At 46.6% G+C, this 56,572-nt stretch carries 62 protein-coding genes and 2 pseudogenes (1 of these 64 cut by a window edge); 37 read left to right on the plus strand and 27 right to left on the minus strand.

Features of this window, described 5'->3' with window-relative positions; all coding sequences use genetic code 11:
- The 12 genes and pseudogenes from esaA to BGM27_RS16615 form a co-directional block, all read left to right on the plus strand.
- A protein-coding gene (esaA, locus tag BGM27_RS16560) for a type VII secretion protein EsaA (protein WP_007408687.1) crosses the window boundary here: on the plus strand, positions 1-1,955 show its 3' portion. The gene continues 1,162 nt to the left of window position 1, outside the view; only the last 1,955 of its 3,117 coding nucleotides appear in the window; its start codon lies off the left edge, out of view; the stop codon is at positions 1,953-1,955.
- Between the two features lie 7 nt (positions 1,956-1,962).
- Positions 1,963-2,436, plus strand: coding sequence for a type VII secretion protein EssA (essA, locus tag BGM27_RS16565; RefSeq protein WP_007408686.1), 474 nt, complete (start codon positions 1,963-1,965; stop codon positions 2,434-2,436).
- A 60-nt stretch (positions 2,437-2,496) separates the two neighbouring features.
- On the plus strand, positions 2,497-3,228 hold the full coding sequence (locus BGM27_RS16570) for a (S)-benzoin forming benzil reductase (RefSeq protein WP_007408685.1): 732 nt from the start codon (positions 2,497-2,499) through the stop codon (positions 3,226-3,228).
- 163 nt (positions 3,229-3,391) lie between these two features.
- Positions 3,392-3,922, plus strand: a complete 531-nt coding sequence (locus BGM27_RS16575) for an HD domain-containing protein (protein ID WP_007408684.1) — start codon at positions 3,392-3,394, stop codon at positions 3,920-3,922.
- 137 nt (positions 3,923-4,059) lie between these two features.
- A complete protein-coding gene (locus BGM27_RS16580) occupies positions 4,060-4,296 on the plus strand; it encodes a DUF2642 domain-containing protein (protein ID WP_003152023.1) in 237 nt (78 codons plus the stop codon).
- 136 nt (positions 4,297-4,432) lie between these two features.
- Entirely contained in the window at positions 4,433-5,539 is a 1,107-nt protein-coding gene (locus tag BGM27_RS16585) for an AI-2E family transporter (RefSeq protein ID WP_007408683.1), read from the plus strand.
- Positions 5,540-5,600: 61 nt separating this feature from the next.
- Positions 5,601-5,822, plus strand: a complete 222-nt coding sequence (locus BGM27_RS16590) for a spore germination protein (protein WP_007408682.1) — start codon at positions 5,601-5,603, stop codon at positions 5,820-5,822.
- Between the two features lie 72 nt (positions 5,823-5,894).
- Entirely contained in the window at positions 5,895-6,143 is a 249-nt protein-coding gene (locus tag BGM27_RS16595; protein ID WP_007408681.1) for a YueH family protein, read from the plus strand.
- 65 nt (positions 6,144-6,208) lie between these two features.
- Positions 6,209-6,607 (plus strand): YueI family protein, encoded by a 399-nt coding sequence (locus BGM27_RS16600; protein WP_003152031.1) that lies wholly within the window; start codon positions 6,209-6,211, stop codon positions 6,605-6,607.
- A 96-nt stretch (positions 6,608-6,703) separates the two neighbouring features.
- The gene (locus tag BGM27_RS16605) at positions 6,704-7,255 is read left to right on the plus strand and encodes a cysteine hydrolase family protein (protein ID WP_003152033.1); all 552 of its coding nucleotides are present in this window, start codon (positions 6,704-6,706) and stop codon (positions 7,253-7,255) included.
- Positions 7,256-7,272: 17 nt separating this feature from the next.
- Positions 7,273-8,739 carry a nicotinate phosphoribosyltransferase gene (locus BGM27_RS16610; RefSeq protein WP_020954301.1) on the plus strand — a complete coding sequence of 489 codons (1,467 nt, stop codon included), beginning with the start codon at positions 7,273-7,275 and terminating at the stop codon, positions 8,737-8,739.
- Between the two features lie 129 nt (positions 8,740-8,868).
- Positions 8,869-10,091, plus strand: a pseudogene (locus BGM27_RS16615) (EAL and HDOD domain-containing protein).
- A gap of 6 nt (positions 10,092-10,097) precedes the next feature.
- Here the strand turns inward: BGM27_RS16615 and BGM27_RS16620 are convergent.
- Entirely contained in the window at positions 10,098-10,439 is a 342-nt protein-coding gene (locus BGM27_RS16620; protein ID WP_007408677.1) for a YuzC family spore coat inner layer protein, read from the minus strand.
- 465 nt (positions 10,440-10,904) lie between these two features.
- On the opposite strand from BGM27_RS16620, the gene degQ reads away from it, so the two are divergent.
- From degQ to BGM27_RS16650, 6 genes and pseudogenes are all read left to right on the plus strand, one after another.
- Positions 10,905-11,045: a degradation enzyme regulation protein DegQ gene (gene degQ / locus BGM27_RS16625; protein WP_003152043.1), complete on the plus strand. Its 141-nt coding sequence runs from the start codon at positions 10,905-10,907 to the stop codon at positions 11,043-11,045.
- Between the two features lie 130 nt (positions 11,046-11,175).
- Positions 11,176-12,114: a polyprenyl synthetase family protein gene (locus tag BGM27_RS16630; RefSeq protein ID WP_020954300.1), complete on the plus strand. Its 939-nt coding sequence runs from the start codon at positions 11,176-11,178 to the stop codon at positions 12,112-12,114.
- Complete coding sequence (locus BGM27_RS16635; RefSeq protein ID WP_007408675.1) at positions 12,114-12,290, plus strand: competence pheromone ComX; 177 nt, start codon at positions 12,114-12,116, stop codon at positions 12,288-12,290. The genes BGM27_RS16630 and BGM27_RS16635 overlap by 1 nt, the downstream gene beginning before the upstream one ends.
- Positions 12,291-12,309: 19 nt before the next feature.
- Positions 12,310-14,599, plus strand: a pseudogene (locus BGM27_RS16640) (sensor histidine kinase).
- An 80-nt stretch (positions 14,600-14,679) separates the two neighbouring features.
- Complete coding sequence (gene comA, locus BGM27_RS16645; RefSeq protein ID WP_003152052.1) at positions 14,680-15,324, plus strand: two-component system response regulator ComA; 645 nt, start codon at positions 14,680-14,682, stop codon at positions 15,322-15,324.
- A 21-nt stretch (positions 15,325-15,345) separates the two neighbouring features.
- On the plus strand, positions 15,346-15,729 hold the full coding sequence (locus BGM27_RS16650) for a hotdog fold thioesterase (RefSeq protein WP_007408674.1): 384 nt from the start codon (positions 15,346-15,348) through the stop codon (positions 15,727-15,729).
- A 39-nt stretch (positions 15,730-15,768) separates the two neighbouring features.
- Here the strand turns inward: BGM27_RS16650 and mnhG are convergent, their stop codons facing one another.
- Genes mnhG through BGM27_RS16685 form a run of 7 tightly spaced genes read right to left on the minus strand, consistent with a single transcriptional unit; the run spans position 15,769 to position 21,538 of the window.
- Complete coding sequence (gene mnhG, locus BGM27_RS16655) at positions 15,769-16,143, minus strand: monovalent cation/H(+) antiporter subunit G (RefSeq protein ID WP_003152056.1); 375 nt, start codon at positions 16,141-16,143, stop codon at positions 15,769-15,771.
- Positions 16,127-16,411 carry a Na(+)/H(+) antiporter subunit F1 gene (locus BGM27_RS16660; protein ID WP_007408673.1) on the minus strand — a complete coding sequence of 95 codons (285 nt, stop codon included), beginning with the start codon at positions 16,409-16,411 and terminating at the stop codon, positions 16,127-16,129. The genes mnhG and BGM27_RS16660 overlap by 17 nt, the downstream gene beginning before the upstream one ends.
- A complete protein-coding gene (locus BGM27_RS16665; protein ID WP_007408672.1) occupies positions 16,411-16,887 on the minus strand; it encodes a Na+/H+ antiporter subunit E in 477 nt (158 codons plus the stop codon). Before BGM27_RS16665 ends, BGM27_RS16660 begins: the two co-directional genes overlap by 1 nt.
- 5 nt (positions 16,888-16,892) lie before the next feature.
- Complete coding sequence (locus BGM27_RS16670) at positions 16,893-18,374, minus strand: Na+/H+ antiporter subunit D (RefSeq protein WP_007408671.1); 1,482 nt, start codon at positions 18,372-18,374, stop codon at positions 16,893-16,895.
- A complete protein-coding gene (locus BGM27_RS16675; RefSeq protein WP_003152063.1) occupies positions 18,367-18,708 on the minus strand; it encodes a Na(+)/H(+) antiporter subunit C in 342 nt (113 codons plus the stop codon). Before BGM27_RS16675 ends, BGM27_RS16670 begins: the two co-directional genes overlap by 8 nt.
- A complete protein-coding gene (locus BGM27_RS16680) occupies positions 18,708-19,139 on the minus strand; it encodes a Na(+)/H(+) antiporter subunit B (protein WP_007408670.1) in 432 nt (143 codons plus the stop codon). Before BGM27_RS16680 ends, BGM27_RS16675 begins: the two co-directional genes overlap by 1 nt.
- Positions 19,136-21,538 (minus strand): Na+/H+ antiporter subunit A, encoded by a 2,403-nt coding sequence (locus tag BGM27_RS16685; protein WP_007408669.1) that lies wholly within the window; start codon positions 21,536-21,538, stop codon positions 19,136-19,138. Before BGM27_RS16685 ends, BGM27_RS16680 begins: the two co-directional genes overlap by 4 nt.
- 243 nt (positions 21,539-21,781) lie before the next feature.
- Between BGM27_RS16685 and BGM27_RS16690 the strand changes: the two genes are divergently transcribed.
- Positions 21,782-22,000 carry a hypothetical protein gene (locus tag BGM27_RS16690; RefSeq protein WP_007408668.1) on the plus strand — a complete coding sequence of 73 codons (219 nt, stop codon included), beginning with the start codon at positions 21,782-21,784 and terminating at the stop codon, positions 21,998-22,000.
- Between the two features lie 45 nt (positions 22,001-22,045).
- Here BGM27_RS16690 and nupQ read toward each other — a convergent pair whose 3' ends face one another.
- The 6 genes from nupQ to malK all read right to left on the minus strand — a co-directional run bounded on the left by nupQ (position 22,046) and on the right by malK (position 29,495).
- Positions 22,046-23,005, minus strand: a complete 960-nt coding sequence (nupQ, locus tag BGM27_RS16695) for a guanosine ABC transporter permease NupQ (RefSeq protein WP_003152071.1) — start codon at positions 23,003-23,005, stop codon at positions 22,046-22,048.
- A complete protein-coding gene (locus BGM27_RS16700) occupies positions 23,006-24,052 on the minus strand; it encodes an ABC transporter permease (RefSeq protein ID WP_007408667.1) in 1,047 nt (348 codons plus the stop codon).
- On the minus strand, positions 24,045-25,577 hold the full coding sequence (locus tag BGM27_RS16705; RefSeq protein ID WP_007408666.1) for an ABC transporter ATP-binding protein: 1,533 nt from the start codon (positions 25,575-25,577) through the stop codon (positions 24,045-24,047). Before BGM27_RS16705 ends, BGM27_RS16700 begins: the two co-directional genes overlap by 8 nt.
- 141 nt (positions 25,578-25,718) lie before the next feature.
- The gene (locus tag BGM27_RS16710; RefSeq protein WP_007408665.1) at positions 25,719-26,792 is read right to left on the minus strand and encodes a BMP family lipoprotein; all 1,074 of its coding nucleotides are present in this window, start codon (positions 26,790-26,792) and stop codon (positions 25,719-25,721) included.
- A 401-nt stretch (positions 26,793-27,193) separates the two neighbouring features.
- Positions 27,194-27,901 carry a response regulator gene (locus BGM27_RS16715; RefSeq protein WP_003152077.1) on the minus strand — a complete coding sequence of 236 codons (708 nt, stop codon included), beginning with the start codon at positions 27,899-27,901 and terminating at the stop codon, positions 27,194-27,196.
- Entirely contained in the window at positions 27,894-29,495 is a 1,602-nt protein-coding gene (gene malK / locus BGM27_RS16720; protein WP_007408663.1) for a malate sensor histidine kinase MalK, read from the minus strand. The genes BGM27_RS16715 and malK overlap by 8 nt, the downstream gene beginning before the upstream one ends.
- A gap of 174 nt (positions 29,496-29,669) precedes the next feature.
- Here malK and BGM27_RS16725 point away from each other — a divergent pair, with 174 nt between their 5' ends.
- Positions 29,670-30,227 (plus strand): YufK family protein, encoded by a 558-nt coding sequence (locus BGM27_RS16725; protein ID WP_007408662.1) that lies wholly within the window; start codon positions 29,670-29,672, stop codon positions 30,225-30,227.
- A gap of 14 nt (positions 30,228-30,241) precedes the next feature.
- Here the strand turns inward: BGM27_RS16725 and BGM27_RS16730 are convergent, their stop codons facing one another.
- The 3 genes from BGM27_RS16730 to BGM27_RS16740 form a co-directional block, all read right to left on the minus strand.
- Complete coding sequence (locus tag BGM27_RS16730) at positions 30,242-30,655, minus strand: thiol-disulfide oxidoreductase DCC family protein (RefSeq protein ID WP_007408661.1); 414 nt, start codon at positions 30,653-30,655, stop codon at positions 30,242-30,244.
- A 21-nt stretch (positions 30,656-30,676) separates the two neighbouring features.
- The gene (locus tag BGM27_RS16735; protein WP_012118304.1) at positions 30,677-32,551 is read right to left on the minus strand and encodes a transglycosylase domain-containing protein; all 1,875 of its coding nucleotides are present in this window, start codon (positions 32,549-32,551) and stop codon (positions 30,677-30,679) included.
- Positions 32,552-32,640: 89 nt separating this feature from the next.
- A complete protein-coding gene (locus BGM27_RS16740) occupies positions 32,641-33,885 on the minus strand; it encodes a multidrug efflux MFS transporter (RefSeq protein ID WP_007408659.1) in 1,245 nt (414 codons plus the stop codon).
- Between the two features lie 151 nt (positions 33,886-34,036).
- On the opposite strand from BGM27_RS16740, the gene kapD reads away from it, so the two are divergent.
- Positions 34,037-34,654, plus strand: a complete 618-nt coding sequence (kapD, locus tag BGM27_RS16745; protein ID WP_003152084.1) for a 3'-5' exonuclease KapD — start codon at positions 34,037-34,039, stop codon at positions 34,652-34,654.
- A gap of 24 nt (positions 34,655-34,678) precedes the next feature.
- Here the strand turns inward: kapD and kapB are convergent, their stop codons facing one another.
- The 3 genes from kapB to BGM27_RS16760 all read right to left on the minus strand — a co-directional run bounded on the left by kapB (position 34,679) and on the right by BGM27_RS16760 (position 37,682).
- A complete protein-coding gene (gene kapB, locus BGM27_RS16750; protein ID WP_007408657.1) occupies positions 34,679-35,065 on the minus strand; it encodes a kinase-associated lipoprotein KapB in 387 nt (128 codons plus the stop codon).
- A 47-nt stretch (positions 35,066-35,112) separates the two neighbouring features.
- Positions 35,113-36,396 carry a sensor histidine kinase gene (locus BGM27_RS16755; protein ID WP_217031298.1) on the minus strand — a complete coding sequence of 428 codons (1,284 nt, stop codon included), beginning with the start codon at positions 36,394-36,396 and terminating at the stop codon, positions 35,113-35,115.
- Positions 36,397-36,518: 122 nt separating this feature from the next.
- Positions 36,519-37,682 carry a MalY/PatB family protein gene (locus tag BGM27_RS16760; RefSeq protein WP_007408655.1) on the minus strand — a complete coding sequence of 388 codons (1,164 nt, stop codon included), beginning with the start codon at positions 37,680-37,682 and terminating at the stop codon, positions 36,519-36,521.
- An 86-nt stretch (positions 37,683-37,768) separates the two neighbouring features.
- On the opposite strand from BGM27_RS16760, the gene BGM27_RS16765 reads away from it, so the two are divergent.
- Positions 37,769-38,029, plus strand: coding sequence for a DUF1871 family protein (locus tag BGM27_RS16765; RefSeq protein ID WP_003152094.1), 261 nt, complete (start codon positions 37,769-37,771; stop codon positions 38,027-38,029).
- Between the two features lie 24 nt (positions 38,030-38,053).
- Here the strand turns inward: BGM27_RS16765 and BGM27_RS16770 are convergent, their stop codons facing one another.
- The gene (locus BGM27_RS16770; protein WP_007408654.1) at positions 38,054-38,875 is read right to left on the minus strand and encodes an alpha/beta fold hydrolase; all 822 of its coding nucleotides are present in this window, start codon (positions 38,873-38,875) and stop codon (positions 38,054-38,056) included.
- Between the two features lie 152 nt (positions 38,876-39,027).
- Between BGM27_RS16770 and BGM27_RS16775 the strand changes: the two genes are divergently transcribed.
- The 3 genes from BGM27_RS16775 to yugI all read left to right on the plus strand — a co-directional run bounded on the left by BGM27_RS16775 (position 39,028) and on the right by yugI (position 41,287).
- Positions 39,028-39,528 carry an Lrp/AsnC family transcriptional regulator gene (locus BGM27_RS16775; protein WP_003152098.1) on the plus strand — a complete coding sequence of 167 codons (501 nt, stop codon included), beginning with the start codon at positions 39,028-39,030 and terminating at the stop codon, positions 39,526-39,528.
- A complete protein-coding gene (locus tag BGM27_RS16780) occupies positions 39,529-40,698 on the plus strand; it encodes an aminotransferase (protein WP_003152100.1) in 1,170 nt (389 codons plus the stop codon).
- Between the two features lie 196 nt (positions 40,699-40,894).
- Positions 40,895-41,287 carry a S1 domain-containing post-transcriptional regulator GSP13 gene (yugI, locus tag BGM27_RS16785; protein ID WP_007408653.1) on the plus strand — a complete coding sequence of 131 codons (393 nt, stop codon included), beginning with the start codon at positions 40,895-40,897 and terminating at the stop codon, positions 41,285-41,287.
- Between the two features lie 47 nt (positions 41,288-41,334).
- Here the strand turns inward: yugI and BGM27_RS16790 are convergent, their stop codons facing one another.
- The gene (locus tag BGM27_RS16790; RefSeq protein ID WP_003152104.1) at positions 41,335-41,571 is read right to left on the minus strand and encodes a DUF378 domain-containing protein; all 237 of its coding nucleotides are present in this window, start codon (positions 41,569-41,571) and stop codon (positions 41,335-41,337) included.
- A 230-nt stretch (positions 41,572-41,801) separates the two neighbouring features.
- On the opposite strand from BGM27_RS16790, the gene BGM27_RS16795 reads away from it, so the two are divergent.
- Positions 41,802-42,965, plus strand: a complete 1,164-nt coding sequence (locus tag BGM27_RS16795) for an iron-containing alcohol dehydrogenase (protein WP_007408652.1) — start codon at positions 41,802-41,804, stop codon at positions 42,963-42,965.
- Positions 42,966-43,051: 86 nt separating this feature from the next.
- Entirely contained in the window at positions 43,052-44,224 is a 1,173-nt protein-coding gene (locus tag BGM27_RS16800) for an iron-containing alcohol dehydrogenase (protein ID WP_007408651.1), read from the plus strand.
- A 280-nt stretch (positions 44,225-44,504) separates the two neighbouring features.
- Here the strand turns inward: BGM27_RS16800 and ycaC are convergent, their stop codons facing one another.
- Positions 44,505-45,149 (minus strand): isochorismate family cysteine hydrolase YcaC, encoded by a 645-nt coding sequence (gene ycaC, locus BGM27_RS16805; protein WP_007408650.1) that lies wholly within the window; start codon positions 45,147-45,149, stop codon positions 44,505-44,507.
- Between the two features lie 124 nt (positions 45,150-45,273).
- Positions 45,274-45,840 carry an NADPH-dependent FMN reductase gene (locus BGM27_RS16810; RefSeq protein WP_007408649.1) on the minus strand — a complete coding sequence of 189 codons (567 nt, stop codon included), beginning with the start codon at positions 45,838-45,840 and terminating at the stop codon, positions 45,274-45,276.
- Between the two features lie 397 nt (positions 45,841-46,237).
- On the opposite strand from BGM27_RS16810, the gene BGM27_RS16815 reads away from it, so the two are divergent.
- From BGM27_RS16815 to BGM27_RS16825, 3 genes are all read left to right on the plus strand, one after another.
- A complete protein-coding gene (locus BGM27_RS16815) occupies positions 46,238-47,590 on the plus strand; it encodes a glucose-6-phosphate isomerase (protein WP_007408647.1) in 1,353 nt (450 codons plus the stop codon).
- Positions 47,591-47,655: 65 nt separating this feature from the next.
- On the plus strand, positions 47,656-48,009 hold the full coding sequence (locus BGM27_RS16820; protein WP_007408646.1) for a hypothetical protein: 354 nt from the start codon (positions 47,656-47,658) through the stop codon (positions 48,007-48,009).
- Between the two features lie 22 nt (positions 48,010-48,031).
- Entirely contained in the window at positions 48,032-48,436 is a 405-nt protein-coding gene (locus tag BGM27_RS16825; RefSeq protein WP_012118292.1) for a YugN-like family protein, read from the plus strand.
- Here BGM27_RS16825 and BGM27_RS16830 read toward each other — a convergent pair.
- Together BGM27_RS16830 and BGM27_RS16835 are read right to left on the minus strand one after the other, a co-directional pair.
- The gene (locus tag BGM27_RS16830) at positions 48,433-49,419 is read right to left on the minus strand and encodes a potassium channel family protein (RefSeq protein WP_007408644.1); all 987 of its coding nucleotides are present in this window, start codon (positions 49,417-49,419) and stop codon (positions 48,433-48,435) included. The two genes, BGM27_RS16825 and BGM27_RS16830, sit on opposite strands and share 4 nt — an antisense overlap.
- The gene (locus tag BGM27_RS16835) at positions 49,416-49,670 is read right to left on the minus strand and encodes a protein mistic (protein WP_007408643.1); all 255 of its coding nucleotides are present in this window, start codon (positions 49,668-49,670) and stop codon (positions 49,416-49,418) included. The genes BGM27_RS16830 and BGM27_RS16835 overlap by 4 nt, the downstream gene beginning before the upstream one ends.
- A gap of 132 nt (positions 49,671-49,802) precedes the next feature.
- Between BGM27_RS16835 and BGM27_RS16840 the strand changes: the two genes are divergently transcribed.
- From BGM27_RS16840 to BGM27_RS16870, 7 genes are all read left to right on the plus strand, one after another.
- Positions 49,803-50,111, plus strand: coding sequence for a YuzI family membrane protein (locus tag BGM27_RS16840; protein WP_007408642.1), 309 nt, complete (start codon positions 49,803-49,805; stop codon positions 50,109-50,111).
- Between the two features lies 1 nt (position 50,112).
- Positions 50,113-50,790 carry a zinc metallopeptidase gene (locus BGM27_RS16845; protein WP_007408641.1) on the plus strand — a complete coding sequence of 226 codons (678 nt, stop codon included), beginning with the start codon at positions 50,113-50,115 and terminating at the stop codon, positions 50,788-50,790.
- A gap of 42 nt (positions 50,791-50,832) precedes the next feature.
- The gene (locus tag BGM27_RS16850; RefSeq protein ID WP_007408640.1) at positions 50,833-52,122 is read left to right on the plus strand and encodes a hemolysin family protein; all 1,290 of its coding nucleotides are present in this window, start codon (positions 50,833-50,835) and stop codon (positions 52,120-52,122) included.
- Between the two features lie 89 nt (positions 52,123-52,211).
- Complete coding sequence (locus tag BGM27_RS16855) at positions 52,212-53,870, plus strand: glycoside hydrolase family 13 protein (RefSeq protein WP_007408639.1); 1,659 nt, start codon at positions 52,212-52,214, stop codon at positions 53,868-53,870.
- A gap of 121 nt (positions 53,871-53,991) precedes the next feature.
- Complete coding sequence (locus tag BGM27_RS16860) at positions 53,992-54,414, plus strand: secondary thiamine-phosphate synthase enzyme YjbQ (protein WP_023842871.1); 423 nt, start codon at positions 53,992-53,994, stop codon at positions 54,412-54,414.
- On the plus strand, positions 54,407-55,438 hold the full coding sequence (locus BGM27_RS16865) for a nitronate monooxygenase (protein ID WP_007408637.1): 1,032 nt from the start codon (positions 54,407-54,409) through the stop codon (positions 55,436-55,438). The genes BGM27_RS16860 and BGM27_RS16865 overlap by 8 nt, the downstream gene beginning before the upstream one ends.
- A 25-nt stretch (positions 55,439-55,463) precedes the next feature.
- Entirely contained in the window at positions 55,464-55,715 is a 252-nt protein-coding gene (locus BGM27_RS16870) for a hypothetical protein (RefSeq protein ID WP_007408636.1), read from the plus strand.
- Positions 55,716-55,732: 17 nt separating this feature from the next.
- On the opposite strand, the gene BGM27_RS16875 is transcribed toward BGM27_RS16870, so the two are convergent.
- Positions 55,733-56,470, minus strand: a complete 738-nt coding sequence (locus BGM27_RS16875; protein ID WP_007408635.1) for a protein-glutamine gamma-glutamyltransferase — start codon at positions 56,468-56,470, stop codon at positions 55,733-55,735.
- Between the last annotated feature and the right edge of the window lie 102 nt (positions 56,471-56,572).

Raw genomic sequence — 56,572 nt, forward strand, 5'->3', positions numbered from 1 at the left:
AAAAACCGGAAGAAGAAAAACCCGGCGATCTGAAAATTGACCTTGACGATCAGCGTGACGAATTAAAACGCATCTCCGCTGAAATCAATGACATTTCTGACGGATTAAAAGAACCGGAAAAAGAAAAACCGGAACCGGAAAACCCGGGCCAAGGCGATGACGGTGAAAACTCCGGCGATACCGATCCGGATAACGGAACGAATCCCGGAGAAGACGGAAAAACGGAAGACGGCACAAAAGAAGAGCAGCCTGCTTCCCATAACACAGGCGATCAGGAGCCAAAAACCGTCCAGACCGCGACAGCCGCTAAAAACGTCACTCCGCCTGCTGATGAGCCGGCGGACGACCCGAACGATTCTGAAGGGGACGGCGGCACGGACATATCTGAGGCGAAAGAAAGGCTGAACCAAGCCGCAGAGCGCATTCAGCAAATTGAAAAAGAGCTGGAAGAGAAACAGCAGACTCATAATGAAGAACTGAAAAAACGTCTCGATGCTCTTGATGAAGAAATCCAAGGCCTTCAAGACCAGATTGATGACGTCAAAAAACGTGCAAAGAAAAAGCTAGAGGAATTGAAAGAAACGAGAAAACAAGACTTCAATACCGTTTACAGATTGATTGTAAGAACAGAACAGAACATTTTGAACTACCCGTCATTGGATAGCGGCCGCAAATCTGCTCTTGAACAGATATTTGCCGCTGACATCAATACAAAAGAAATATCCGATTTAATGAGTTACTATAATGATTTATCCCTGTATGAGGCGACACTTTATCACTCTCTTGACGCGGGCTCGCTGCCTGATGTGAAAAACAGGGTGCTGAAAGCCCAGCAAGGCGAAGTCCAAACCGTTCTTGCCATCAAACCGGTGGAAACGGCAAGCTGGGAAAATCTGAAAAACAACAAAATGCAGACAGATGAAGACATCAGCAATTTCATTAAAGGCATGACCGAATTCTCGGATAACTACAGTACCTATATCAGAGATGAACAAGCCGGAGTGCTCGATGAGCTCGCCAGCATTTCAGACAGCGCGGCGAAAGCATCCGATCAGCTGGCTGAAGGCGCCGTGCAGGAAGCGGCCGCGTTCAGCGGAGACGGATTAACCGGAACGATGGCGCTCGGCGCTCAGGATACCGTCGGCCGCGAAGTCCTGCAAATGTCTGACACGATGGGCCATCTGTCAGAACGCCAGTCCGGCATCATCAGCTATACCGACAATATGCAGCAAAGCGTAAATGACGTCCAGCATAAAGCGGACACCCTGAACAGCAACTGGGGCAAAAACGTCGATTCCACGAAATTGATCAGAAATGACGTGTACGGCATTTTAGGGAACGCGCTCGTTGACGGACAGGAAAACGGTTACGTTTACGATTATCTCGCCAACCCGCTTAAAATCAGCGGAGAGGTGCCGGAAGACCGGGTTCAGAATGTTCCGCCGGTCGTCATTTTGGTGATCGTCCTGATCAGCAGTCTTCTGATCGGCTATTTCAGCTCGTATTATCAGCAGGCCCCGCTTCTTGTCAAAGGCGCGCTCTTTGGGATTTTAAACATTATGGTCGGATTGATGATCAGTCTGTTCGGTCTGAATATCTACTCGCTTCCGGACGATCAGACCATTAAATGGTCAGTCTTTACGATTCTCTTGCTTGCGGCGAGTTCAGCTTTTATCCGGGCAGCCTTTGTCTTCGGTTCGATTACCGGATGGATCGCATCATCAGCGCTCATTCTCTTTTATGTGGCGCCTTTGATCGACCTGATTATGCCGAACTTCACCTTTGACAGTCCGGTTTCGAAAGTCTATATCGATATTCAATACGGAACGGGCCATCTGTTTGCGATGGGGGTAACGGTTCTTGCGATCATTACGCTGATTGCGGCGGCGCTTCCGCTCGTCATTCGGCTGTTTGCGGAAAAAACGGAGGAAAGTGATCAGTCTTATGAGGCGTAACACGTTCATGGAAAAAGGATTGCTGCTGTTTGCTCTCTCCTTTTTCCTTTTCCTTCCCCAAGCCGCAGCCGCGAATGAGGAAAATACTGATGTCAAGCCGAATGAATATGAAAAGAAAGACATTGAAATTCGTACGGATTACCTGCACGACGATGCCTACTCCGAGGAAAAAACGGCGCTTCCGAAAGAACAGAAGGATATTACCTTTGATCAGCCGGCCGAAAACCCGGATGACAAACTGATATCAAAGTTGTTTACATCGTCAGACACGGAGCCGAATACGATCAAAGCGCAATCGAAAAAACTGGGTATCACATTTGCCGAGCCTGCGGTGCGGCGTACCTCGGCAGATATGGAAACGGAAGAGAAAAAGACTTCTTATCTGCTTCCTGTCATTTATGCCGTCTTGATCCTCCTCGGGATTGCGGCGATGATCTATCTGATCCCGAAAGTCACGGCGCAGGAAAAGGCAAAGCGGTAAACGAATCGCTTGTGTTTGCGGGAAGACAGCCCGTAAAATAAGAAAAAAAGGAGGAGTTTCATGCAGTTTTTTCTTATAACAGGCGCGTCAAAAGGCTTGGGCCGGGCGCTGACGGAACAGGCGCTTCAAGAAGGAGCCGAAGTCGCCGCGCTTTCAAGAACGATAAGCGGGGAAAAGCGCGAGGGGCTGACAGAATACAGTGTTGATTTAACCGATCTGGCAGATACCGGGCGGCAGATGAAGGCGATTCTTGATCAAGCAGAGGAGAAGGGGTACTCTGCCGTCACACTGATCAACAATGCCGGAATGGTGGAACCGATCAAGCGGGCGAAAGAGGCTTCCGCCGAAGAATTAAACCGCCATTACACCCTTAATCTGACGGCGCCCGTTTTGCTCAGCCAAATGTTCACAAAGCGTTTCGAAGCGTTCAGCGGCAGCAAAACAATTGTCAACATCACATCGGGCGCGGCGAAAAATCCTTATAAAGGCTGGAGCGCGTATTGCAGCTCAAAAGCGGGGCTTGATATGTTTACGAGAACATTCGGGTTTGAACAGGAAGATGAAGAGCTGCCGGTCCGCATGATCTCATTCTCGCCGGGAGTGATGGATACAGACATGCAGGCCGTCATCCGTTCTTCGTCAAAAGAAGATTTCCATGACATCGAGCGGTTCCGCAATCTGAAAGAAACGAAAAACCTCAGAAGCCCGGAATACATCGCCGGCGTCATTCACTCACTGATCGCGGGCGAGCCGGAAAACGGACGGATATACGATATTAAAGAATTTTTGTAGAGCAGCTTTTACGCTGCTCTTTTTTGTTTGTACAATCACTTCGGGGTCCGGCGCCATATGATGAATGAAACAACGTATAAGGGGTATAAGAAATGTATCAGATGAATTGAGTTTCTTCTCGATTTATGTTAGGATTCTAAAAATATATTAAGGAGGGGTTTCCATGAGAAATGTAACGTTAATGGATGTCTTCACCCATCCAATCGCACAAAAGTATTTACAGCGTTCCGGTGTCGCCCATGCGATCGCCTGCGCGTTTCATGCATACCGTCTTGCCGTAAAAGCAGGTGTCAGCCCGGACCTTGCGGCGAAAGCGGCTTTACTGCATGACGTCGGCCATTATGAATGGTACACAGACGGCAAATGGGATTATGAAAAGTACAGAAGAAACGATATCCATGCCATTAAAGGCGCGGAACGGGCGCATAAGCTGCTCATCCGGCTCGGTGAAGAACCGAAAGCGGCGAAGGACATTGCGCTGGCGATTCTGCTTCACACCGATTCCTATCTGCCTGAAGGCGAACTGGACAAGAATACGCTCCAGCAAATCGTGAAACAAGCGGATGAACTCGATGAAGAACCCGGCGGACATCACCATTACCGCCAAATGGATCACACGGCCGCGCTCAAACAAATCCAAAAGCTTGATCAGTTAATTGACCAAGCCCAATATCCCTTAAGAAGCTCAGTCTAGGCCACTCATGCGGCCTTTTCCGCTTACATAACTCCGCATGCTCACTAACACCTTTTCCGCTCCGATAGACGTACTGTGTCAAAGCCTTTGTCCGCTGCATATGCTGAAGGAAAACATAGTAAAGGGGATCAGCGAAAATGGCCCATCAAGGAAGCCCGCAAATCGTCTCGTTAGTGGATCCTTACGTTTATCAGACCATCCATAAGCTTATCGGCTCAAGGTTTATCATTCAAACCGTCAGACGCATTGTCAGAGGACGGCTGATTGATGCCACTCCGGATCACATCGCCATTGAAGAAACGCATGACCGTGTATTTTATATCAGAAACCGCCATGTGGTTTCCGTCATGCCTGATTATACCGAACGCGTGTAACAGCACGAATAAGGCGCAAACCGGAGGCGGCCCTATAGAACCCCGGTGCGTCTTCTTTTTTGAGATACATAGATGCACGGCGGCTTTTTTTGGTACAATCACAGTACAAGTTCACATGACAATAGGAGGAAACCGCTTGTTGAAATCAAAGGTCCATTTTTGGACGCTGCAAATTTTGCTCGTTTTGCTCATTATTTACGTATCAACGAAAGTCTCGTTTATTTTTCAGCCGTTTTTCGGTTTTATCACCACTCTGTTTTTTCCGATTTTAATCTCGGGCATTTTGTTTTTCATTTTTAATCCGATCGTACGCCTGCTTGAGAAAAAAATCCCCCGGACATTGGCGATCCTGCTCATTTATCTCGTTTTCATCGGCCTGATTGCCTTTATGTTCACCGCCATCGGACCGATTGTGGCTTCCCAGGTCACGGGGCTGATTAACAATTTCCCTGATTACATTCATCAGATTCAAGTCTTGACGGCGCAATTATCCCATTCCAAATGGTTTACGTGGATGATGACGCAGGATTATGTGTCGATAGAAAAAGTCCAGCAGTCTCTGACGGGATTTTTACAAAGCCTTCCGCAAAATATTACGGCAAGCCTGTCGGCCGTGTTCGGCGTCGTTACGAATATCACGCTTGTCGTGATCACCGTTCCGTTCATTTTGTTTTATATGCTGAAGGACGGCCGGCGGTTTCCGCTCTTGGCGGTTAAAATCCTGCCTACTTCCTACCGGGCGGAAGGTCGCAAAATATTTAATGACTTATATGTCACATTGGCCGCCTATTTCCAAGGACAGCTGCTGATTTGTCTCTTTGTCGGAACGGCATGCTTTATCGGATATTGGATCATCGGCCTGCAGTATGCGTTAATTCTCGGGATGGTGATCGCCGTCACCAATATCATTCCGTACCTGGGGCCGTTTCTCGGGGCGGCGCCCGCGGTGATTATCGCGTTTATGGATTCGCCGGCTAAGGCGCTGTTTGCCGTTATTGTTGTCGTTGTCGTCCAGCAGCTTGACGGGAATCTGCTTTCTCCGCTTGTCATCGGGAAACGGCTCAATACCCACCCGCTCACCATTATTCTTCTGCTTATCGGAGCGGGCAGTTTCGGCGGCATTCTCGCAATGATTCTGGCCGTGCCGGTTTACGCGGTTTTAAAAGCTTTCGTCTTAAATATCGTCCGGCTTATCAAACTTCGTCAGCGGTCAAAGCTAGAAGACAGCCGCAAGCCGAAATAAAAACGGGCACAACTCCCGATGCAGCGCATAAAATGCTGTAAAGAAAAGCGGAGGTGCGGGTATGCCTGCAATTGTGGGACCGATTTATATTATGAGTTTAGCCGGAGACGCTGCGGCGAGCTTCGGTGACGTGTTTGCCATTTCTCCCAAAGCCGTTGACCACTCAGGCGCGGGGGCAGGGGCGTTTCATTCCGGAGATTTTGTCAAAGTCACTAATAAATTCAGCAAAACGCGCTTTGAAGACATCGATGTGTTTGACGAACCTGATTGGTTTAACGCGTGACAGCCTCCTTTTAGGAGGCTGTCGCTTTTTTGTAGTATAATAGAATCAGTCTTTATAAAAGGGGAATTTTTTATGAAAATCAGAAAAGCGAATATTACCGTGCAGTCCGGAATGATCGGTGATGTATATCTGCATGAAAATAAAAAAGAACAGCATACCCTTGTAGCCGTTCCGGAACTTGAGTGGAGCACGATCATTTCCTATGAGGAAGAGAAAAAGGCGCTGGCGCAGCGGCTTTTCCAATCATTCAGCAAGCTGATTGAAGAAGAACCCGCCGGAGAGCTCGCCGGCAAGATCTCCCATTGGGTGGCTGAAATGTAACGAAGCGGTTTACCGCGTCCCGTCCGGGGAGATAATTGTAAAACAAGCTGAGGAGGGACAGGCCGATGAGCGACAAAACGGTTGACCTTTATTTACAGCAGGGGATGTACGGCCCTCTGCAGACGAAACCGGATGAACGCCATTTATTTTTAGGCTCGCTGCGTGAAAGAGTCATCATTGCCCTGACGAAGGGGCAGGTGCTGCAAAAGCAGCCGTATGAAGAAGTGAAACAGGCGCTGAAAAGCCGAAAAGACGCGGTGCTCTATATAAACGGAAGGCTCCCGTATCATGCTTATTCACCATATATGAAGCTTGCCGCACTTGCCGGTGTCCGAAGCTCCGTCATATCGGATCTTCAATTCGAAACGCCGCTCGGCCTGGTTTTTGCCGCCGATTATGCCGTGAACCTTGACGGCATTTACGTACAGGATGACATTTTTCAGCGCTCACTCCTGAAATCTTAAAAGGGCAAAACACCGTTTGTCATTTTACAATGCCAATTCACTTACAAGTGGAGATAGGATATAATGGTTTTCATATGAATGGCGGGGAGGCCGGCTATGAAAAAAGCATTTATATGCATTGATTATACGAATGATTTTGCAGCAGAGAACGGGGCATTAACCTGCGGAGAACCCGCGAGACAGATTGAAGATACGATTGTCAGTTTGACGCAAGCATTTATAGAAAACGGTGATTACGTTGTCTTTGCGGTAGATTCGCATGATGCAGACGATGACTTTCATCCCGAGACACGCCTTTTTCCTCCGCATAATATCAACGGCACGGAGGGCAAAGAGCTGTACGGAAGGCTATCGCCTCTTTATGAGAAACACAAACACGCAAAAAACGTAAATTATATGGAAAAAACGAGATATTCTGCTTTTGCGGGAACGGATTTAGAGCTGAAACTGCGGGAACGGCAGATCACTGAGCTGCATCTTGCGGGCCTGTGCACGGACATCTGCGTTCTTCACACGGCGGTTGATGCCTACAACAAGGGCTTTCAGATTGTCATTCATCAAAACGCTGTGGCCAGCTTTAATCCGGAAGGGCATGAATGGGCCCTGTCCCATTTTAAGAACAGCATCGGAGCGCAAGTGGCAGAGTAAGGAAGGGGAAAACAATTTTGGTGGAGCATGGTTTTAAAGACGACAGTTTGTCTTTACATACAGATCTTTATCAAATTAATATGGCCGAAACGTACTGGAGAGACGGCATTCATGAGAAAAAAGCAATTTTTGAGCTTTTTTTCAGAAAGCTTCCCTTTGAAAACGGCTATGCGGTATTTGCGGGCTTAGAAAAAGCAATCGAATACTTGGAGAACTTCAAATTTACCGACAGCGATCTGAATTATTTAAAAACGGAATTGCACTATGCTGATGATTTCATTGAGTATTTACGGGATCTTTCTTTTACCGGATCTCTTTACAGCATGAAAGAAGGCGAGCTCGTTTTTAACAACGAACCGATTATGCGGGTCGAAGCGCCCCTGATCGAAGCCCAGCTGATTGAGACGGCTCTGCTTAACATTGTGAATTACCAAACATTAATCGCCACGAAAGCGGCCCGCATTAAAGGCGTTGTCGGTGACGAAGACGCCCTCGAATTCGGAACGCGGCGCGCCCATGAAATGGATGCGGCCATGTGGGGAGCGAGAGCGGCTTTGATCGGCGGCTTCAGCGCAACGAGTAATGTAAGAGCCGGAAAGCGTTTTAATATACCCGTATCCGGCACGCACGCTCATGCGCTCGTACAAGCGTACCGCGATGAATATACGGCATTTAAGAAATATGCGGAGACCCACAAAGACTGCGTGTTTCTCGTAGATACGTACGATACGATCCGTTCGGGCATGCCGAATGCGATTAAAGTCGCAAAGGAATTCGGCGACCGGATCAACTTCATCGGCATCCGCCTGGATAGCGGGGACTTGGCGTACCTGTCAAAAAAAGCGCGTGAAATGCTTGATGAAGCGGGTTTCACAGACGCAAAGGTCATTGCTTCAAGCGATCTTGACGAGCACACGATATTAAATCTGAAATCCCAAGGAGCGAAAATCGATACGTGGGGCATCGGCACGAAGCTGATTACCGCATACGATCAGCCGGCCCTCGGCGCGGTTTACAAGCTTGTCGCCATTGAAGAGGACGGCAAACTGACTGACACCATTAAAATTTCGTCAAACCCTGAAAAAGTGACAACGCCGGGAAGAAAGAGAGTATACCGGATTATCAACAAGCTGAATCACCACTCGGAAGGTGATTATATCGCGCTTTATGACGAGCGGGTAAATGATCAGAAACGCTTAAAAATGTTCCATCCCGTCCACACGTTCGTCAGCAAATTCGTCACTGATTTCTATGCGAAAGACTTGCATGAGCCGATTTTTGAAAACGGCGTTTTATGCTATGATAATCCCGAAATTACCGACATCCAGCAATACGTGCAGGATAACCTCAAACTTCTGTGGGAGGAATACAAACGGATCAGCAAGCCGGAAGAATATCCGGTCGATTTAAGCGAAGACTGCTGGAGCAACAAGATGCAGCGGATTCATGAAATCAAAAGCGAGCTGAAACGGGAACTTGAATAGAAGACAAAGCGGCCTTTCCTTTCTCTGGAAAGGCCTTTTTGTTGTGATAATATTTTTCACATTTAGACAAATTTCGTCAAGTTATTTGATATACTTATGTTCGAAGGCCGCATCTAAGGGGGTAAATGAATGAAGGTGTTTGTTGCGAGACAGCCTATCTTCAACAGAAACGAACAGGTTGTTGCTTATGAACTTCTTTACCGGGAGAGCGAAGAGAACCGTTATTCGGCCGCTGACGGAGATAAAGCTACGACGGATCTCATTATTAACAGCTTTATCAACATCGGAATCGAAAAGCTGACTGAGGGGAAACGCTGCTTTGTGAATTTTACAGAAAGCCTGATGTTTTCAGATCTCCCTACCTCCTTTGATCCTGACCAGCTTATTATCGAAATTCTTGAGGACATACCGATCACTCCGGCACTCATCTCAAGATGCAGACAGCTGAAGAAATTAGGATATACATTAGCACTTGATGATTTTTACGCCATCAATCCGGAAAATGAAGAGTTAGTGGAACAGCTGATGAAATATATTGATATTTTAAAAATCGACTTTTTGCAATCCTCGCGTCTGGAGCGCAAAAAAATCATTCAGACGTACAGCTGTAAAAGTCTGATTTATTTAGCGGAGAAAGTGGAGACGAGAAAAGATTATAAACAGGCGGCCATAGACGGCTTTCACCTGTTTCAAGGATATTTTTTCAGTGAACCGCGTGTCATCAGCGGAAATGATCTGACGTTTCATTTTCATTCTTACTACCAGCTTTTAAGCGAATTAAACAATGACCAGCCCAATATACAGCGCGTGACGGAATACATAGAGCGGGACGTCAGCTTATCGTATCAGATTCTGCGTTTTTTAAACGGATCGCAAACAAGGCTGAAAAAAAGATAGACAGCATCCAGCAGGCCATCATGATGCTTGGGCTGAATGAGATTAAGCGCTTGATTTACATTCTTTCATTCAGAGATTTAACGGCGAAAAGCCACTCAAGCCAAAAAGAAATCATTAAGATTTCCTTAATCAGGGCCAAACTGTGCGAACTGCTGGCGAAAAGAACCGGAAGGCCCCAGCCCTCTTCTTACATGCTGATCGGCATGTTTTCGCTCATCGATACGCTTCTCCACAGGGAGCTGGAGGATATCATCAAAGAACTGCCTTTAATCGATGAAGTCGGACAGGCGCTGCTCGGTTATGAAAACGATTATTATAAGATGCTCGCGTTCGTCAAAGCCATTGAATGCAACAACTGGGACTGTGACGAGTGGGGAAAAGAACTGAACAAAGAAGAAGCGTATGAATGTTACTTACAGGCGATCGAATGGTGCCGGCAGCTGATCGTGGATTGAGCCGCTTTAAGCCGACCACCTGAGGGCGATGGTAAACCGGCTTTGCTCTCTGATCAGACTGACACGGATGCCGTCGGGATTATACGTCACGTCAAAGTCATTTTTGATGCCGGTCTGCTTAATGAGCCGCTTGACCGCTGCGGTGTCAGATGATTGCGCTGCGGTGAGAATACGGCGCGCAAGCTCTTTTGACGCCGACAGCCGCGCAAGGAGCAGGCGCGCATCCTCCAGCATGCCCGCAGCCTCTTTTGCGGACGCTGTCAAAATATCTGCGTGAACCGGGGCACTGGGCGCAGGATGCCGGTATGGCGCGGCGAAAACAGGACAGCATGGATACACATAATGCATACGGCGGCCTCCTTCCTGAGAAAACATTGGTTATACATGAGTATAGGCGGCGTGATAACGAGTTATGACATGCAAAAAGACCACAATGCGGGGGTTGCGGTCTTTTCGGTGTTTGTCGGTGGTTATGCGACGCTGTTCGCCCATTCTGTTTTGAAATTGCGACGACAGGGACTATAGTCCTTGCCGGTTTGTCGGAAAACCGTTAAAAAAACAGCAGAACCGCCAGATTGGTCTGCTTCATCCTAAACGTCTGCCTTTCTGGTAGTTATATAGTCCTGTTCGCTAAATGCTCCATTCGGGACTATAGGATTACCACGGTTTGCGGTGTCACGCAGATACTTTTACACATACTTTTCGGTGAAAAATCCCGCAAAAACGTTTACACTATTAGTAACAGATCAAATACCTAGGACTCGTTCACCATACACAATTCATTGATCTTTCAAAAAAAGGAGTGTGGAAACGGTGGAAAACAAATTAGAAGAAGTAAAGCAATTATTATTCCGACTTGAAAATGATATCAGAGAAACAACCGACTCATTACGAAACATTAACAAAAGCATTGATCAGCTCGATAAATTCTCATATGCTATGAAAATTTCTTAAAAAGACTTGGAAACAAGTCTTTTTTTTGTGCATTTTTTATCCATTTCGTGGATAAAGTATTATACGATTGTTAAAAAACGAAAAACCTGCTGTCTTTCATCACCTGCATTTAGTAAAATAGAATGGGAGGGTGAAGACAATTATTGAGCAAATGTGTTTAGATGCCAACCAAATCAAGAATAAAATGAAGAGTATAATAGAGCAAAACATATTTAATCAACATTTACTACAGCTTCTTCTTGGGTTTGTTGAATCCAGAAAATATTTAACCTTTGCTGAATCTGCTTTATTGCATTATGAAGTTTTTGGCGGAAGGGATTTTAAGACTGCTGAGAAACTTGCGGCGGGAATTGAAATTCTTACGCTTTCCGCCGATATTATTGATGATCTTGAAGATGAAGATAACAAACAAGCTCTTTGGATGAAGATAGACCGTTCAGAAGCTTTAAGCGCAGCTTTTTCATTATACACAGCAGGGCTGCAGGGGATTAATTCAATTAACATGAATCCTTTTATTCTTTCTTACATACTGAAATATACACAAGACGCTATGCAAGGACAACACGATGATATAATCAATAAGCCAGAGAAAGAAGATGAAAGTTTAGAGGTCATTAGATTAAAATGCGGGAGTCTATTCGCTCTATCCAATGTGGCAGGTACTATGTTAGCAACTGGAAAGTATAATGAAACTGTTGAAACGTATTCCTATTACAAAGGAATGTTTGAACAGATATATAGTGATTATCTGGCTCTTTTCAGCTCTAAACGCAGTGATATTTTAAAAGATAAACACACGTTAATCAACTTGTACCTTAAGAGGCTGTTTAACGAGCCTTCTGAAAAATTGGTTCGTATGTTTTCTCATAGAGAAACACACCTTAAGTTTATATCTGATAAAAACAATTTTATTCAGACATTAACTGATGCAGGTGTTACTCAGTATGTTTCAGTTTTACACCAATTGTATAAGCAAAAATGTGAAAATGCTATAGAGAAACTAAATCTTGAAACCAGTAAAATAGATAAATTGAAAAAATATGTAGTTAATAGGGGGATTGAAGTATAATGCAGGATTTAATCAATTATATATTGAAATATCCGGAAGTGTTAAAAAAATTAAAAGTCAATGAAGCAAGTTTATTAGGCTATGATTCAGGTATTACCCAAATATTAATCAATTCATTTGAAGAATCTTCAATTGTGAAAAACGATGGAAAAATAGAGCAATGGGAAAAAGGATGAATGTTCGGTGGTGTAATATGTGAAAAACTTTATTAAACAATTCACTATTTCAGTCATTATCTTAAGCCTCGTTTATGTTTGCTATGTTTCATATATAAACATAAATGGGATTATAATCGGGACAAAAGTTATTGAAAATAAAAACAAACAATTCCAAGTAATAGAGATGTCAGAAACTACTTACGGGAAATTCGTAGGTTTAGAAAAAGGTGACATCATTTTAAAAATCAACAAAGAAAAACCATCTGCTAAATTTTTAAAAGGAGATAATCTTAGTCATATCAAAAGTTTAGATGTAAGCAGAAATGGAAAGCAAATTCATTTAGATGATTTTGATATTGTTAATTTAGACAAATCCTATAGCTTTTTTGTATTCGTTCTTCCACTTGTGTTTTATTTTTTAAGTATAGTATGTATATTTTACATTCTAAAGGTGAATCAAACAAGAAAATCGTTTGCGGGATACATTTTAATTTTGTTTTTGTTAGATATTTCAATTGCTTATATAAGCGCAGGAGGACCATTTAGAGGACATTCATTTAACAGGTATGTCAATTTGTTCACATTTATAGCTTCTCCTATATTTTATCTTCAGTTCATACAACAATATTTTGAGGAATTAGGAAAGAAGTTTGCAAATCGTCTAATCAATTTCTTATATATATTTCCGATTTTTAATATTATCCTGGAATTTTTCCGTAAGAAATTACCTTTTGAAAACATTATAACAAACCTTAATCTTATCTCGTTTTTTCTCGTTACTCTTTCAGGTTTTGTTCTCGTGTTCTATCACTTATATAAGTATAAATATTCAGAGCATGCTTATATTTTGAAAGTTTTAATTCTGACAAATACACTTTCTTTTGCTCCATTTTTACTTTTTTACGTCGCACCTAATATTTTAACTGGTGATTATATATTTCCAGCACTGGCATCAGCCTCATTGCTTGTCCTTATCCCATTTGGATTAGTATATCAGTTTGTTGCAAATAAAATATTTGATATAGAATTTATATTAGGAAGAATGAGGTATTATACTTCTAGTTATTGTCGGAGTTTTATCGGTCTGGGCGGGAACAAATGCGCTTCAAATGAATCCTATTAGACAGACTGTTTTCATCTTTATCGTAATGTTTGCTGTATTTTACTTTAAAGAAATAATAGATTTTAAATTTCGTTTAAAACGTTTTTCTGAAAAATTTAATTATCAAGATAGTATATTCAAATATACTCAGCTTATCAGAAGTATAACATCTTTAAAACAAATGTTTAAAGAACTAAAAAAGACGATTCTGGATGTTCTACTTGTCAGTAAAGCTTATGTCTTTGAAGTTACCTCTGAGGGTGACATTTTATATCATGATAAAAGGGATAATGAACCTGATTGGGAAATGTATTCAAAAGAATTTAAGAAGGTTACTTCAGAGATTGGAAAAATCATTGAGCTAAACCGCGGTTTCTTAATCAAGATAGGAGAACGCGGGGGAAGTTCTTATGTTTTGCTTTGTTTGTCCTCCATTAATACACCGAGACTGACACGGGATGAGATTTCATGGCTGAAAACATTGTCTTTCTATACGAGTGTCTCTATGGAAAACGTGATACAGATCGAAGAACTCATGAACCATTTACAAGATCTAAAACAACAAGGCTCAAACCCGGTCTGGCTCAAAAAGCTGATGTTTACGATCGAGGAAAAGCAGCGTTCGGATTTGGCCCGTGATCTGCATGATTCAGTGCTGCAGGACTTGATTTCTTTGAAGCGCCAGTGTGAGCTGTTTCTGGCCGATTTTAAGAAAGAAGAGCCTTGCCACATAGAGGTGCAGGACAAGCTTCATCAGATGAATGAGCAGATGTCCGATGTCATTTTGATGACCCGGGAGACGTGCCATGAGCTTCGGCCTCAGCTGCTGTATGATTTGGGTCTGGTCAAGGCGGTATCCAAGCTTGCCGCGCAGCAGCAGGAGCGTGCGCCGTTTCATATCCGTCTGAATACGGGCCGGTTTACGGCGGCGCTGGATTTGGATACGCAGCTGAATTTGTACCGCATTATTCAGGAATTTCTTTCGAACGCCATGAAGCATTCACAGGCGAATGAGGTGCTGATTATGCTGATCAGCATTCAAAATAAAGTGATTCTGCATTATGAAGACGACGGTGTCGGATTCAATCAGGAAGAAGGCGGCGGGCAGTCGATGAGCATGGGTCTTTCGGGTATTAAGGAGCGCGTCCGTGCGCTTGACGGACGGATGAAAATCGACACAAGTGAAGGAAACGGTTTTAAAGCGGATATTGAAATGGAATTGTAACCAATTTATCACCAAATCGACTTGGCAGAAGCCAAGTCTTTTTAATAAAATGGAAATGAGTGAGTAAAAGGGAGGAAACCATGAAAAAGATACTAGTGATTGATGATCATCCGGCTGTCATGGAGGGCACCAAGACGATTCTGGAAACGGACACGAATCTTTCTGTCGATTGCCTCAGTCCTGATGCCAGTGAACAATTCGTTCTCCGGCATGATTTTTCAGCTTACGATCTCATATTAATGGATTTAAATCTGGGTGATGACATCAGCGGCATAGAGCTTTCTAAGAAAATCTTAAAAGAGAATCCTCTCTGTAAAATCATTGTCTACACAGGCTATGAGGTTGAAGATTATTTTGAAGAATCCATCCGCGCGGGCCTGCATGGCGCCATCAGCAAAACCGAATCTAAAGAGAAAATCATGCAATACATATATCACGTGCTCAACGGACAGATTTTAGTTGATTTCTCCTATTTCAAACAGCTGATGACCCAGCAAAAAACAAAAACGTCTTCTTCCCCTCAAAGTGAGCAGGATCGGTTAACCCCGAGAGAGCGCCATATTCTCCAAGAGGTCGAAAAAGGTTTGACCAATCAGGAAATCGCAGATGCGCTTCACTTAAGCAAGCGGTCAATTGAATACAGCCTGACATCCATTTTTAACAAGCTGAATGTCGGCTCCCGAACTGAAGCGGTGCTGATCGCCAAGTCAGATAACGTACTATAAATCTTGAAGGGAGAATGACCTATGAATCTGAACAATACATTGCTCGGCGCACTCGGTATTGAAATCACTGAAAACACACCGGAGAGATGCGTGGCGGTGATGCCGGTGGATAAGAGGACGGTGCAGCCTTTCGGATATCTGCATGGTGGCGCGTCAGCAGCGCTGGCGGAGACTGTTGCAAGTGTCGGGGCCCAGCATTTTATCGACCGGTCGAACCAGGCGTGTGTCGGGCTTGAGATTAATGCCAATCATTTAAAATCCGTGAAAGAGGGCGGGACGGTCACGGCGATTGCGAAACCCGTTCACACAGGCAGGGCAACCATTGTGTACGGGATTAACATTTTCGATGAACGGGAAAGGCTGATCTGTGTTTCCCGCTGCACGCTGGCTGTTATAACAAAATAAACAAACAGCCGGAACCCTGAATCGTCCGGCTGTTTGTTTTTACAAATATGAATCTTCTTTACGTTTGATCACAAAGTTTCTGATCCCTTTGTAATCATCCTGAACGCTTCTTTTATCAAGCGCCGCTCCCGAATTGTACGCGGCCCTGCATATGAGGTGCGCTCCGACCGGCGCCGTCAGCAGGATAAAAATGATGCCGAGCAGTATTTTTACAGAAATTTCTCCGGTCAGCATCCACAAGTAGCCTAACACCCCGAGCAATACCAAATTAACGCCGAGTGTCGAGCCTTTTGAAGAGGCGTGGGCGCGCGTATACACATCAGGAAGCCTGAGTGTGCCGAAAGACGCGACCAGGCAGATCAGCGATCCCATCAGAATACAAACGGCGACGGCCCATTTAACGATTTCGATCATTTTCGATAATCTCTCCTTTCTCCAAAAACTTAGCAAAGGCAATCGTGCCGATAAACGATAAAATGCCGAGCAGCAGAATGATGTCCAAAAAGGCCGATGTGTTTAAGAGAATGGATACAAGCGCGGTCATGGCAATCAGATTAATGCCGATCCCATCAAGCGCGACGACCCGGTCCGATATCGTAGGCCCTTTTATGACGCGAATGACGTACAGAAGAGTCGAAACCGCCATAATGCCGAGTGATAATTGCAGAATAAACGTAAACATCAGCGGCTCACCTCCTGAATGGCTTTCTCAAAAGAGACGCGGATGTCATGGATCGCTTTCTCCGCATCTTCAATGTCCATAGCGTGTATATAGAGAATCGACCGGTCATCGGAGATATCCATCACGAGCGTACCCGGTGTTAAAGTGATTAACAGCGAGAGCAGTGTGATCTCCCAATCCTCCGTCAATTCCGTCTTAAACGCGAAAATGCCCGGGCGGATGTTCAGTTTCGGCGATATAACGGTTTTCAGCACGCTGACATTGGCCAAATATAATTCCTTTATAAAAATCAGCGCCAGTTTGATGACTGACCATATTTTCCAAATGTAAAACGGCCGCGAGAAGAAGCGCCGGAAAAAAAACAGCGCCGCCAAGCCCGCGATAAATCCGGTCATAAAACCCGCCGCGCTGAGGCTGTTTGTGAGAAACATCCAGCAAACAGCGAGAAGAACATTTAATAATAGTTGAAAAGCCATGCCATCTACTCCTTCAAAACAGCTTCAATGTATTTTTCCGGATTCAGCAGATTCTCAGCCGTCTGATTGACATACGGTGAAACCCATTCGGTTCCGAGCCCGAACAGAAGCGACAAAAGGAGAAAAGCGGCTGCCGGATAAAGAAGTCCTTTTGCGGACCGTCCGCCTGCGCCCGGGATTTCTTTTTCTTCTCCCCAAAAAGCCGTCGTAAAAACCTTCAGCACGGAATAGAGCACAAGCAGGCTGGATAAGAGAATCAATACGGAAAACAAAGTTTCCCCCTTATCGAACCCGCCTTCCGCGATCTTCAGCTTGCCCACAAATCCGCTGAACGGCGGGATGCCGGCCAGAGATATGGCTGAAATAAAGAACATCCATCCCAAAACGGGATAACGGGTGATCAGTCCGCCCATTTTATGCAGGCTGGCAGTGCCTGTCAAAGCGATAAGCGTGCCGGCGAGCATAAACAGCGCTCCTTTAATCAGCATATCGTGAATCAAGTAATAAACCGCTCCTTGAATGGAGGCCGGCGTGTTCATGGCAATGCCGAACAAAATCACGCCGACGGCTGTAATAATATTGTAGATGACGATTTTCATGACATCCGAAAAGGCGATAGATCCGATTACGCCGAATAACACCGTCAGCATCGCAAGCCACATCATCAATTGGTGGGTAAAGCCCGTATCGTGAATAAAGATCAGGGTGAATACTCTTAAAATGGCGTACAGGCCGACTTTCGTCAAAAGAGACCCGAATAAGGCCGAAATCGCAGCCGGCGGGGCGTAATAAGAGCCCGGCATCCAGAAATACAGCGGGAATATCCCGCCCTTTAAACCGAAAACGACGAGAAGAAGGACGCCGATGACGGTTATCAGCCCGGTCTGGCCCGATTCACTTATTTTTACGCTTAGATCAGCCATATTCAGCGTGCCCGTCACCGCATATAAGTAACCGACGCCGATGACAAAAAACGCGGATGACACAATGTTAAACACGATATACTTCAATGATTCTCTTAATTGAATTTTCGTTCCGCCAAGCACGATCAGCATGTAGGACGCGATAAGCAGAAGCTCAAAAAAGACGTACATGTTGAACAGGTCACCCGTCAAAAACGCTCCGCTTACGCCGGCCAGAAGAAACTGCACCCCTGAATAATAGAAAGCGCGCTCCCTTTTTTCTCCGATGGAGCGGAAGGAGTACAGGGTGACGAGCAGCCCGATTATGGCGGTTGTCAAAACAAGCAGTGCGGCAAGCTGATCCGCGGCGAGCACAATGCCGTACGGCGCTTTCCAGCCGCCGAGTGTCAGCGTCTGAATCCCGTGTGTGAAAACCGTCTGAACGAGAGCGGCGCTGATGACGATGGAGACACAGGAAGCGGCAGTGCTGAATATCCGCATCAGCATCACGTGTCTGTTCATAAAAATCAGCAGCACTGCGGCAAGCAGCGGCACCAGAATAGGCAATATCACAAAGTTATTCATGTTGATCATTTCCCCTCATTCGATCCATATCGTCCGTTTTCAGTTCCTGATAGGCGCGAAACGCCATCACAAGCAGGAAGGACGTGACGCCGAACGAAATAACGATCGCCGTCAGTATGAGTGCCTGCGGCAGCGGATCGACAAACGACGTGCTTTTTCCGCCCAGTATGGGAGGAGCGCCTTTTTTCAGTCCGCCCATGGTCAGGAGCAGCAAATGGACGCCGTGGCTTAATAGCGCGGTGCCGATAATCACGCGCAGCAGACTTTTAGAAAGCAGCAGGTAGGTTGCCGCCATAAACAAAATACCGGCAATGACAGACATTAAGATTTCCATTATTCTTCCTCTCCAATCGTTTGAATAATGGTCATCGTCACGCCGACAACAACGAGATACACACCTAAATCAAACAAAGTGGCCGTCGCAAGCTCCGTATTCCCAAGCACCGGGAGATGAAAATGGCCGAATGTATGGGTGAGAAAGGGTGCTCCGAATAAGAACGAACCTGCACCCGTTGCAATCGCGATAAGCAGACCCGCGCCCGCCACATAAATAAAATTGACGGGCAAAATCGATTTGACGGTTTTTAAATCAAAGGCCAAAAGCAACAGCACGATGGCCGAAGACGTAATCAGTCCGCCGACAAATCCTCCGCCGGGAGCGTTATGTCCCGATAAAAATAAATAGAAAGAGAAAAGCAGAATGATAAAAGATACAAGCTTCGTTGCCGTCTGAAGGATGATGTCGTTTGTGTTTTGCTGTCTCAACGCTCTTCTCCCTCCTCTTTTACTTTCGTTCTGATCATGCCGTAAATCCCGAGTGCGGCAATCGACAGCACCGTGATTTCAAACATCGTATCAAATCCCCTGAAATCAACGAGGATGACGTTGACGATATTGTTTCCTCCCCCGAGCTTATGGCTGTAAGCGGTGAAAAAGGAGGAGATGCTGTCTTTTGTTTTTTCGCTGGAAGACGCGATTCCGAGCATTGTCACGATGACGCCGACACCGAGAGAAATGATAAAATTCGTCATCCGGAATGTTCTTGTCTTCTTTTTCCGCCGCATTTTCGGCAGATGATAAAAACAAAGAAGAAACAAGGCGACGGATATCGTCTCAATGACGAGCTGCGTGAGCGCCAGATCGGGCGCTCTGAAAATCACGAAAAACAGCGCGAGTGTGTACCCGACAACACCGAGTGAGATAATGGCCGTCAGCCGCGATTTGGCGAACACAGTCGCAATCGTTGCGCTCACCATAACGAGGGACAGCACGATTTCATACAGGCCGATTTCAGCCATGCCTTTCGCTGTCATGGAAAAGCCGCCTTTTGTGACGAACGCCGTTCCGATGAGAATGATAAACGCCGCAAAGATATACAGCAGATAATCCCGCAAAAATCCGGTCATATAAGATGACGTCAGCTGGTAAGATCTTTTTTCCATACTGCCCGTCACCGCATCGTAAAGCTTGTTCAGCGTCAGTTTTTTCGGAAACAGACCGTACAAACGCTCCCATTTAGACAGCGTTACGTAACCGATCGTGCCGACAATGATGATGCCGAGGGTCATCATTACCTCAGCCGTCACCCCGTGCCACTGGGAAATATGGACATGGAATGTATCTCCGCCGGTTAACAGAGCCGGATAAATGGAGTTCATCGCCGGTTCAATCAGGCTGTAAGACAAAACGTTCGGTGCAAAAAACAGACTGACGGCGCAAGCGGCAAGAATCACCGGCGAAATCAGCATGCCGAGCGGTGCTTCATGCGGCGTCTTTTCAAGCTGATCAGGTTTGCGCGCGCCGCTGAACGTTCTGAAAAACAGCTTCATGCTGTAGATGAAAGTGAAGACGCTCCCGATCCATGCGAGAACGGGGAACAGCACGCCCCACGTATCCAGGCTGAAAATATCTGCATGAGCAATCCGCAGCATACTTGTAAAGAACATTTCTTTACTTAAAAAGCCGTTAAACGGAGGGAGGCCCGCCATGGAAAACGTTCCGATCAGTGAAACGGTGAACGTTACCGGCATAAGCGCCATCAGTCCGCCGAGCCTGCGGATGTCCCGTGTTCCCGTTTCATGGTCGATAATGCCGACCGCCATAAATAAACTTCCTTTAAAAGTAGCATGGTTAATTAAGTGAAACACAGCCGCGGTGACAGCCGCCGTAAAATACTCTGAATGCTGGTAATGAAGCGCGGCGGCTCCTGCGCCGAGCATCGATACAATCATACCGAGCTGGCTGACTGTGGAAAATGCCAGAATCGCTTTTAAATCGGTTTGTTTCATCGCATTAAAGGAAGCCCATACCATCGTGATCAGACCGACTGAGGCAACCGTCCAAAACCAGACGGGTGAAAATGCAAAAACCGGACTGAATCTGGCAATCAGATAAATGCCCGCTTTCACCATTGTAGCCGAGTGCAGATAGGCGCTGACAGGAGTCGGCGCCTCCATGGCATCAGGCAGCCAGATATAAAACGGAAACTGCGCTGATTTCGTAAAGGCCCCCAATAACAGGAGAACCATCGCCGGAATAAAGAACGGATGGCCTGCGATAATATGCACCTGGTTGACCATTTCCCTGATACTGAAAGAATCCGTCATCAGATACAGCAGGATAAAGCCGCCGAGCATGCACAGCCCGCCGCCGACGGTAATCAGCAGTGACTTTTCCGCACCGTAGCGTGATTTCTTCCGCTTATGCCAATACCCGATTAATAAGAAGGATGACAGGCTTGTCAGCTCCCAGAACATATAAAGCACGATGACGTTATCGACGAGGACAACGCCGAGCATCGCGCCCATAAACATCAGCAGGTACACATAAAAGGGGCCGAGCTTTTCTTTGTCCTTCGATAAGTAAAAAATACTGTAAAGCGTCACCAAAGAGCCGATGCCCGTAATCAATAAAGCGAATAACAGCCCGAGTCCGTCAATATAAACGGTATAGTTAATACCGAGGGACGGAATCCATTCGGCCGCATACCGGACGGTTTCCCCAGCCATTGTGACAGGGAGCTTGCTGATAAAGTAAACAAACAGCACAACGGGCACTATCAGCACAAACCAGCCTGTATGGACTTGTTTTACCCGTTTATAAAGAAAGGGAACGATAAATGCAAATAAAAAAGGCGCCAAAATCGCGAAATGTAACAGCTGCAACAGAAGACCTCCTTTGCTTGTTTTTTCATCAAGCAACTGCTTTATGTAAGAGTGAATTAATCAATTCACGGTCATAGGACCCAGTACAAATTATATCGCACTTTTTTTTACCCTGCTACGGCATAATGTATTCCTCTCTGTGTTTTTGTGGTCTTTTGAACCCAAAATAAATTTATCAAATATCCTGATCTTTGTATATACATTTATCTTTCAGATCAAGCTTTTAAAAAAGGAGCTGGTCAGATGAAGAGAAAGGCGGCGGCCTGTATTGGAATATTTTGTTCTATTATTGCAGGAACATTCATAGCGGACGATTTCTGCAAAACGCGGCAGCAGACGGAGGCAGATAATTGGGAGCGTTTTTTTCTCGGTGCGGAATACGCAGAAGACAAGCTGAGTGCGGCTGAATCAATGCAAACACCGTTTCAGCCGCGTGAGTATATCAGAATCGTATATAGATGAAAAGAGTTCCGGCACCAGGGTGCGGAACTCTTTTTTTTGTGGCAATCAGCGTTTTCCTTTAATGTAAGGGATGCCGTTGGCTTTAGGCGCATCCGCGCGGCCGATGAAGCCGGCAAGCGCGAGAATGGTCAGAATGTAAGGAGCCATCAGCATGTATACATTCGGAATGTCTTTGAACAGGGGCAAAAGCGAGCCGATAATGCTCAAACTCTGTGCAAACCCGAAGAACAGCGCAGCCCCGAGCGCGCCGATCGGATGCCATTTGCCGAAAACCAGCGCGGCGAGAGCGATAAAGCCTTGCCCGGAAATGGTGGAGTGCGTGAAATCAAGCGCGATCGTGGAAGCATATACACCGCCGCCGAGCCCGCCGAACAGCCCGCTGATCATGACGCCGATATAGCGCATGCCGAACACGTTGATTCCCATCGTATCGGCCGCCATCGGATGTTCCCCGACAGAACGGATGCGGAGGCCGAACGGCGTTTTGAATAAAATAAACCAGGAAACAAAGGCCAGTACGATGGCTAAAATCGACGTATAATATACGTCGGAAAAGAAAATCTTTCCTAAAACCGGAATATCGCTTAACCCGGGAATGTTCGTTTTGTAAAAGGGCTCCGGGATTTTATCAGTCTGCGCCTTTCCGTAGATCAGCTTGACGATAAACAGTGTCGCTCCTAACGCGAGCATATTGATCGCCACACCGGTTACCGTCTGATCGGCGCGGAAAGAAACCGCGGCGGCCGCGTGGATCAGTGAGAACAGTCCGCCGGCAATCATAGCCGCAGCCAAGGCGAGCCACGGAGCGGCGGCGCCAAGCTCGCGTCCGAAAAATAAGTTGAACATGACGCTTGTAAAGGCGCCGATAATCATCAGTCCTTCAAGACCGATGTTGACAACTCCCGATCTTTCAGAAAACACGCCGCCGAGAGCGGTTAAAATAAGCGGAGCCGCATATACGAGTGTTGCCGGGACAATAATGGATAAAATCTGCAGGAAGTCCACTTACTTCGCCCCCTTTTTCTTCAATTTATCAAGGATGAGACGGATGGCGTAGCTTGATGCCACAAACAAAATAATAATGGCAATGACGATGTCAACGACTTCAGAAGGCACCCCGGATTCAATCGGCATATTTAATGCCCCGACTTTAAGGCCGCCGAGAAGACATGCCGCCAGAACAACGCCGATTGCCGTGCTGCCGCCGAGAAGCGCAACCGCAATGCCGTCGAAGCCGACGCCGGTAAAGGCGCCCTTAACCGCCGCGTATTGAAAGGTTCCGAGTCCTTCCATCGCGCCGGCAAGCCCCGCGAAGGCGCCGGAAATCATCATGGCGTACATCATATTTTTTCTGACGCTCATTCCGGCGTATTGTGCGGCGTGCTGGTTAAAGCCGACAGCCCGGAATTCAAATCCGCTTTTTGTTTTATGAATGATAAACCACATGAGGACTGCCGCAAACAGAGCGATCAGAATGCCCCAGTGAAGGCGGGAGTAATCTGTCAGCTGCTCTAAAAACGGCGAGCGGAGCGACGCGCTTTCATGAATTTTGTCTGTTTTGTCCCGGTGGTCCGTCATGACATCGGAAATGAGATAATTGGTTAAATGAAGAGCGATATAATTCATCATGATCGTGACAATCACTTCGTGGACAAAAAAACGGGCTTTTAAAAATCCGGGAATCAGGCCCCAAATGCCGCCCGCAACCGCAGCCGCCAATAACGAAAGCGGAAGGTGGATGTAAGCGGGGGCGTCAAAGGAAGCGCCGACCCACACCGCGGCGGTCCAGCCGACAAGGAGCTGTCCTTCAACCCCGATATTAAACAGGCCGGTCCGAAATGCGAATGCCACGGCCAATCCGGACAAAATATATGGCGTAATCTGGCGGATCGATTCCCCGATGTAATACACTTCTCCGAAAATGCCGCTCCAAAGAGCCGAATACCCGCTTACGACATTGTAGCCGCTGGCGAGCATGATGACCGCACCCGCAGCTAACCCAAGGATGATCGCAATCAGCGGCACAGCCAGATGAGAAAGTCGATTAATCATGTGTTTTCCCCGCCTCCATTTGCTTACTTCCCGCCATTAAAAGTCCGAGCTCCTGCTCGTTTGTTTCAAGCGGATTGACGTTTGCGATGATGCTGCCTTCAAAGATGACGGCGATGCGATCGCTGAGATTCATTATTTCATCAAGTTCAAAAGATAACAGAAGCACCGCTTTACCGGCGTCACGCTGCTCAATGATCTTTTTATGGACGAATTCAATCGCGCCGACATCGAGTCCCCGCGTCGGCTGGGCCGCAATTAAAAGATCCGGATTTCTGTCCACTTCCCGGCCGATAATGGCCTTTTGCTGATTCCCCCCGGAGAGAGCGCGCGCAGGCGTATATTCATCAGGTGTTCTGACGTCGTATTCTTCAATCAGGCTTCGCGCTTTGTCATAAATCGTGTGTTTATTTAATATGCCGAAAGAAGAGTAGGGCTTTTGGTAATAACTTTGCAGCACGATATTTTCTCCGATCGGAAAATCAAGGACGAGCCCGTGTTTATGCCTGTCCTGCGGAATATGCCCGATGCCGGCTTCAGTGACTTTCCTGGGCGGCATGTTTTGCAGCTGTTTGCCGTTTAACGTGATCGTGCCGGCATTCGTTTTTCTGAGACCTGTAATGGCTTCAATTAATTCAGACTGGCCGTTTCCGTCAACGCCCGCAATGCCGACGATTTCACCGGCTCTGACTGAGAGGGAGAGCTGTTTGACCGCCTCAACGCCGCGCGCGTCCTTAACCGTTACATCAGAAAGTGAAAGCACTTCTTGTTTCGGCTCGGCCGCTTGTTTATCCGTCTTGAATGACACTTCGCGTCCGACCATAAGGCTTGCCAGTTCATCTTGATCCGTATGTGCGACATCGAGTGTTGTAATGCCTTTTCCTTTCCGGATGATGGTGACACGGTCGCAGACTTCCATAATCTCTTTTAATTTGTGGGTGATGAGGATGATTGATTTTCCTTCATTGACAAGATTTTTCATAATCTGAATCAGTTCTTGAATTTCGTGCGGGGTCAGCACCGCGGTCGGCTCGTCAAAAATGAGAATGTCGGCGCCCCGGTAGAGGGTCTTTAATATTTCCGCCCGCTGCTGCATACCGACGGAAATATCGGCAACTTTGGCTTCAGGATCAATGTGCAGGCCGTAACGGTCGGAAATATCGCGCACGTCCCGGGCGGCGCGCTGTCTGTCAATTCGGCCGAAAGTTTTCGGCTCTTTTCCGAGAATGATATTTTCTGAGACGGTAAAGGTATCCACAAGCATAAAATGCTGGTGCACCATCCCGATGCCGAGATCGTTGGCTTTGTTCGGGCTGTTGATGTGAACGCGTTCGCCCCGCACCCGGATCTCGCCTTTTTCCGGCTGATACAGGCCGAATAAAACGTTCATGAGTGTCGATTTTCCGGCGCCGTTTTCACCGAGAAGGGCGTGTATTTCGCCTTTTTTCACTTGAAGCGTGACGTCATCATTGGCGACGATTCCGGGAAACTCCTTGCGTATATTAAGCATTTCAATGATATAATCCACCGATTTGACGCTCCTTTTCAGAGATACTTTGATGAGAAAGAGCTTGGCAAAAGAAAAGCTGCAAGAGATGCAGCTTTTCCTTCACCGCTCTTTTCATAAAAGAGAGGGGATAAGCACGGAAGTCTCCTTATCCCCTGGTTCTTACTCAGCCTTGAAGGATTTCAATTCTTTTTCAGTTGAAGGGATCTCGAGTCCGTCCGCGATTTTCTTCTTCCAATCGTCTGTTGCTTTGATGACATCGTCAGAAAGGTTCTCCTTGTGATCCGAGATGCCGACTGCATCTTGCGCCAAACCGTATGTTAATGTTTTGCCGCCCGGGAATTTCCCGTCACTTGCTTTTTTCGTTAAGTCCTCTACGGCTGTATCCACTTTTTTGACCATTGATGTCAGAGTGACATTGTCTTTTGTGCCTTTGACTTGGCCTTCCGCGTACTGGTCTTTATCAACACCGATAACCCATACGTTCCGCTTCGGATCTTCTTTTTTCAGATTTTTCGCTTCTGTGAAGACGCCCGTTCCCGTTGCGCCGGCCGCGTGATAAATGACGTCAACGCCTGATTTGTACATGCTTTCAGCCGTCGCCTTACCGACATCGGCTTTGTCAAATCCGCCCGCATATTTCACTTCGACGGTCGCTTTCGGATTTGCGGCTTGTACACCCGCGCGGAAGCCGATTTCGAATTTTTTGATCAATTCAGACTCCATTCCGCCCACGAATCCGACTTTTCCCGTTTTGCTCGATAGCGCAGCGGCCGCTCCCACGAGGAATGAACCTTCCTGCTCTTTAAATGTAAGGCTCGCCACGTTGTCTTTTTTGACAACGGCGTCAATGATCGCAAAATTGGTGTCTTTGCGCTGATCGGCGATTTCGCTGATGGAATCCTGCATCAGATACCCGACGCCGTAAATCAGGTCAAAGTGTTCCCGCGCTAATTTATTTAAGTTCGTTGTATAATCTGCATCTGATTTTGATTGAAGATAGTCAAAACCGCTTTTGCCTTTTGTAAGCCCGTTGTCTTTTCCGAATGCCTGAATACCTTCCCAGGCGGACTGGTTAAATGATTTGTCATCGACACCGCCGATATCTGTTACCATGCCGACGGTAAAGTTTTTGCTGCCGGAGCCGTTTGCTTTGTCACTTGAACCGCATGCGCTTAATATGGTTCCGGCCGCCGCGATGAGCGCCATCGCCATTCCGATTTTGCGTTTTTTCAAAGATATAACCCCCCTGTAAAATATGGCTGTGCCGTTCAATTCAGACTTGAGTCCCCGTACCGGATGCAGAATCGAAAAAACTTTCTGATAATAATGATGAGACGTCTCTCTTTTTCCCGCCTTGAGCGGCTGTCTCTTCCGGGTTCGGGACTTATGACTTATCTGAAAAGATCTGCTAACCAATCATAATTTATCATTTTACCCGCCATAAATAAATAGAAATTTGCTTATTTTTTAAAAAATATAAATTTTATGAATCGGCTTCCTCATCTGGATAAAACAGAGGAGGATCAGCCGGGTCATTATCCTTATATAGCATACAAAAAAGGAATCTCAATCCTTTTGTCACGGGATATGACAGTAAAAAAGCACCGTTCACAGCGGAACGGCGCTTTTTGACATTATAAATATTGTTTGATGCTGCTGACATTGCCGGTGTTGATATGATATTGGAAGACGGGTCTGCCGATCGTGCCGTACGCCATCTCTACATTCAGCACTTGTATGTCTTCCAGAAATTTAAGGTATTTCCGGATGGAGACTTGCGAGATTTCAGTATGCTTGGCGAGATCTTCCGTGGTAAAAGAGCCGTCACCGAAAGATTCAATGCTCGCCCAGATGAGTTTAAGCGTGCTTTTTGTCAATCCCTTCGGAAGGTGAACCTTTTCCGCCGCTTCTTTCTTTTGAAAAAGCTCGGCATCCAATTCTTTCTGTGTCATGCTTCTGTGTGATTGATAAACTTTCTGCTTGCGTCTGTAGTCGGAAAGAGCGGTTTGAAAGCGGTCAAATTCAAATGGTTTGATTAAATAATCGACGGCGCCGTACCGAAGCGTTTTTTTGATGACGTCCAGCTCGCTTGCGGCCGAAATGACGATGACATCAACCGATTCATTTTGTTTGCGGATTTCCGTTAAAAGCTCAAGCCCGTTTTTTCCCGGCATGTAAATGTCAAGAAGGATGAGATCGATATGATGCTCGCTCAGCACGTGCAGCGCGCTTTGAAAGGATGATGCGATCCCTTTCAGCTGAAATCCTTCAATCTGGCTGAGATAGCGTTTATTTAATTCACCCACCATGGGGTCGTCTTCAACTATGAGTACATTAATCATCATTTTCCTCCTTCGGTTCATACGGAATGCGAAGACTGAAAGTCGTTCCTTCATTCTTTTCACTTGTCACAATCATATGGCCTTTTAAATTTTCTGTTGCCTGCTGGGTGAAATAGAGGCCGAACCCCCGGTTTGTCCCTTTCGTGGAATAACCTTGTTCAAAAATACGGGCTTGGTCTGCCGCAGACATTCCGGCTCCCGTGTCCGTAATCTCTATATCAAGCTGGCGATCCTGAAACCGCATCGAGCACGTAATGTTTTTTTTCGGCATCTGCGCCACTGCATCGAGCGCGTTGTTTAACAGGTTTCCGATAATCGTAATGAGCTCATGGATGACGGCCGGATCTGCCGCATTCGGGATCAGGCTGCCGAGCTGAATGTCCAGATCAGCGCCCTGTTCGCGTATGTAGCTTTGTTTTCCTAGAAGAAACCCTGCGAGAACCGGACTTTTGACATCACTTATAATCTCGCTTGTTTCCGTCTTCTGCTGAATGGCAATGTCTTTAATGTAAGTGCCGAGATCATCGTATTCTTTTAACTGGACAAGCCCTAAAATAACATGAAGCTTATTCATGAATTCATGAGACTGGGCTCTTAATGCGTTTGCATACATTTTAACACCGGACAGCTGTTCTGCTAAATGTTTGACCTCCGTTTTGTCCCTGAAAGTGGCGATCGCTCCGACAGTTTGTCCTTTCAGATGAATCGGAACCTCATTAAAGACCAGCTCAAGCCCGTTAATGCGGATATCCCTGTCCTGAAGCGGTTTTTTCGTTTCAATCACTTGTTTCAGCCGGCTTTTCGGGAGAATATCGTTCACATCTTGATCGACCGGATTAGTCGGAATACCCATTTTAATAAAAAGCCGTTTCGCTTCCGCATTGGCAAGCTTGATTTTTCCCCGCGCGTCAACCGCCAGGATGCCTTCCTTCGTTGATTCGAGCATGGCGCTCCGCTCTTCGAGGAGGGTGGCGATTTCATAAGGCTCAAGACCGTACATAATGTTTTTGACGGTGCGGGCGACAATGACTGCTCCGATGACGCCGACAAAAATACTTACGCAGATGATGAAATAAAGCGGTCTCAAACTGTGGCTGACGACATCCTGTATTTTGTTAAGCGAAATTCCGACCGAGACGACGCCCACTTGTTTTTTATCTTTTCCATAGATCGGTACGAAGGCTCTCATGGATTTTCCGAGAGTTCCCGCTGATGTGCTCGTTTTGATATGCCCGTGCATCGCCGGCTGTTCATCTCCGCCGGTGAATTTCTTCCCGATTTTATTTACGTCGGGGTGGGTGAGGCGGATGCTGTTCATATCCATCACCACGACAAATTCGGTTCCTGTCGTATTCTGGACGTCTAATGTATAATCCCGGAGCTCTTTCAGCCCTTTTCTTGTTTGCAATGCCCGCGCGACACTCGGTGTTTCCGCGACCAGCTTTGCGGTGCGCAGCGCGGTCGTCCGTTCTTCTTCTTTCACGCGGTCTGCTGTTTGGACGCTGATCGTGAAAAAGGTGATACAAAGTGCGATAAGGACGACAATACAGACGAATATCGTTAATCGGGTTTGCAATTTTAATGTTTTTTTCATAACAGCCTTCCTTACGTTTATCATTCCCGCGTTCTACTTTACTCCGAAAAAGCCGGTTTGTGAAGATCAGGCCCTTATTTCGTAAAAGTGAGGAAAAATGGTATTTTTTATCTTGTCAATGTGTTTTAAGTCCTCCATAATAAGTGAGGTAGATTACAGAAAGGGACTTTTTATATGAAAAATACTTATTGGACGGGTTATTTTCCGCTCGTTGCGATTCTGCTTTTTAGTTCGTCATTATCCATTTCTACCTCGCTTTATGTCATGAAGATACTTCAGACGCTCGGCATGTATCAGGGGATGCTGGATTATTTCTCTGAGAAAGGGATCAGACTGGCGCTTTTTGCAGCGTTCGCCCTTGTGTATTTTATGCTTTTTTCGGCTTTGAAGCTGATTGCAAACACAGTGACAGAGCTGTCTCTTTTGTTTTTCACAAATGACCCTGAAGGGGACAATCTGAAAAAAATCAGATTAGGCTCTTTAATTTATGTAGGCGGAGGAATTCTTTCCTTTGCGCTCGTGCAGAATGGTTTTTGGATTGCGGCGTTATTTGCCGTTGTTACGCTCGTTTATTTGATTTTCATGGTGTACAGAATCTATTCGACACTCTCGATCGTTTCGCTGATCGGTTTTATATTGCTTGAGATTCTGTTTTGGTTTACTTTTGTTATCGGTATTTTGTACATCTTTATTAAGCTTTATAATAGCATAATGGCTAGCTTACCTGTGTAAGCTAGCCATTTTTGTTAAGACAGAAATCTGTTTTTGATCTCAGGGGAGGGGAGCATGCATGCTTCCCTTTTTCCGAACCATTTGTAACGGCGCCGGGCGATGAAAGAATAGGCCCTGTCCCTGAGGGGGCGGGGCACTGCGAAAAAAACCGCTGACAGCCGCCAGGCTCCGCGGAGATGACGGGAAACCTTTAACACGGCTGCGGATTTTTTGTATATCCGGCCGTTTTCGATAAAAATCATGCTGTCAAATTGTTCTGTCGGAAGTCCTTCTGATGCCAAAAGCTCCCGGGCGGTATCTGATTGCAATGAAGCAAATGAGATTTTGCCGGCCGGATCGCGTTTAATGATGAATTGAACGGCGCCGTTGCATAAGTTGCAGACGCCGTCAAACAAAAGCACGCGGTCCGGAAGCTGAGCTGGTTTCAAAGCGGATCCCCTCCGTTATCTTTAATAAGCTGCCTGCAGCGTGTTTTTCCAGATCGAAAGCTGAGGGCTTGCGTCATGAAGGTATTCGACGCTTGACGGTGTATCCTTGCCGACCCATACCCCCATCGTATAAGCGTCCGTCAGGCCGACAAACCACATATCGTGATAGTCATTTGACGTTCCTGATTTTCCGCCGACGTACGGAGCTTTAAAGTTCGCTTTTTTTCCTGTTCCGCTTTTGACGACGGCTTTCATCATTTCTTTGATCTGCATGTTGGTCCGCACGCTGAATACCTGCGTCGGCTCATCTTTCCATTTTAATATCGTTTTTCCTTTTAAATCAGTCACTTTTGTAATCGCGTGACTCGGCGTATAAACGCCGTTGTTGCCGAACGTGGTGTACGCATTGGTCATTTCAAGCGGCGTCATGCCGTTTGTAAAACCGCCAAGCGCCGCAGGCAGACGGTAATCCGCGCTGACCAGCTTCGCGAAATGAAACGGTTCAAGGTAGCTGAACGCCTTATTGACGCCGACGCGGTCCATGATTCTGATGGCCGGTGTGTTGTACGAGTATTTAAACGCCGTTTCCAGCGTGACCGTACCGTACGTGCGGTTATTGTAGTTTTGCGGGCAGTAATCCGCACTGCAGAATTTGCTTGCGTCAATCTTGCTGTGTGGCGTTGCGCCGGTCTTTTCAATGTAAGGTCCGTAATCAAGCAGCGGCTTAATGGATGAACCGGGCTGTCTGTATGCCTGATAGGCACGGTTGAAATCATATTTATGATAATCTTTCCCGCCTGAAAGCGCGATAATCTGATGTGTCTGATGATTAATCACGGCCGCTCCGCCCTGGACGCCTGCATACGGCAGATTTTGATTCACTTGGGCGACGACCTGGTTTTGCATATACGGATTCAGCGCCGTATAAATCTTCACGCCGTCTTTTAACAATGTGCTGACTCTGTCTGAAAGCTCACTCTGTATTTTTTGTTTCGCCTTTCCGGAAGCTTTTTCAAGACGTTTGTCATAGCCTTCGGATGATGAAACAAGCTGTGTGAATTCATCATTTACATAGGAAACATAGTCAGGATATTTATTTGTTTTTTCGTTTATATCAAGCTTGATCTTTTCCTTTTCGGCTTTTTTCAGCTGTTTCCCGGATATAACGCCTGCTTTTTTTAATCCGTTAAGCAATCTGACTTGTCGTTTTTTCGTATAATCAAAATGCTTGAGAGGATCATATAATGTAGGGTTATTAGGGATGGCGCAGATAAAGGCCATTTCTCCCAAAGTGAGAGATTTCAGCGGCTTGCTGAAATAAAATTGTGCCGCCGAACCGACACCGTATACGCCGTTATTAAAATAAATCGTATTTAAGTAGCCTTCTAAAATCTCATCTTTGCTGTATTTTTTCTCAAGCTGATAGGAATAGGCCAGCTCCGTCAGTTTTCGGCTGAAGGTGCGTTCATGGCTTAAATACACATTCCTTGCCAGCTGCTGGGTGATGGTGCTGGCGCCCTGATCAATTTTATGATCTTTGAAATTGGAGGCGGCCGCCCTGACCATCCCCATAAAGTCAAACCCTTTATGCTCATAAAAATGACGGTCTTCAGAGGTTAAAAACAGTTGTTTTACCTCATTCGGTATTTTATTAAAGGGCACGATCACGCGGTTCTCATGATCGCTGACAATCTCAGAAACAAGGCTTCCGTCCCTGTCATACATGTAACTGTTTTGAACCAGGTTGATCGCTTTTAAATCAATATGTTTATCGAGCACCTGATCAAAAGGCTTGATTTGTTTTACCTCTTTGCCGGAAGCAATAACTGTAAATGCACACAACGGGATAATGCCGAGCAGCAAAATCCATCCGATTATTTTACGTACCATGGTCACTCTCTTTTCTCCTGATTTCTAGCCATATCGTATCATTCTTTTAAGAATACGAGAAGGTTAAATTTAGAAGAAATCGTGATCGCTGCCGGTCAGCCCGCATTTGACGCTGTATCCTTTTGCAGATGTCCCGCCATCCATAAGAGCCCCGCGCCTATTAAAAAGAGAAAGGCGGTGACGTAGAAAGCAGCCGAAATGGAAAAACCGCTTGAGACCGCACCTCCGAGCAGAGGGCCGAGCACATTTCCGAGAAAACGAAAGCTGACGTTATAGCCGAGCACCTCTCCCTGGATGCTGCCCGGCGCCCTGACGCGGATTGCGGCCGTAATGCAGGGGAGCGTGCCGCCCATGACCATGCCGAACAGAAATCTGAAGACTAACAGAATGGAGAGGGAGGAGGCGAGCGCCTGCGGAATGAAAAACACCGCTGAGGCAATCAAAAGCACGATTAAGATCCGGCTGTGGCCGAAGCGGTCGCCGAAGTCCCCCCATTTCCGGGCAAGCAGTAAGCTTCCGAGTCCGGTCGCTGAAAACGCCATTCCGGAGAAAAAAGCTAAATTAACAGGTCCGTGCAGCTCATTGACATATAAAGCGAGCAGCGGCTGAATGCTGAAATTGCCGGTCTGCACGATCATAGTAAGCACCATCATCGCCCAAAGCGCGGGCTGGTGAAAAATATAAGAGAGCACCTGTTTTCTGGAATAGGTTTTCCGTTTGTTTTGTTTCTCGCCGAGCGGCTGCTCATTGACCTGAAATAAAACGAGAAGCACGGACGCGAAAATGACAAAAGACGTAATAAAAAATGTGTACGTAAACCCGAAGCTGTCAGCGAGCAGCCCGCCCAGCATCGGTCCGAATAAAGTGCCTGACACCTGACCCATCTGCAGCGTGCCGAGCGTCTTCCCGGCAGTCTCTTTCGGCGTCTGCGCCGAAATCATGGCAAGCGATGTCGGAACAAACCCTGTTACTAGACCCATAAGCAGCCGCAGGACAAACAGCTGATAAACGGATGTCACAAACCCCATCAATAAAATGCTGACGGCAATGCCGGTTCCTGTAATCAAGAGAATTTTTTTGTAGCCGCGCTTATCGCCGAATCTTCCCCAAAACGGGGAAATCACAAACGCCATTAAAAACGTGACGCCGAACACATACCCGCTCCATCTCTGCACATACCCGCCCGAATGGGGGCTGATCGTTTCGATATATAACGAAAGAAACGGAACAATCATGGTCATGCTGGCGGAAATAAAGAAATTTGTAATCCAAATGACGACGAAGTTCTTCTTACGGACAGAAATAACATCACCTTCTTTACTTTTCGTGTATCTAATCATTAGTATATAGGAATGAATCCGGTATTTGTATTTTCGATGCGGATATAGGAAAATTCATTATTTTTAGAAAATGAAGAAAGTTTCAGAGGGGAAACTGATATACTATCATAAAATATCATTTTTGATCGGAGGAAAGGCAGGTGTGAAAAAAGTGGATCAGCGCAGTCTGCTCATTATTGATTTTGAATTTACAATGCCTGACGGAAAATACAGCCCGCAAAATTTCTTTCCCGAGATTATTGAAGCGGGGATTGTCAAGACGGTGAATGATGAAGTGACTGAAACGTTTTCGAGTTATATCAAACCGAAAAAATTTCCGAAGCTGACGAAACGATGCAAAACCTTTCTGAACATCACCCAAAAAGACGTGGACGGCGGAATCACGTTTAATGAATTCATCCGCAAATTAAATGAGCTTGATCCTGATAAAAACTGCACGATCGTCACCTGGGGCAATATGGATATGAAAGTGTTAAAGCAAAATTGCATGTTTAACCACATCCCTTTTCCGTTCAAAGGAGAACTTCGGGATCTGTCCCTTGAATACAAAAACTTCTTCGGCGACAGAACATTGACCGGCCTTTGGAAAGCGGCAGAAGAGTATGGCGATAAAGGGACGGGCACGCATCATAAAGCGCTGGATGATGCGCGGACGACATACAAATTATTCAAGCTTGTCGAGCGGGATAAACAATATCTTGAAAAACCGAAACCTCCGACGATCGGTGATCGCGTCGATCTGACTGAACTGTTTCGCCGGGCCACATAAAAAAACCCAATCATGCCGACTGGGTCAAGTTCTTTTAAAATAGTCACGCTCTAACGCGGCCAAGTTGTCGAGCGAACGTTCCGCCCATTCTGAGCCGTCCGCTGTAAGCTGATCTTTCAGCCGGGCAGACGCCGCTTGTAAGGAAGCCGTATAATCAGGCACCTCGCCATCAAACGGTTTGACCATCTGATGCGGTATGTTTGTCTGTTCCCCGAATGCAAGCGCTCTTCTTTCATGAAAAAACGGAACATCCGCCTGCTTCGGATGATGAAGATCTCCTTGAGCGGGATGCGTCAGAACGGCTTTAATTTTCACTAAATAGTGATTGGGCCTGACGTCTGTCACTTCCCCTATGTATGCTCCTGTTTTATAAAACCCTTTTACGATTGTGCCGATGTCAAACGTATTCATAGCGTTCACCTCTCTCTAGTTATTCTATAAAAGATCAACGCGGTTGGCTAGTGAACAGCTGCCGGAAGCCTGACTGAGGCCGTTGTGCCCGAGTGCTCGCCGCTGGTGAAACAGACGGAGCCTTCATGATGCTGAATAATCGAGAATGTCACGGTAAGCCCGAGCCCGGTGCCGTTCGTTTTCAGCGTATAATACGGCTTGCCGAGTTTCTGCAGTTCTTCATCGGACATGCCGATTCCGTTATCCGTAATCTGAATGAGAATCATCTCTTCCTGTTTTTGGACGGAGACCTCGATTCGGCCGTTTTCAGAGGGTACGGCTTCAATCCTGTTTTTAATCAGATTAATGAAGGCCTGTTTCAGTTTTTTTACATCGCCGAACACATATAAATCAGGCTCGCTTCGAACCGTAACGGTCACCGATTTAAAATGGGCATAAGACTCCATTAAGGAACCTGTTTCCTTTACGAGCAGAGAAATATCAAACTTTTCTTTTTCATAGTCATCCTGCTTCGCCATATCGAGATAATTCGTAATGATCGTCTGAGCCCGGTCGAGTTCGGACAGCACAAGTTTCTGATATCCGGAGTGGGATTTGTCCTGAAGCTGCTCGCCGCTGAACAGCAGCTGCACAAAACCTCTGACGACCGTAAGCGGATTGCGGACTTCATGGGCGACGCTTGCCGCAAGCTCGCTGACGACGGCCATTTTTTCTGAGTGAATCAGCCTTGCCCGCATGGACGCATTCTCATCAATGATCTCAATCAAATAAATGCACAGCAAAAGGGAGCTGACTTGAAAAAAAACAGATACTGCCGCCTCATAATAAACGGAAGATAGATTTTGAAAATTGAAAATATTGGTCGCGGAATAGATGAAGACAGATGCGGTTAATAAGGCGGTTTCAGTGCAGCCGATGAGAAGAGCGAAAAGCAGTTTCTTCCGCTTTGAAAAAAAAGGCCATTTCGTTTGGAGCTGGATAGGGATGATGATTAAAAAAGGAATTAAGGATAAGAAAAAAAGAGCGGAAGGTTCAAACCATATGAGCTGAAAAAAAACGGATGCCGCCCCTGCGGCAAGTCCTGCGGCGGTACCGGAATAAAGCAGGCAGACGATAATGGGAATCAGCTGCAAGCCGTAACGGACGGAATGAAGCTCCTGGATGGGAAAAGCCGTACATAATAAGGAAGATGACGCTGCAAATACGGCGACCAGCAGGCGGTTCGCTCTCGGCACAAGCAAATCGGGCTTGCTGAGCCAGAAGACTTGATAAAGAAAAATAGGGAATAAAATAAAAGAGAAGTGAAGCAGGTAATCCTTTACAATCTCCATTTATGCGAAATCCTTTCCTATGTAAATATGAATCTATTATAACATCTTTACCGGAAAAAAAAGTATATATTTCTCTAAAGCGAACGCCCTTATCTCATCTGATAAAGGCGTTCTTTCCGCTGCTAAGCGAGCGCTGCTTTCATTCTCTCAAGCCCTTCTTTTACGGCGGCGGCTGAACAGCCGACATTAAGCCTCATAAATCCTTCGCCGCCCGGTCCGTATTTTGTTCCCGGCTCTAATATGATTTTCCCTTTTTTGAGCATTCTTTCTTTGAGCTCGGCATCCGAAAATCCGTATTCGCTGAAATCCATCCAGATCAAATAGGAAGCGTCAGGCTTCATCATGCGGACTTTCGGCAATTCTTTTCTTAAAAAGTCCTCAGCCAATTTCATATTCCCTTCAATGTAAGGAATCAGCGCGTCAAGCCAAGGGCCTCCCTTTGTATAGGCCGCTTCGATTGCTGCAACCGCAAATGTGTTGAGGCTGGAAATTCCGTTCTGATGCAATGCGGCGGAGAATTTCGCCCGCTTATACCGATCGGGAATGATAATGGCGGATGCCTGAATCCCGGCAATATTAAACGTCTTGCTCGGCGCGACACAAGTAACGGAAATCCGCGCAAACTCCTCAGACAGAGAAGCGAAAGGCGTATGCGGCTTTCCGTACAGCATCAAGTCGGAATGTATCTCGTCAGAAACGACGGTGACGTTATGGGCGGCGCACAGCGATCCGAGCTTCATAAGCTCATCCCGGCTCCACGCTCTGCCGGACGGATTGTGGGGATTACAAAGAATCATCAGCTTGACCTCAGAATCGTTCAGCTTTTTCTCAAGATCCTCAAAATCCATACAGTAGACGCCGTTTTCTTCCCGTAACGGGTTATGTAAAACCTGCCGTTTGTTTTCCTTGATCATCTGATAAAAAGGCGTATACACCGGTGATTGAATCAACACCGGATCGCCCGGTTCGGTAAAGGCTTGTACGGCCATGCTGATTGCCGTGACAACACCGGGACTGAACGCGATGTTTGCGGGATCGGGCCGGTAGCCGTGCCGCGTCTCAAGCCATGAAGCGACGGCTTCTCTTGTGTTTTCGTCAGGAGACGTGTAACCGAATATGCCGTGGTCAAGGCGGGCTTTTAAGGCGTCAGTGACCGCTTCGGGAGCGCGGAAATCCATATCGGCAACCCACATCGGAAGCGCATCCGATACGCCGAATAACGCTTCCGCCTTGTCCCATTTCACCGATTGTGTGCCAAGACGGTTTTCTCGAAGATCAAAGTTCATGTATGTCACTCCTGTAGTATCATTATTTTGCACAGCGTATCTATGATAAAATAGAATTGCAAACTTTATTATAAGCGGTGATGAAAATGGAAGAAAGCCAAGCGGTCATGGAAATGATGAAAATCATTGCCAAGTGGGACCCGTTTAAATATGGAGAAGATTTTTATGAGACAGAAGCCGTCGACATCGTTCAGGCCGTCTACAGTGAAGACCGTGCCGACAAGCTGGCAGCAGCCATTCAGGATATCTTTGAAGCTTCATTTGAGCAAAAGCTTCCGATCGAAGGATGCCAAAAGGCCGCTGAGCAGCTTCTGTTCATAAAAGAAAGCAGCTCCTGCACCCCTTAAAAACCGGCGGTTTCGCCGGTTTTTTTATTGAATAAATTCAAAAATCCGCTCCGAAACAAACTCCGGGCGCTCTTCAGGTACGAGGTGCCCCGTATCCTTGAGTGAATACAGAATGGAATCCGGCAGGTCGTCATGAAGCCGTTTTCCGACTGAGACCGGAACGACACGGTCTTCTTCTCCCCAGATTAAAAGAGCGGGGTTTTGCACTTTCTTCAAATCCTCGGGCTCTAAATCGCCCTCCCTGTGTCTGATAAACCTTGTCATCGCTTTGAAAATCTGGCGGTCTGTAAATGGTTTTTCGTAACCGTCAATCATTTCCTGATCGATAAGCGTCCGGTCGTGAACGACATTTAACAGGTTGTTCAGCACGCCGTCTTTTGAAAGCCAATACTTAAGATACAGGTCAAAACAAGGGAGATGCGTCCCGAATATAATCGACGGGTGCGAGCGCTTTAAATACCCCGAGCTGCACAGCAGGACGATTTTAGAAAAAAGCTCGGGTCTGAGAAGAGACGCGGATAAGGAAATCTGGCCGCCCATTGAATGGCCGATGAGTGCGGCCCGGCTGATACCGAGCTTTTCCAGAAGTCCGATCAGAAGCTTGGCGAGGTTTGCGTAAGTATATACGAAAGTCCGTGACTTTTCCGATTGCCCGAAAGGAGGCAGGTCAACGGCGATAATATCATAATGGTTTCTGAGCAGCGGGATCAGTTTTCTGAAGCTGAATGCCGAAGATAAAAAACCGTGTACACAGACGAGTGTCTGTCTGCCGGGATTTTCATAATGCTCGTAATACAGCTCAACTCCGTCTATCGCGGCCCGTTTAATCGGTGAAACAGCTTCCATGAGAGCCTTCGCCGTCCTTTCTTTGTTGTAATGTAAAGGCTTTTTTGATTGTCAGATTTTAGCTCTGGTTTCTTTCGGGTTTTTCTTAGCATTTGTCGAAAATCGTGATATAATGTCATGAAGATTTTTGATAATGCAAAGGTGTGAAACGTATGAAGCTGACCGAAAAAGAAACAGAAATATTAGAAATTTTAGACGAAAACAGCCGCGTTGATGCGGAAACGATTGCGAAAATGGCAAACATTCCCGCCGAAGAAGTCAAAAGCATCATTGAAAAGCTTGAAAAGGAAAAAGTCATCATTGATTATGCGGCGATGATCGACTGGCGCAAAGTCGACGGTTTGGAAGGCGTCACGGCGATGATTGACGTAAAAGTCACTCCGAAACGAAATGTCGGCTTTGATGAAGTCGCTGAGCGGATATACAGATTCCAGGAAGTTGAATCAGTGTACCTGATGTCAGGGGTGTATGACTTATCTGTCGTTATTCGCGGCAACACGATGTCAGACGTGGCAAGCTTCGTGTCTGAAAAATTGTCCACCCTTGAGTCTGTCGTCTCCACGACAACGCACTTCATCCTGAAAAAATATAAGCATGACGGCAAAGTCTTTGAAAGCGGAGACGATGACAAAAGAATCGTGGTGTCTCCGTAAATGGAAACGAAGACTTCTTATTTATCTGACTACGTGCAGCAGATTAAACCGTCAGGCATCCGCAAGTTCTTTGATCTGGCCGCTACGATGGAAGGCGTCATTTCACTGGGAGTGGGAGAGCCTGACTTTGTGACGGCCTGGAACGTGAGGGAAGCGAGTATTCTTTCTTTAGAACAGGGTTATACGGCTTATACGGCAAATGCGGGTCTTTATGAACTGAGAGAAGAAATCAGCCGCTACTTAGATCAGCGGTTCGGCCTGAGTTATTCGCCTGACAGTGAACTGATCGTTACGGTAGGGGCAAGCCAGGCGCTTGATCTCGCTGTCCGCGCCATTATGAATCCTGGAGAGGAAATGTTAATTCCCGAACCGTGTTTTGTCGCATATGAATCACTCGTGACCTTAACGGGGGCGAAACCGGTGCCGATTCAGACTGTCGCTGCAAAAGGTTTCAAAGCATCAGCCGCCGATTTTGAAGCGGCCCTGACGGACAAAACAAAAGCGCTGCTTCTATGCTCGCCGTCAAATCCGACAGGTTCCGTCTATTCGAAAGAAGAGCTTGAATCCATCGCTGCTTTCGCTGAAAAACACGACTTGATCGTGCTTGCCGATGAAATTTATGCCGAGCTGACGTATGATGAGCCATTCACGAGCATGGGGGCCATCCGCGGCATGAAGGAACGCACGATTCTTATTTCCGGCTTCTCCAAAGCATTTGCCATGACGGGGTGGAGACTCGGATTTACGGCGGCGCCTCCCGTGATCAGGGATGCGATGCTCAAAATTCATCAGCACGCGATGATGTGCGCCCCTTCCATGGCTCAGTACGCGGCGCTTGAAGGGCTGAAAAACGGCCAGGAAGACGTCGAAAGAATGAAGAAAAGCTATCGGAGACGCCGAAACCTGATTGTGGAGACATTGAACGAAATCGGACTCGGCTGCCACCACCCCGGCGGAGCATTTTACGCCTTTCCTTCCATTCAGTCGACCGGCATGAGTTCAGAAGAATTCGCGGAACAGCTGCTCATTGAAGAAAAAGTAGCCGTCGTTCCGGGGAATGTATTCGGCCCGAGCGGCGAAGGCTACATCAGATGTTCCTATGCGACATCCATTGAGCAGATTCAGGAAGCGCTCGTCAGAATCAAACGGTTTGTTGAAAAAAGGGCATAAAAAAAGATACGAACCCGGTTCGCATCCAAATAAAAGGGGGGAATACTAGAAAGCCTTCGTAATCATAGTATACCCTCCTTTATCTGTGCTTAAACATGATTATGTAAAAAAGTTCTCTTTGCGAAAAACAAACTTGTATGATATAATTTTAAATTGCGTATAATCTGTATTTAATTTAACTTAGGAGTTGTTATGAATGGCAGCAAAATTTGAAGTGGGCAGTGTTTACACTGGTAAAGTAACAGGATTACAAGCGTATGGTGCGTTTGTTGCATTAGATGAAGAAACTCAAGGACTTGTTCACATTTCTGAAGTCACTCACGGTTTCGTAAAAGACATTAACGAACACCTTTCTATCGGTGACGAAGTACAAGTAAAAGTACTTGCGGTTGACGAAGAAAAAGGCAAAATCAGCCTTTCTATCCGTGCGACTCAAGCGGCGCCTGAAAGAAAAGAAAGCAAACCAAGAAAACCGAAAGCGGCTCAAGCTTCTGAAGAAACATCTGCTCCGCAAGGTTTCAACACATTGAAAGATAAGCTTGAAGAGTGGATCGAACAGTCCAACCGCAAAGACCTTATCAAAAAATAAGCATGAAAAAAAGCACCGGATATGTATGTTCGGTGCTTTTTTTATGTTTATCTGACTTCCGGATTTGCCGCTTCCTCGCGGGATGTTTCTTCGTTCGGCTTAAACAGCAGGCCGAGATTGATCAGACCGGCGATGCCGACAAGGCCGTAAATAATCCGCGACAGAGCTGATCCTTGGCCGCCGAAGATGGCTGCTACTAAATCAAATTGGAAAAACCCGATCAGTCCCCAGTTAATAGCGCCGATAATCGTTAATACGAGACAGATACGCTGAATAACACTCATGTAAACAACCTCCTCTATGAATTCGTGAAACAGTTATAGATTGTGACAAAGCAAAGAATCTATGCATACTACATTCTCCGCCGTGTAAATCACACACTGTTTCAAGCTGTACAAGTGCCTTTCCCGGGAATTCGATGTCTGTAAACCATGTGATGCGCCGTCAAAAAAGCGGATTGCTTTACATTGAACGTCATCTTTCTGCATAATATAAATCCAAAGGAGGAGATGTCATGCAAAACTTTACATATTGGAATCCGACAAAATTGATTTTCGGAAAGGGAGAGGTTGAAAAACTTCCTGAAGAAATCAAACCGTACGGAAAAAACGTGCTGCTCGTATACGGAGGAGGCAGCATTAAGCGCAGCGGTCTTTATGATCAAGTAACCGAACTGCTGAAAAAAGCGGGAGTTACCGTACATGAATTGGCAGGCGTAGAGCCGAATCCGCGTGTCTCAACGGTGAACAAAGGTGTTGCGCTCTGTAAAGAAAACAGCATCGATTTCTTATTGGCCGTCGGCGGCGGAAGTGTCATTGACTGCACGAAAGCCATCGCGGCGGGCGCTAAATATGACGGCGACGCGTGGGATATCGTCACGAAAAAACACCAGCCGAAAGAAGCGCTGCCTTTCGGAACAGTGCTGACGCTTGCGGCAACCGGTTCAGAGATGAACTCCGGATCAGTCATCACAAACTGGGAGACACAAGAGAAATATGGATGGGGGAGCCCGCTCGTTTACCCTAAATTCTCTATTCTCGATCCGGTAAACACATTTACCGTTCCGAAAGACCACACCATTTACGGCATGGTCGATATGATGAGCCATGTGTTTGAACAATATTTCCACCACACGTCAAACACGCCGTATCAGGACCGGATGTGTGAATCGCTTCTGCGCACGGTGATTGAAACAGCGCCGAAACTGATCAATGATCTGGAGAACTACGAGCTTCGTGAGACGATTTTATATACAGGCACGATCGCATTAAACGGAATGCTGTCAATGGGCGCAAGAGGGGATTGGGCCACACACAACATCGAGCATGCGGTATCAGCGGTTTACGATATACCGCACGCCGGAGGTTTAGCGATTCTGTTCCCGAACTGGATGAGACATGTGCTCAAAGAAAATCCGGCCCGCTTTAAACAGCTTGCCGTCCGTGTCTTCGATATTGACGAGACAGGCAAATCAGATGAAGAGATCGCACTTGAAGGAATCAGCAGGCTGTCTGATTTCTGGACGAGCCTGGGCGCTCCGAACAGACTCGCTGATTATGATATTTCTGATGAGAAGCTGGATACGATTGCAGATAAAGCGATGGCAAACGGAGCATTCGGACAGTTCAAGTCACTGCAGAAAGAAGACGTGCTTGCGATACTGAAAGCATCATTGTAATAACATAAAGGGGGCGGCCGGATTGGCAGCTCCTTTTTTTCTGTGTTATAGTAATTCCCTTACGATTTTTTTGGAGGTTATGATAAATGGAGAACTTTACGTACTACAATCCGACGAAACTGATTTTCGGAAAAGGTCAAATCGACCAATTGAAAAAAGAGCTGAAGCAATACGGGAAAAACGTGCTGCTTGTATACGGAGGCGGCAGCATTAAGCGTAACGGCCTGTATGACCAAGTAACAGGCATCTTAAAAGAAGAAGGCGCAACCGTTCATGAGCTTGCGGGCGTTGAACCGAACCCGCGTCTGGAAACGGTAAATAAAGGAATTGAGCTGTGCAGAAAGCATGAGATTGATTTCCTTCTCGCAGTCGGCGGCGGAAGTGTCATCGACTGTACAAAAGCGATTGCGGCCGGTGCGAAATATGACGGCGACGCATGGGACATTTACAGCAAAAAAGTAACGGCGCAGGACGCGCTCCCGTTCGGCACGGTGCTGACGCTTGCGGCGACAGGCTCTGAAATGAACCCTGATTCCGTTATCACAAATTGGGAAACAAACGAAAAATTCGTATGGGGCAGCAATGTCACTCATCCGCGTTTCTCCATTTTAGATCCTGAGAATACTTTCAGCGTTCCGGAAAACCAAACCGTATACGGCATGGTGGATATGATGAGCCACGTATTTGAACAATACTTCCACAATGTTGAAAACACGCCGCTTCAGGACAGAATGTGTTTTGCGGTCCTTCAGACGGTAATTGAAACAGCGCCGAAACTTTTGGAAGACCTTGAGAACTATAAGCACCGTGAAACGATTTTATACGCGGGTACGATCGCATTAAACGGCACGCTGCAAATGGGCTATTTCGGCGATTGGGCTTCCCATACGATGGAGCACGCCGTATCAGCGGTTTATGACATCCCTCACGCGGGAGGACTTGCGATTCTGTTCCCGAACTGGATGAGATACACGCTAGATACAAATGTAGACCGTTTTAAAAACCTGATGCTCAACATGTTTGACATTGATACTGAAGGCAAAACGGATAAAGAAATTGCGCTTGAAGGGATCGATAAATTGTCCGCGTTCTGGACAAGCCTCGGCGCACCGTCCCGCCTTGCGGATTATGACATCGGTGAAGACAAACTTGAGCTGATCGCAGACATCGCCGCAAAAGAAATGGAATACGGCGGATTCGGCAATTTCCAAAAACTGAACAAAGATGACGTACTTGCTATCTTAAAGGCGTCACTGTAAGATACATTTCCGGCCGGGGTGAAGATGAAATAGATTTTCAAGCTGCAGATGTAACCGTTTTGGGAGTCCCTTCATTAGTGCATCAAGAGCAAGTGAAACACCCCTTGCCATGAGACAACTATGGAAATCTCACATGATGCGGATTTGACTCCCTGTTTCTGTACATTTAGCAGAAAAGGATCAATTAACTTTGCGATTGCCGATCTTCTATTTACACAAAATCTAAATCATGAAGAGCCGCGAATTTAAAAAAGGGGCGCTGATTCAATCAGCGCTCCTTTTATGCATTTTGTGTACTAAGGTCCCGCTGAGCCCCCAAATAGCTTCCCATTAAGTTTTGATAACCGGGAAGATGACTGGAGATTAATGCGCCAAAACCTTCAACATCGTTGCGCCAATCACGCTGTAACTCGCATGCTACGCTGAACCAGTTCATAAGCTGCGCGCCGCCATGAGCCATACGCGTTAATGATGCATCTGCTACTTGCTTACTAAAGGTCCCCGAAGCATCTGTCACAACAAACACTTCGTAGCCTGCTTTAATGGCAGAAAGCGCAGGAAAAGCGACGCAGACGTCTGTTACCACCCCTGCGATAATCAGCTGTTTTTTGCCAGTCGCCTCAATGGCTTTAACAAAATCTTCATTGTCCCATGCGTTAATTTGTCCAGGACGGGCTATTTTTGGGGCGTCAGGAAAGAGATCAACGAGTTCTTGCATGAGCGGTCCGTTGGGTCCGTTTTCAAAACTCGTTGTTAAAATAACCGGTAAATCAAAGAATTTAGCCGTATCACCGAGAGCCAATACATTGTTCTTAAATTCATCAACGCCATAGTCACGCACGAGACCGGAAATAAGGCCGGTTTGATGGTCAACTAAAAGCACGGCAGCATCATCTTTCGAAAGACGGGAATAAAGATCAGACATTTTATCATCCTCCTTGAATTAAGGCAAGTAAGTTTGTGAATTGAAAACGGTAAATCTATTCATATGCTGTATAGAAAGAAAGTTATTTCTGAGGTGACTTTTCGTGAGGGTGATGATCCTTCAATTAATCTGGAACGGGAACCGGAGCATGATCAATCCAATGGATAAACTGTTGTAAATAGCGTTGAAGATAACGTTTTGTTTGTTCATCCGTAAGTATGTTTTGAGCGGAATCAATTTTCTCATGGACTTGCGAAATCAGCATTTTTTGAAAGGGCAAAACATTGACTTGCATAGCTTCGAGTACTTCTCTCATTTGCGTTTGACCAAAGGCAGTACCGAACCCTCCGGGGGTTGCTCCGATTAAGCCAACCGGTTTACTGTTTAAAACAGAAGAGGTCCGCGGTCTCGATGCCCAGTCCAATGCATTTTTTAATACCCCCGGAATTCCGGAATTGTACTCTGGACTTACAATGATGACGCCGTCAACGTCTTGTATATCAGCTCTAAAGGATGTTACGGAGTCTGGTGCTCCGGCAATTTCTAAATCTTCGTTAAAAAAAGGAAGACTGTCTATTTCAACCCAACGAAATTGAGCCGCATTATCGAAGTCAATCAATGATTGAGCAATTGCTCGATTATACGAGTTTTTTCGTAAACTTCCACAAATAAGACCAATGGTTTTAGTCATAAAATCACCTCCCGGTTTAAAATCACTTTCATCTTAACACGATACTCCAAATATAGACACTATTTTTAAAATTGGACATTTATGCCTTAATATTCCTTCGTGGCAGCCTCTCAAGAGGAGTACTATATAAAAAGAACCGGCCCATCGGGATTGGCGATGGATGTCATCCTGCTCCAAAGTAAAGGTGATACGTTCCTGGATCACCAACATTCGATTCGTTATCCCTCTCATGATTATTACAAATATAACCATATCGAATCCGGGATATTGTATAAAAAATGAATGCATTTTTAGCGCAAATCCCATATTCATCATGCCTTCTTCATGACTTGATTTAGCGGGTGAGTTCATATAAAGTGAAAGAGAAAACAATTCACCGTGATGGAGGGACAAGCAAATGACGCATGTACGCTTTGATTACTCAAGAGCGTTACCTTTTTTCAATGAACATGAACTTACATACGCACGTGATTTCGTAAAAACGGCACACCATAATATCCATGAAAAAACAGGCGCCGGAAGCGACTTTTTAGGATGGGTGGACCTCCCTGAAAACTACGATAAAGAAGAATTCGCGCGCATTAAAAAAAGCGCTGAAAAAATCAAATCAGATTCAGACGTGCTTCTCGTCGTGGGTATCGGCGGTTCATACTTAGGCGCCCGCGCGGCGATTGAAGCGCTCAATCATTCTTTCTATAACGTTCTGCCGAAAGACAAGCGCAAAAACCCTCAAGTTATCTTTATCGGCAACAATATCAGCTCAACTTATATGAAAGATGTTATGGATCTTTTGGAAGACGCTGATTTCTCTATCAATGTCATTTCTAAATCAGGCACGACGACGGAACCTGCAATCGCTTTCCGGATTTTCCGCAAACTTCTTGAAGAAAAATACGGAAAAGAAGAAGCGAAAGCGCGGATTTACGCGACGACAGATAAAGAGCGCGGCGCTTTAAAAACGCTTTCTAATGAAGAAGGCTTCGAATCATTCGTTATTCCTGATGATGTCGGCGGACGTTTCTCCGTTCTGACTGCGGTAGGTCTTCTGCCGATTGCGGTAAGCGGGGCTGATATCGATGAAATGATGAAAGGCGCTCTTGATGCAAGCAAAGACTTTTCCAGCTCGGAATTAGAAGAGAACGCGGCTTACCAATACGCCGTCGTCCGCAACGTTCTGTATAATAAAGGCAGAACCATTGAAATGCTTATCAACTATGAGCCTGCGCTGCAATACTTTGCGGAATGGTGGAAGCAGCTCTTCGGCGAAAGTGAAGGAAAAGATGAAAAAGGCATCTATCCTTCTTCTGCTAACTTCTCAACAGACCTTCACTCTCTCGGTCAATACGTGCAGGAAGGCAGACGCGATCTGTTTGAAACTGTATTAAACGTTGAAAAACCGAAGCATGAGCTGACAATTGAAGAAGCGGAAAATGATCTCGACGGCTTAAATTACTTAGCCGGCAAAACGGTCGATTTCGTCAACAAAAAAGCGTTCGAAGGCACGATGCTTGCCCATACAGACGGAAAAGTGCCGAACTTAATTGTCAATATTCCGGAGCTTAATGCATATACATTTGGATATCTCGTCTATTTCTTTGAAAAAGCGGTGGCGATGAGCGGTTATCTGCTCGGAGTCAACCCGTTTGATCAGCCGGGTGTTGAAGCCTATAAGGTGAATATGTTCGCGCTTCTCGGCAAACCGGGCTTTGAAGAGAAAAAAGCAGAGCTTGAAAAACGCCTTGAAAAATAAAAAGAAAGGCTGGCCCTCAGCATGACGGGTCAGCCTTTTTTAAACCGTGAAAGGTGTGATGATGAATGATACGACTCTTATGTAAGCATGCCGTCATTTCCGTCTGTTCCGCCGCTATTGTCTATTCGGCACTAAAACTGTCTCCTGAATCCCTCTTACAAACCATCCTGTTTTTCGCTTTCCCTCTCGGCTTGTTTACGGACATGGTCCGGCTGAAACTGAAGATTGGCCGGATGCAGTCGCTGATCACGAAGTGCTGTCTCTATGCCGCCGTTTTCTATATGTCAACGGAAGCCGTTCTCTCCGCAATTGTGACGTATGTTCTGATTGAATGCGCCGTTACCTCTTTCCAGCGTCTGTCTGCCGCTCCCGATTCTTCCCGGGCGCCGTATGAAGATGCCGCAGAGCGGGGACGCTAAAGACAAAAAGGAGCATATGCACATGATCAGCATTCCATCTTCACTTGAAGGGCAATCGTTTTTACTCCGCGAACTGGAACAGGTGCTGAAACCGATCGGTTATACCATCGGAGGCGGTTGGGAGTATGACCGCGGGTTCTTTGATTACAAAATTTCCGATCAGGACGGCTATTTATTTCTCCGCATCCCTGTTGAAGCAAATAAGGGACACCTGGATGAACGGGGGGCCGCCGTTACAATCGGCACACCCTTTTTGCTGAGGCACGTCTATCAGGAGGAAACGGATGATCACGCAGGCGGCGGTGTTTTTGAGTCATTATTCAACCAATTCTCCGAGCCGAAACGGCGGGATGCGGCAATTGACCGCTCATATACAGATATCGGCATCTCGCTTGTGAAAGAGCTGGAAGACGTCCTGCTGCATTAAAGAGCCAAAAACAGATCAGTATCGAGCACCTGGTATGACAGGGGAGGGGTCAGCATCGGCCCCTCTTCTTTTTGTATGCCGATGATCGTGGTATTCCGTTTGAGATAATAGAGCGCACAGTCATGATAAGATGAACCCTTTAATTCCTCGGGGACGGGAATGATGCGCACCTTTTTCTCCAGCGTCAGATCTGACAGCGTTTGCGGTTTGGCAAGCTGCAGCTTGACCCGGTAATGCTCAAACATCACCCGGCTCGACAGGCGTGATGTGCACAGAATCTTATTGGCTCCTGCGCGCTCGGCGTTTTTGACATACCGTTCCGTTAAAATTTCCACGATACAATAAACGGACGGATGCAGCCCTTTGATGGCGAGAAGCGTTAATACCGACAGCATATCAGCTTCGGATTCATTTTTCTGCTGGTCTGCTGTCAAAATGACGGTATCGGCTTCCGTAATATTCGCCTTATTGAGCGTACTGTCATCAGCGGCATGTCCGCGGATGAAATGGACGTTTTCAATAAGCGGCCCTTCCCTTAATGAATCATCAATCAGGACGACAGTTTTTGACGGCGCGATGTGCTGCAGTTCTTTCAGCAGCATATGCGACTTCTCATTCCATCCGATAAGAATGACGTGCCCCTTGCCTTTAAAGGCGACCTTCCCTTCGACATAGCGATGCTGTTTGCTGAACACGGCTGAAGAAAGCGTGGCGAAATAGGCGGTTACAAAACTCGCTCCGCTTAATACAAGCACCATGCCGGCAATCTGCCCGAGCGGCGTCTGGGGCACGTAATCGCCGTAGCCGACTGTGGCCACCGTAATAACCGCCCACCAAACCCCTTCAAACACAGACGTGAATTGCTTCGGCTCAAGCATGTAAATGAGTTGGCCGAACAATAAAATCAAGGCGATAATGATCAGTCCGATCCGAACATATAACGGCCATCTCAGCCAGGAAATAAATAAACGGTTTGATTTCATTCGCCCGGCTCTTCTTTCGACAGAGAGATGGATAAAATCTGCTTAATAATGGTGTTTAGTTTTTCGTTCAGCTGTTGCTGGCCGTATGAGTCACGCGCATGTCTGATTAAATCGGCCGTCTCATCTTCAAACTGAATGAGAGGTTCGTCGTTTTCCGATTCATTATAGAGCTGGATAAAGGCGTCAAGCCCCTCGTTCATTCTGTCTATCGCATTGCTCAGCTGTTCTTTCTCGCCATTTGTCACTTTCATGTCGATCACACCTGTATCTTTTTTTATACAGTATGTCCCAGTTCGTTTGATGTCTTTCAAAAATCGCCGAAAACATATTCACCCTCATTTTTTCATATGATAAAGAAAGCGGACCGAAAAAGGGTGAGTCAAATGACAGTCATTCAAAAACTGCTGGCGGCGCTGGCCGGAGCGCAGCTGCTCGCTTCGGCGGCCGTATTGCTTATTTTCGATTTGAATGGATACAATCATATGTCCGGCGGATTTTCATGGCTTGTTTTTGCAAAAGAGACCGCAGGAACGTTTCCGTTTTACATCGGATTGGCCGGGTGTATCCTCATCATGCTCGGAGGATTGATTCCTGTCAGAAAAAAGAAGCGGATTTCTGTACAGGAAAGCGGACAATCATTAAAATATTATATAAGCAGATCGTACGATATAAGAGAAAAAGGAAGAGGATAATATGCTGTTTGTCTTTTTAACAATTGCTGCATTGGGATTGTCGTTTTGGGCACAATTTAAAGTGAAAAGTAATTTTCAGAAATACTCAGACGTGGAAGCTTCCAGTCAGCGGACCGGGGCGGAAACGGCAAGACGGATTCTTGATATAAACGGTTTATATGATGTGCCGGTAGAACCGGTAAGAGGCACTTTAACAGACCATTACGACCCGACGGAGCGGGTGGTGCGTTTATCTGAGCCGGTATATTACGGCCGCTCCATTTCCGCCATTTCCGTCGCTTCCCATGAAGTCGGACATGCTTTGCAGCATCAGGAATCATACGGCGCGCTTGTGCTGAGGCACAAAATTTTTCCGGTCGTCAATTTTGCCTCCGGGGTTGCCCCTCTGCTTTTCTTGGGCGGGATGCTCCTGGGCAGCTTGAACTTAATCGGACTCGGCATTATTTTGTTTTCGGCCGCTGTTTTTTTCCAGCTTGTCACACTGCCTGTCGAGTTTAATGCCAGCGCGAGGGCGAAGCGGATTATCGTGTCGGAAGGATTCATTCGCAACAGTGAAGAACACGGCGTGAATAAAGTGCTGAACGCTGCGGCGCTGACGTATGTGGCTGCGGCGCTCGTTTCATTATTCGAGCTGCTTCGTTTTGTGATGATTTTCTTAAATGGTCGTGATGAGAATTAACACGAAGGAGGTGGCCCCTTACCGTTTGCGGTAGGGGTTTTTTTGCTTATATTAAAACTGATTCTCATTATGCTGTTAATCGGATTAACGGCCATCTTTGTCGCTGCGGAATTTGCGATTGTCAAAATCCGCGGTTCAAAAATCGCGGAGCTGGTTGAAACCGGAGACAGCCGGGCGCTCGCGGCGCACAGGGTGATTTCAAATCTCGATGAATATTTATCAGCGTGCCAGCTCGGCATTACGATTACGGCGCTCGGACTCGGCTGGCTCGGTGAACCGACGATTCAGCGGCTTCTTCATCCTGTTTTCAGCCTGATCGGAATGCCGTCATCCATTACGCACGTCGTCACGTTTATTGCGGCGTTTATCGCCGTCACGTATCTGCACGTCGTCATCGGAGAGCTTGCGCCGAAAACGATATCCATTCAAAAAGCCGAAGCCGTCAGTCTGTGGACGGCAAAACCGCTCATTCTGTTTTATAAAGTGATGTATCCGTTTATTAAGCTGTTAAACGGCTCAGCCGGATTTTTGGTCAAGCTGTTCGGTTTTCATTCGGTGAAAGAACATGAGGTCGTGGTCAGTGAAGAAGAATTGCGGCTGATTTTGTCCGAAAGCTATAAAAAAGGTCAAATCAATCAATCTGAATTCCGTTACGTCAATAAAATATTTGAATTCGATAACCGGGTCGCCAGAGAAATCATGGTGCCGCGCACCGAAATCGCCGCCATCTCGCTTGAACAGTCAGTTGATGAAGCCATACATTTGATCATCAACGAACGGTATACGCGATATCCGGTTATTAAGGAAGACAAAGATCACATTCTCGGCATTATTAACAATAAGGATTTATTTAAGGCGTATTTTCTCGGCCGCTCCATTGAATTAAAAGAAATTATGCGTCCGGTCATCAGAGTCATTGAAAGCATCCCCGTTCAGGAGCTTTTGATCCGCATGCAGAAGGAGCGGATTCATATGGCGATTCTCGTTGACGAATACGGCGGCACGGCGGGACTTGTGACCGTCGAAGACATATTGGAGGAAATCGTCGGGGAAATCCGTGATGAATATGACCAGGATGAAATGCCCCACATCGTCAAAAAAGGCGAACACCATTATGTGATGGACGGCAAGGCGCTTATAGAAGAGGTGAATGATCTCCTTGATATCGCCATCGAAAATGAAGACATTGACACGATCGCCGGCTGGCTCTTAACACAAAAAATGGAGCTGAAAAATGGTGATGTGTTTCATGCCGAAGGGTGTGAATTTAAGGTGCTGGAAGCGGAAGACCATCATATCCGCTTCGTTGAAATTAAAAAAACTGATTTCTGAGCCTCCTGCTTTTGCAATGAGGCTTTTTTTATGGAAAAAATGCTTCTTCGTCCCGCTCCTTCATATGATGTAAAGAAAGGAGTGTCGGTATGAAAACGGATTGGTGGAAAACGGCGGCCGTCTATCAAATTTATCCCCGAAGCTTTATGGATTCGAACGGGGACGGAATCGGCGACATGAACGGCATCAGAGCAAAGCTTCATTACATAAAAGAGTTGGGGGCGGATGTGATCTGGCTTTGTCCCGTTTTTGACTCGCCGGGCGCGGACAACGGCTACGATATTCGGAATTATAAACAAATTGCCGGCGAATTCGGGACGATGGAGGATTTTGACCGGCTCCTTGCGGATGTCCATGCGCTCGGCATGAAGCTGATTATAGACCTCGTCATCAACCATACAAGCGATGAGCACCCTTGGTTTATCGAATCACGCTCAGCGAAAGATTCCGAAAAACGGGACTGGTACATCTGGAGAGACGGAAAAAACGGCAAAGAGCCGAACAATTGGGAAAGCATTTTCGGCGGATCAGCGTGGGAATATGATCAAGAGACCGGCCAGTATTACCTGCACCTGTTTGACAAAAAACAGCCTGATTTAAATTGGGAAAACGAAGCGATGAGGCAGTCCGTTTATGAGATGGTCCGCTGGTGGCTTGATAAAGGCATAGACGGCTTCCGGGTGGATGCCATTTCTCACATTAAGAAAAAAGAAGGGCTCCCTGACATGCCGAACCCGGACGGTCTCCCGTACGTCCCGTCTTTCCCGTATCATATGAATGGGGAAGGCATAATGGATCTCTTAAGAGAGCTGAAACGGGAAACATTTTCGCGCTATCCGATCATGACGGTCGGCGAGGCGAACGGAGTGGCGGCTTGGGAGGCGGCTGATTGGGCCGGTGAAGAAAACGGCGTCTTTCAAATGATTTTTCAATTTGAACATCTCGGCCTCTGGGATACGGAAGATGATCAAAGCATCTCCATTCCGGCGCTTAAGCGCGTCTTGTCCGGCTGGCAGAACAGTCTTGAAGGAAAGGGCTGGAACGCGTTATTTATGGAGAACCACGATCAGCCCCGTTCCGTCTCGGTATGGGGTGACGAACGTTTTTTGACAGAAAGCGCCAAGGCACTCGCCGCGATGTATATGCTGATGAAAGGCACGCCGTTTATTTACCAGGGGCAGGAGCTCGGGATGACCAATGTTTCGTTTCCATCCATTGAAGATTATGATGACGCCGCAATGAAATATCTGTATGAAAAAGAGACGTCCCGCGGCGTTCCGCATGAAAAAGTGATGAAGATCATCTGGAAGAAGGGCCGGGATAATTCACGGACACCGATGCAATGGAGCGGTGAGGCGAACGGCGGGTTTTCTGATGCTTCTCCGTGGCTCGGAGTGAATCCGAACCACACATGGCTGAATGCTGCATCACAAATGCAGGATGAAACATCCGTATACCATTTCTACAGACGGCTGCTCGCCCTCAGAAAAGAACACAGCGTATTGATCAGCGGCACATATGAATTGCTGCTTCCGAATGACCGGCAGATTTATGCCTATCTAAGAAAAAACGGAACAAAAACCGCCCTGATCATCACAAATCTGTCTAAAACCCCCGCTTTATACAAGCATCCCGGTTATCCGCTTGACTCCGATACGCTCGTGCTCGCAAGCATGGAAACACCACCGCATCGGCATGTGACATCCTTTCTTTTAAAGCCTTATGAGGCCCGCGTATATATATGGTGAAAAACTTCAGTCCCGAGGCTGAAGTTTTTTGTGATCTGCGTTTATCATCGCGATCCGACAGGAAAAGACAAATACAGAAACGAATATGGGAAAGGAAGAGAAAAAGAAAGGAGGCATCTATATGCTGAAAAAATTGCAGATTCAAACAAACAGACGGGATGAAATGATCGACATCACACATGAAGCTGAAGCGTTTCTCCGCAAAACAGGCGTGAAAAACGGCTTGGCGCTCATATACTGTCCCCATACAACCGCCGGCATTACCATAAATGAAAATGCCGATCCGGATGTGAAGAGGGATATGCTCAGAAGGTTTGATGAAATGTATCCGTGGGAGCACGAACTGGACCGGCATATGGAGGGAAATACGGCGGCGCATATGAAAGCGAGTACAACCGGCGCCTCCCAGCATGTCATCATAGAAGACGGCCGCCTGATACTCGGAACATGGCAGGGCGTTTATTTTTGCGAATTTGACGGTCCGCGAAACAGAACATGTTATATCAAAATACAGGCTGAAACGGAGGAAACCACAAATGAGTGAGTGGATGAGTGCATTGTCATTAACAAAGCCCGTCATTCAAGCGCCGATGGCCGGCGGGCTGGTCACGCCGCGTCTGGCTTCGGCGGTATCGAATGAAGGGGCGCTCGGAAGCCTCGCTTCAGGATACGTCAGCCCGCCAGCGCTTGAAAAACAGCTTATCGAGATGAAAGAGCTGACGAACCGCTCCTTTCAAGTAAATCTTTTCGTTCCGGAAGAAAGGCAGATGCCTGAGGCGGAACTGGTTGAAAAATGGAAAGCCCGCATCCCGAGGGCAAAAGACGCCAAGCCGTTCTCTGATCTGAAAGAAGAATGGAATGATTTCGAGGAAAAAGCGGAGCTTCTGATCCGTTACGGAGTCAAAGCGTGTTCATTCACCTTCGGCCTGCCGCCGGAAGCAACGGCGGAAAAGCTGAAGAAAAGCGGATGTTTCCTTTTCGGCACGGCGACAACGCCGGAGGAAGCGAAGGCTTTTGAAGAACGGGGAATGAACGCCGTTATCCTTCAGGGAATAGAAGCCGGCGGGCATCGCGGGTCGTTTCTGCCGGTTAAAGGAGAACCGGCTCTCGGCCTTATGGCGCTGATTCCGCAGGCTAAAGACGCGCTGAATATCCCGGTGATTGCGGCAGGCGGCATTTTTGACCGCCGCGGCGTGCAGGCCGCCCGCTGTTTGGGTGCGGACGGCGTTCAAGTAGGAACACCGTTTCTCCTTTGTGAAGAAAGCAGCGCCTCACCGGCATATCAAAAAGCCATTGCCGAAACAAAAGGAGCCGACACGCGGCTGACCACCCTGTTTTCGGGAAAACAGGCGCGGGGAATCGTGAATCAGTTCATGAAAACATATGAGGCTGACGAGGGAAATACGCTGCCTTATCCGCTGCATAATACGCTGACAAAGCCGATGCGCGGGCACGCGGCTCAATCAGGAGACGCGGAGTATATGTCTTTATGGGCCGGCCAGTCCGCCGCGAAACTTGAAGGGCCGACAGACGTGAAAACCGTTTTGGAAGAATTGTGCGAATCATAATCCAGAAATCGTGAGGTGATGGATGATGAAGATTCTTCAAATGTCCTACAAAAAAAGAGGGACTATTGAGTTTGTCTTTGAAGATTTTCCGCATTCCAAAGTCACCATGGCGCCGATTAAAGGGTATTACTTTGTCCGCGCCATTAAATGGAGCCGACGGGACAGAGCCGTCACCCGCCATGATTTAGAGAAGTTTGAATGGGCTGCAAATCAAGCGCTCGGCACGACGGCTTTTTACCGGAAAAGAAAAGCATTCCGCATCCCATCGTCACAATGACAGACGATGGGATTGTTTTAATGCATGATCTGATAAAGCGCGGGTGCATCAAGCCTTGTTGCCTGATTAAGCAGATAAGCCGGCTGCACGGCATTTTTTTTTCTTAAAGAATTCAATCTCTGGATGATTTGTTCAGCGGTCAGAATCCCGAGACCGTGGGCGAAATATTGATCATTCCCCATCACAATGACATTCTCTCCCCGCCACTGAGCCTTTGCAGGATTAAAATCAGGATTTTTAAAATATAAACAATCTCCCCGTAAAAAGTGGCTGCCGGTTTCCGTGTAGATCGGCAGATGCTCATAGTGCCAGTCATACAAAGTGATATCCCGGAAACGCCGGTTAAACCGTTCTTCACCGATTGTCTTTAAGACGGCCAGATAATAAATCACAACAATGGCGGTAGCGCATTCAAATGCGTAAAACGCCCCGTTTTCAATAATGTCCCGAATCGCTTTTGAAGCGGGGATTCTGTACTTCAGCTCCAAGGCTCCTTCCGGCGTCACTCTCCAATAAGCCGTATTTCCGTATGTTTTGGCGAAAGTTGCAAATTTCACACCTGATCCGTGCAGTTCTCTTGCGGCTTCCACAATATGGCGGCGCAGCCGCACCTCGAACATCAGTTCAGCAATCGACCCGTAATCGAATTGTACGGGAGAATTGAGCAGTTCATTTATATACGGAACAAGGCTTTCTTCCGTCTGCCAGTTCGCGATGTCCTGAGGACGAAGCACTTGGCCGGATATGATAATCATCTGCACGCCCCCTTCTCTTTTTTTATAAGATATGCAGGAAGCTTGGGCAATGAAAATCAAGTCATAAAAAAGGAGGAAATGTTAACAAAATGTGAAGACTGA

This window comes from Bacillus sp. FJAT-27001, assembly GCF_019039175.1.
GTDB lineage: Bacteria > Bacillota > Bacilli > Bacillales > Bacillaceae > Bacillus > Bacillus velezensis.

What these genes read in the sequence shown, in the direction of transcription:
- BGM27_RS16725 (WP_007408662.1), top strand. Translation starts at nt 29,670, where the DNA reads ATGAAAAATACTTATTGGACGGGTTATTTTCCGCTCGTTGCGATTCTG.
- BGM27_RS16790 (WP_003152104.1), bottom strand. Translation starts at nt 41,571, where the DNA reads ATGAGTGTTATTCAGCGTATCTGTCTCGTATTAACGATTATCGGCGCT.
- BGM27_RS16765 (WP_003152094.1), top strand. Translation starts at nt 37,769, where the DNA reads ATGGAAGAAAGCCAAGCGGTCATGGAAATGATGAAAATCATTGCCAAG.
- BGM27_RS16600 (WP_003152031.1), top strand. Translation starts at nt 6,209, where the DNA reads ATGAGCGACAAAACGGTTGACCTTTATTTACAGCAGGGGATGTACGGC.
- BGM27_RS16760 (WP_007408655.1), bottom strand. Translation starts at nt 37,682, where the DNA reads ATGAACTTTGATCTTCGAGAAAACCGTCTTGGCACACAATCGGTGAAA.
- BGM27_RS16740 (WP_007408659.1), bottom strand. Translation starts at nt 33,885, where the DNA reads ATGATTAGATACACGAAAAGTAAAGAAGGTGATGTTATTTCTGTCCGT.
- BGM27_RS16700 (WP_007408667.1), bottom strand. Translation starts at nt 24,052, where the DNA reads ATGATTAATCGACTTTCTCATCTGGCTGTGCCGCTGATTGCGATCATC.
- essA (WP_007408686.1), top strand. Translation starts at nt 1,963, where the DNA reads ATGGAAAAAGGATTGCTGCTGTTTGCTCTCTCCTTTTTCCTTTTCCTT.
- BGM27_RS16875 (WP_007408635.1), bottom strand. Translation starts at nt 56,470, where the DNA reads ATGATTATCATATCCGGCCAAGTGCTTCGTCCTCAGGACATCGCGAAC.
- BGM27_RS16835 (WP_007408643.1), bottom strand. Translation starts at nt 49,670, where the DNA reads ATGAAAGTGACAAATGGCGAGAAAGAACAGCTGAGCAATGCGATAGAC.
- BGM27_RS16590 (WP_007408682.1), top strand. Translation starts at nt 5,601, where the DNA reads ATGCCTGCAATTGTGGGACCGATTTATATTATGAGTTTAGCCGGAGAC.
- BGM27_RS16860 (WP_023842871.1), top strand. Translation starts at nt 53,992, where the DNA reads ATGCTGAAAAAATTGCAGATTCAAACAAACAGACGGGATGAAATGATC.
- BGM27_RS16800 (WP_007408651.1), top strand. Translation starts at nt 43,052, where the DNA reads ATGGAGAACTTTACGTACTACAATCCGACGAAACTGATTTTCGGAAAA.
- BGM27_RS16620 (WP_007408677.1), bottom strand. Translation starts at nt 10,439, where the DNA reads ATGCATTATGTGTATCCATGCTGTCCTGTTTTCGCCGCGCCATACCGG.
- BGM27_RS16855 (WP_007408639.1), top strand. Translation starts at nt 52,212, where the DNA reads ATGAAAACGGATTGGTGGAAAACGGCGGCCGTCTATCAAATTTATCCC.
- BGM27_RS16845 (WP_007408641.1), top strand. Translation starts at nt 50,113, where the DNA reads ATGCTGTTTGTCTTTTTAACAATTGCTGCATTGGGATTGTCGTTTTGG.
- BGM27_RS16820 (WP_007408646.1), top strand. Translation starts at nt 47,656, where the DNA reads ATGATACGACTCTTATGTAAGCATGCCGTCATTTCCGTCTGTTCCGCC.
- BGM27_RS16605 (WP_003152033.1), top strand. Translation starts at nt 6,704, where the DNA reads ATGAAAAAAGCATTTATATGCATTGATTATACGAATGATTTTGCAGCA.
- BGM27_RS16780 (WP_003152100.1), top strand. Translation starts at nt 39,529, where the DNA reads ATGGAAACGAAGACTTCTTATTTATCTGACTACGTGCAGCAGATTAAA.
- BGM27_RS16665 (WP_007408672.1), bottom strand. Translation starts at nt 16,887, where the DNA reads ATGGCTTTTCAACTATTATTAAATGTTCTTCTCGCTGTTTGCTGGATG.
- BGM27_RS16575 (WP_007408684.1), top strand. Translation starts at nt 3,392, where the DNA reads ATGAGAAATGTAACGTTAATGGATGTCTTCACCCATCCAATCGCACAA.
- BGM27_RS16670 (WP_007408671.1), bottom strand. Translation starts at nt 18,374, where the DNA reads ATGAATAACTTTGTGATATTGCCTATTCTGGTGCCGCTGCTTGCCGCA.
- BGM27_RS16570 (WP_007408685.1), top strand. Translation starts at nt 2,497, where the DNA reads ATGCAGTTTTTTCTTATAACAGGCGCGTCAAAAGGCTTGGGCCGGGCG.
- BGM27_RS16755 (WP_217031298.1), bottom strand. Translation starts at nt 36,396, where the DNA reads ATGGAGATTGTAAAGGATTACCTGCTTCACTTCTCTTTTATTTTATTC.
- yugI (WP_007408653.1), top strand. Translation starts at nt 40,895, where the DNA reads ATGGCAGCAAAATTTGAAGTGGGCAGTGTTTACACTGGTAAAGTAACA.
- BGM27_RS16795 (WP_007408652.1), top strand. Translation starts at nt 41,802, where the DNA reads ATGCAAAACTTTACATATTGGAATCCGACAAAATTGATTTTCGGAAAG.
- BGM27_RS16840 (WP_007408642.1), top strand. Translation starts at nt 49,803, where the DNA reads ATGACAGTCATTCAAAAACTGCTGGCGGCGCTGGCCGGAGCGCAGCTG.
- BGM27_RS16825 (WP_012118292.1), top strand. Translation starts at nt 48,032, where the DNA reads ATGATCAGCATTCCATCTTCACTTGAAGGGCAATCGTTTTTACTCCGC.
- BGM27_RS16770 (WP_007408654.1), bottom strand. Translation starts at nt 38,875, where the DNA reads ATGGAAGCTGTTTCACCGATTAAACGGGCCGCGATAGACGGAGTTGAG.
- BGM27_RS16870 (WP_007408636.1), top strand. Translation starts at nt 55,464, where the DNA reads ATGAAGATTCTTCAAATGTCCTACAAAAAAAGAGGGACTATTGAGTTT.
- BGM27_RS16650 (WP_007408674.1), top strand. Translation starts at nt 15,346, where the DNA reads ATGAATCTGAACAATACATTGCTCGGCGCACTCGGTATTGAAATCACT.
- BGM27_RS16660 (WP_007408673.1), bottom strand. Translation starts at nt 16,411, where the DNA reads ATGTTTACGTTTATTCTGCAATTATCACTCGGCATTATGGCGGTTTCG.
- BGM27_RS16635 (WP_007408675.1), top strand. Translation starts at nt 12,114, where the DNA reads ATGCAGGATTTAATCAATTATATATTGAAATATCCGGAAGTGTTAAAA.
- ycaC (WP_007408650.1), bottom strand. Translation starts at nt 45,149, where the DNA reads ATGTCTGATCTTTATTCCCGTCTTTCGAAAGATGATGCTGCCGTGCTT.
- BGM27_RS16715 (WP_003152077.1), bottom strand. Translation starts at nt 27,901, where the DNA reads ATGATTAATGTACTCATAGTTGAAGACGACCCCATGGTGGGTGAATTA.
- malK (WP_007408663.1), bottom strand. Translation starts at nt 29,495, where the DNA reads ATGAAAAAAACATTAAAATTGCAAACCCGATTAACGATATTCGTCTGT.
- BGM27_RS16595 (WP_007408681.1), top strand. Translation starts at nt 5,895, where the DNA reads ATGAAAATCAGAAAAGCGAATATTACCGTGCAGTCCGGAATGATCGGT.
- BGM27_RS16810 (WP_007408649.1), bottom strand. Translation starts at nt 45,840, where the DNA reads ATGACTAAAACCATTGGTCTTATTTGTGGAAGTTTACGAAAAAACTCG.
- BGM27_RS16775 (WP_003152098.1), top strand. Translation starts at nt 39,028, where the DNA reads ATGAAGCTGACCGAAAAAGAAACAGAAATATTAGAAATTTTAGACGAA.
- BGM27_RS16830 (WP_007408644.1), bottom strand. Translation starts at nt 49,419, where the DNA reads ATGAAATCAAACCGTTTATTTATTTCCTGGCTGAGATGGCCGTTATAT.
- BGM27_RS16865 (WP_007408637.1), top strand. Translation starts at nt 54,407, where the DNA reads ATGAGTGAGTGGATGAGTGCATTGTCATTAACAAAGCCCGTCATTCAA.
- BGM27_RS16580 (WP_003152023.1), top strand. Translation starts at nt 4,060, where the DNA reads ATGGCCCATCAAGGAAGCCCGCAAATCGTCTCGTTAGTGGATCCTTAC.
- BGM27_RS16815 (WP_007408647.1), top strand. Translation starts at nt 46,238, where the DNA reads ATGACGCATGTACGCTTTGATTACTCAAGAGCGTTACCTTTTTTCAAT.
- BGM27_RS16675 (WP_003152063.1), bottom strand. Translation starts at nt 18,708, where the DNA reads ATGGAAATCTTAATGTCTGTCATTGCCGGTATTTTGTTTATGGCGGCA.
- kapB (WP_007408657.1), bottom strand. Translation starts at nt 35,065, where the DNA reads ATGAATACGTTTGACATCGGCACAATCGTAAAAGGGTTTTATAAAACA.
- comA (WP_003152052.1), top strand. Translation starts at nt 14,680, where the DNA reads ATGAAAAAGATACTAGTGATTGATGATCATCCGGCTGTCATGGAGGGC.
- BGM27_RS16690 (WP_007408668.1), top strand. Translation starts at nt 21,782, where the DNA reads ATGAAGAGAAAGGCGGCGGCCTGTATTGGAATATTTTGTTCTATTATT.
- mnhG (WP_003152056.1), bottom strand. Translation starts at nt 16,143, where the DNA reads ATGATCGAAATCGTTAAATGGGCCGTCGCCGTTTGTATTCTGATGGGA.